The following is a 57671-nucleotide window of genomic DNA, read 5'->3' as shown; positions in this document are numbered from 1 at the left end:
GCAGGGGCTGGTCGACTGGAGCTATCTCAACCACCTCGTCGTCAACGACGGCGTCATCGCGTGCACGTTCGGCGACGCGAACGACGAGCCGGCGCTGCAGATGCTGGCGCAGGCCTATCCGGGCCGCCAGGTCGTCGGCGTCGACGCGCGCCCCCTCTTCGAGCGCGGCGGCGGCATCCACTGCATCACCCAACAGCAACCGGCGCTCTGACCGCCGCGTCGGGAACCGCGCGGTGGTCTTCTGGGACCTCGGGGCCCTCTGGACCCTCTGGGCCCGTGTCGGCGGTCAGCCCTGGGGCAGCCGCCGGTGGATGTCCTCGCTCATCCGCACGACGGAGAGGTAGAACTCGAGGGTCATGCGGATGATGGCCAGGTAGATGATCAGGATGATCGGGCCGATGATGAGCGCGAACAGGCCCAGGCCCACATTGGTGATGAACGCGGTGATGACGAAGGCCAGCCAGCTGGCGACCAGCGCCACCGTGGCCAGCAGGTAGACGAACCGCACCAGCATCGGGGTGACGAACCGGGTGAAGGTGAAGTCGAAGAGGGCGGAGATGAAGCCGCTGCTGTCACTCGCGACGCTCTGCACCGCGGCCTGCACGTTGGCCGTCGTCGGAGAAGGAGAGCCACCTGAGCCGCCTGAGCCGCCGGCCGGCGGAGCGGGGGGCGTGGTGGCGCCGGAGGACGGCATCCGCTGGGTGTCCGGCCCCTGCGAGCTCGGGGGCGTCGGCGGCAGTGGGGGAGTGCTCGGCTGCTGGGACTGCTGGGGGGGCTGAGGCGGGGTGCCTCCGGCAGGCTGGCCGAAGGACCCCTGCTCCGGAGGGTTCGGGTCTGACATCTCGGTTCCCTTCGTCGGTCGAGGCCCGAGCTCGGGCTCGTGCGGTCATCGTAGGGCGGGAGCCTGCGGCAGCGTGGCAGAAGCGACCGGCGCCCGCGCGTGTCCCGGGGGCCAGCGCCCCCTGCATCCGGTCGATTTCCGACGGGTTTCCCGCGTGGCGACGCGCCGGACAAGCCCAGGGTCTTGACGGAAGGCCCTGCAGAGGGCGATAGTCATCGCGTTCCCTCGGGAACCCCCGGTCCGGGGAGCGTCGCAGGTCTCGCCTGTCGGTGGGAACTCCGCTTCTTGACCCGGCTGGACACTCCTGCCCTGAAGGGCTAGGCTAGGCCCTTGCGCTGCCTATGTCTCCCTCGCGCCACAGCAAGCCGTTCCGGCATGCCATCCGGCATCTCCCCAGGCCCTGAGAACCCGCGAGTGAGGCCATTTGTGGCGCGACGACGAAGATTCGAGAAAAAGGCCCGTGGAAGGACCCTCCTTGGCTGCCGCGCGTACTGCGACGAACATGTCCACCGCACAGACCCCTTCGGGACGTCTGTCCTTCGCGAAGATTCGCGAACCCCTGGAGGTCCCAGACCTCCTTGCTCTCCAGACGGAGAGCTTCGACTGGCTCCTCGGCAACGAGCGCTGGCAAGGCCGCGTCGCCGCGGCCAAGGCGCAGGGGCGCACTGACGTCCCCGACCGCTCCGGGCTGGAGGAGATCTTCGAGGAGATCTCCCCGATCGAGGACTTCAGCGGCTCGATGTCGCTCTCGTTCCGCGATCACCGCTTCGAGGAGACGCGCAAGACGATCGAGTCCTGCAAGGAGCGCGACCAGACCTACGACGCGCCCCTGTTCGTCACCGCCGAGTTCATGAACAACACCACTGGTGAGATCAAGAGCCAGACGGTGTTCATGGGCGACTTCCCCCTCATGACCGAGCGGGGCACCTTCATCATCAACGGCACCGAGCGTGTCGTCGTCTCCCAGCTGGTCCGCAGCCCGGGCGTCTACTTCGAGCGCACGCCCGACAAGACGTCCGACAAGGACATCTACACCAGCAAGATCATCCCGAGCCGCGGTGCGTGGCTCGAGTTCGAGATCGACAAGCGCGACATGGTCGGCGTGCGCGTCGACCGCAAGCGCAAGCAGTCGGTCACCGTGCTGCTCAAGGCCCTCGGCTGGACCGAGGCGCAGATCCTCGAGGAGTTCGGCCAGTTCGACTCGATGCGCCTGACGCTCGAGAAGGACCACGTCCAGAACCAGGACGACGCGCTGATCGACATCTACCGCAAGCTGCGCCCGGGCGAACCGCCCACCAAGGAAGCCGCGCAGAACCTGCTCGACAACCTCTACTTCAACCCCAAGCGCTACGACCTCGCCAAGGTCGGTCGCTACAAGGTGAACAAGAAGCTCGGGCTCGACGCACCGATCAACGACTCGACCCTCGCGATCGACGACATCGTCGCGACGATCAAGTTCATCGTCGCCCTGCACGACGGCCAGACCTCGATGGACGGCGTGAAGAACGGTGAGGTCATCGACGTGCGCGTCGAGGTCGATGACATCGACCACTTCGGCAACCGCCGCCTCCGTTCGGTCGGTGAGCTGATCCAGAACCAGGTGCGCACCGGTCTGTCCCGCATGGAACGTGTCGTGCGTGAGCGCATGACGACGCAGGACGTCGAGGCGATCACCCCGCAGACCCTGATCAACATCCGCCCCGTGGTGGCCTCGATCAAGGAGTTCTTCGGAACCTCGCAGCTCTCGCAGTTCATGGACCAGAACAACCCGCTCGCGGGGCTGACGCACAAGCGTCGGCTGTCTGCTCTCGGCCCGGGTGGAATCTCCCGCGACCGTGCCCAGATGGAGGTCCGCGACGTCCACCACAGCCACTACGGCCGCATGTGCCCGATCGAGACGCCTGAAGGCCCGAACATCGGTCTGATCGGCTCGCTCGCCAGCTACGCGCGGATCAACGCGTTCGGTTTCATCGAGACGCCCTACCGCAAGGTCTCGGGCGGGCACGTCTCCGACGAGGTCGACTACCTCTCGGCCGACGAGGAGGACCGTTTCGTCGTCGCGCAGGCCAACGCCCCGCTCGACCTCGAGAACAACTTCACCGAGGACCGCGTGCTGGTTCGCACCAAGGGTGGCGAGGTCGAGCTCATCCCGGGTGACGACGTCGACTACATGGACGTCTCGCCGCGCCAGATGGTCTCGGCCGCGACCGCGATGATCCCGTTCCTGGAGCACGACGATGCCAACCGTGCGCTCATGGGCGCCAACATGCAGCGTCAGGCGGTCCCGCTCGTCAAGAGCGAGGCCCCCCTGGTCGGTACCGGCATGGAGTTCCGTGCCGCTCTCGACTCGGGTGACGTCGTGCGCGCCGACAAGGCGGGCGTCGTGCAGGAGGTCTCGGCCGACCTGGTCACCGTGGCCAACGACGACGGCACATACCAGACCTACCGCATCGCCAAGTTCAGCCGCTCCAACCAGGGCACGAGCTACAACCAGGTCGTCCTCGTCAACGAGGGTGACCGTCTCGAGGCCGGTGGCGTCATCGCCGACGGTCCCGCGACCGACGGTGGCGAGATGGCGCTCGGGCGCAACCTGCTCGTGGCGTTCATGTCGTGGGAGGGCCACAACTACGAGGACGCGATCATCCTCAGCCAGCGTCTGGTGCAGGACGACGTCCTCTCCTCGATCCACATCGAGGAGCACGAGGTCGACGCCCGCGACACCAAGCTCGGGCCCGAGGAGATCACCCGCGACATCCCCAACGTCTCCGAGGAGGTGCTGGCCGACCTCGACGAGCGCGGCATCATCCGCGTCGGCGCCGAGGTTCGTGACGGCGACCTGCTCGTCGGCAAGGTCACGCCCAAGGGCGAGACCGAGCTGACGCCCGAGGAGCGCCTGCTGCGCGCCATCTTCGGTGAGAAGGCGCGCGAGGTGCGCGACACGAGCCTCAAGGTTCCCCACGGCGAGACCGGCACGGTCATCGGCGTCAAGGAGTTCCGGGCCGACGAGGGCGATGACCTGCCTCCCGGCGTCAACCAGCTCGTGCGGGTCTACGTCGCCAACAAGCGCAAGATCACCGACGGTGACAAGCTCGCCGGCCGGCACGGCAACAAGGGTGTCATCTCCAAGATCCTGCCGATCGAGGACATGCCGTTCCTGGAAGACGGCACCGCCGTCGACGTCGTGCTCAACCCGCACGGCGTGCCTCGCCGGATGAACCTCGGGCAGATTCTCGAGCTGCACCTCGGCTGGGCCGCCAGCCGTGGGTGGAAGATCGAGGGCAACCCCGAGTGGGCCAACCAGATCCCGGTCGACGCGCACGAGGCGCCGCCCGGCTCGCGGGTGGCCACCCCGGTGTTCGACGGAGCGTCCGAAGACGTCGTGACGGGTCTGCTCGACTCGACCCTGAAGACGCGCGACGACGTGCGCCTCATCGACGCCTCCGGCAAGACCCGCCTCTTCGACGGCCGCTCCGGCGAGCCGTTCCCCGAGCCGGTGGCCGTCGGCTACATGTACATCCTCAAGCTCCACCACCTGGTCGACGACAAGATCCACGCTCGTTCGACCGGCCCGTACTCGATGATCACCCAGCAGCCGCTCGGCGGTAAGGCCCAGTTCGGTGGCCAGCGCTTCGGTGAGATGGAGGTCTGGGCCCTCGAGGCGTACGGCGCGGCCTACACGCTGCAGGAGCTGCTGACGATCAAGTCCGACGACGTCCCCGGACGCGTCAAGGTCTACGAGGCGATCGTCAAGGGCGAGAACATCCCCGACTCCGGTATCCCCGAGTCGTTCAAGGTGCTTCTCAAGGAGATGCAGTCGCTGTGCCTCAACGTCGAGGTGCTCTCGAGCGACGGCACGACGATCGAGATGAAGGAATCCGACGAGGAGGTCTTCCGCGCTGCGGAGGAGCTCGGCATCGACCTGAGCCGGCGCGAGCCGTCCAGCGTCGAAGAGGTCTGACCCAGCCACCACGACAAGCGGTCGGGATGCCGCTGAGCCCGCTCAGCGGCATCCCCGCCCCCGTGGTCGACCGGCCGGACCCCCACCGTCACAGCAGTACCTAGCAAGCGTTACGAGAGAAGGAACCACGTGCTCGACGTCAACTTCTTCGACGAGCTTCGCATCGGCCTCGCCACCGCGGAGTCCATCCGCCAGTGGAGCCACGGCGAGGTCAAGAAGCCCGAGACCATCAACTACCGCACCCTCAAGCCGGAGAAGGAGGGCCTGTTCTGCGAGCGCATCTTCGGGCCCACCCGCGACTGGGAGTGCAACTGCGGCAAGTACAAGCGTGTTCGCTTCAAGGGCATCATCTGCGAGCGCTGCGGCGTCGAGGTAACCCGCGCCAAAGTGCGTCGCGAGCGGATGGGCCACATCGAGCTCGCCGCCCCCGTCACCCACATCTGGTACTTCAAGGGTGTCCCCTCACGCTTGGGCTACCTGCTCGACCTCGCCCCGAAGGACCTCGAGAAGGTCATCTACTTCGCGGCCTACATGATCACCTCCGTCGACGACGACCAGCGTCACGCCGACCTGCCCTCGCTCGAGGCGCAGATCCAGGTCGAGAAGAAGGAGATCGAGAACAAGCGCGACGCCGACGTCGAGGCCCGGGCCCAGACGCTCGAGCGCAACGTCGCCGAGCTCGAGGCCGAGGGGGCCAAGGCCGACGCCAAGCGCAAGGTGCGTGACCAGGCCGAGCGCGAGATGAACAACATCCGCAAGCGCGCCGACCAGCTGGTCGAGCGTCTCGAGCAGGTCTGGGACCGGTTCAAGAACCTCAAGGTCCAAGACCTCGAGGGCGATGAGATCCTCTACCGCGAGATGCGTGACCGCTTCGGTCTCTACTTCGAGGGCGGCATGGGCGCCGCGGCGATCCAGAAGCGCCTCGAGAGCTTCGACCTCGACGCCGAGGCCGACTCCCTCCAGGAGATCATCGCCACCGGCAAGGGCCAGAAGAAGACCCGCGCCATCAAGCGCCTCAAGGTCGTCAACGCGTTCCAGACGACGACGAACCACCCGACCGGCATGGTGCTCGACGCCATCCCGGTGATCCCGCCGGACCTGCGCCCGATGGTGCAGCTCGACGGTGGCCGGTTCGCGACCTCTGACCTCAACGACCTCTACCGCCGGGTCATCAACCGCAACAACCGCCTCAAGCGACTGCTCGACCTCGGTGCACCCGAGATCATCGTCAACAACGAGAAGCGGATGCTGCAGGAGGCCGTCGACAGCCTCTTCGACAACGGTCGTCGTGGCCGCCCCGTCACGGGCCCCGGCAACCGACCGCTGAAGTCGCTGTCCGACATGCTCAAGGGCAAGCAGGGCCGGTTCCGCCAGAACCTGCTCGGCAAGCGCGTCGACTACTCCGGCCGTTCGGTCATCGTCGTCGGCCCGCAGCTGAAGCTGCACCAGTGCGGTCTGCCCAAGCAGATGGCACTCGAGCTGTTCAAGCCGTTCGTGATGAAGCGTCTGGTCGACCTCGACCACGCGCAGAACATCAAGTCGGCCAAGCGCATGGTCGAACGCCAGCGGCCCCAGGTGTGGGACGTGCTCGAAGAGGTCATCAACGAGCACCCCGTGCTGCTCAACCGGGCACCGACCCTGCACCGACTGGGGATCCAGGCGTTCGAGCCGCAGCTCGTCGAGGGCAAGGCCATCCAGATCCACCCGCTCGTCTGCTCGGCCTTCAACGCCGACTTCGACGGTGACCAGATGGCCGTGCACGTGCCGCTGTCCGCGGAGGCGCAGGCCGAGGCCCGCATCCTCATGCTCAGCAGCAACAACATCCTCAAGCCGGCCGACGGTCGCCCCGTGACCATGCCCACCCAGGACATGATCACCGGCATCTTCCACATGACCGACGCCGTCGACGGCGGCGGCATCGGCGCCGGCCGGGCGTTCAGCAGCCCGGCCGAGGCCCGGATGGCCTTCGACCACGGCGAGATCCTGCTCGGGTCGGCGATCAAGCTGCGCCTCGTGGACACCGTTCCCCCGGCCGGCTTCGAGCTGCCCGAGGGTGTCGAGGCCAACGCCGAGGGCCTCGTCTCGAGCCTGACCATCGAGTCGACCCTGGGTCGCGCGCTGTTCAACGAGACCCTGCCGGTGGACTACCCGTTCATCAACACGCCCGTCGACCGCAAGACCCTGTCGGGCATCGTCAACGACCTCGCCGAGCGCTACTCCAAGGTTCAGGTCGCGGCCTCCCTCGACGCCCTCAAGGAGGCCGGTTTCCACTGGTCGACCCGCTCGGGCTGCACCGTCGCGATCTCCGACGTCATCACGCCGGACAACAAGACGGACATCCTCGAGGGCTACGAGACCAAGGCGGCCAAGGTTCAGACCCAGTACGAACGCGGTCTGATCACCGACGACGAGCGTCGCCAGGAGCTCGTCGAGATCTGGACCCAGGCGAGCAACCAGGTCGCCAAGGAGATGGAGCACAACTTCCCGCGTACGAACCCCATCTACCGGATGGTCAGCTCGGGCGCTGGTGGTAACTGGTTCCAGATCCGTCAGATCGCCGGCATGCGTGGCCTGATGGCCAACCCGAAGGGCGAGATCATCCCGCGCCCGATCAAGGCGAACTTCCGTGAAGGCCTCACGGTGCTCGAGTTCTTCATCTCGACGCACGGTGCCCGCAAGGGGCTGGCCGACACGGCGCTGCGTACGGCCGACTCGGGTTACCTCACCCGTCGTCTCGTCGACGTGAGCCAGGACGTCATCATCCGTGAGGACGACTGCGGTACCGACCGTGGGCTCAAGCTGCCGATCTCCTCGACGAACGAGCTCACCGGAACGCGCAGCCTGAACGAGGTCGTCGAGGCCTCGATCTACGCTCGCACGCTGGCGGAGGACGTCGTCGTCGACGGCCAGACGCTCGCGGTGGCCGGCATCGACCTTGGAGACGTCGTCATCGACGCGCTCTACGCGGCCGGCGTCGACGAGGTGCGCATCCGTTCGGTGCTCACCTGCGACTCCAAGGTCGGCACGTGTGCCCTCTGCTACGGGCGGTCGCTCGCGACGGGCAAGCTCGTCGACATCGGCGAGGCCGTCGGCATCATCGCGGCCCAGTCGATCGGTGAGCCCGGCACGCAGCTGACCATGCGTACCTTCCACACCGGTGGCGCCGCGGCGGCCGACGACATCACGCAGGGTCTGCCCCGCGTCGTCGAGCTGTTCGAGGCCCGCACGCCCAAGGGTGTCGCTCCCATCGCCGAGGCCACCGGCCGTGTCGAGATCGAGGACACCGACAAGGCGCGCCGGGTGCTGCTCACGCCCGACGACGGCTCCGAGCAGCACGCCTACCCGGTCAGCAAGCGTTCGCGCCTGCTGATCACCGACGGTGACCACGTCACGGTCGGCGAGAAGCTGGTGCAGGGCGCCATCGACCCGAAGCAGGTGCTGCGCATTCTCGGCCCCCGGGCCGCGCAGACGCACCTGGTCGACGAGGTGCAGCGCGTGTACCGCCAGCAGGGTGTGTCGATCCACGACAAGCACATCGAGGTCATCGTGCGGCAGATGCTGCGTCGCGTGACGATCATCGAGGCCGGCGACGCCGACCTGCTGCCCGGTGAGCTGGCCGAACGTGGCCGGTTCGAGGACGAGAACCGCAGGGTCATGGCTGAGGGTGGGCGTCCGGCTGCCGGTCGTCCCGAGCTCATGGGCATCACGAAGGCCTCGCTCGCCACCGAGTCGTGGCTCTCGGCGGCCTCCTTCCAGGAGACCACCCGGGTGCTCACGCAGGCGGCCATGGAGGCCAAGAGCGACCCGCTGCTCGGCCTCAAGGAGAACGTCATCCTCGGAAAGCTCATCCCCGCCGGTACGGGCCTGCCCCGCTACCGCAACGTGAAGGTGGAGCCGACCGAAGAGGCCAAGGCCGCGATGTACTCCCTGCCCAACTACGACGCCTACGACTACGCAGGTTTCGGCACGGGCAGCGGCGAGGCCATCCGTCTCGACGACGAGGCACTGGGGCTCGACCAGTTCTGACCGGTCGACCGCCAGCATCCGTTCGGATGCCGCTGGGCCCGGTTCGCGCATCACGCGCGGGCCGGGCCCAGCGCCGTTCTCGCGGGTGGCCCTGACCGACCTGCTGCCGCAGGGTTTGACCGCTGGTACCGGCCTCGTGTCTGCGCCGACAGCCCGACGGACATTTCGGTCAAACTGGGGCTAGGGTGTCGCCAGGTGACCTCCTCGACGCCGGGCGAGCGGGCCCCGACCTGAGGAGTCCCGCCGTGAACCGCCGTGTCGTACTGATCCTTCCCACCGTGGTACTCGCCCTCTCGGGGCTCCTTGCCCCGCTTGCCCCGCTCACCCTGCCGGCCGCGGCCGCCTCGGTCGACGACCCGGTCAAGGCTCAGATCACCGCCGTCATGGCCGACCCGCTCGTCACGGCATCCGGCACGACCGTGAGCACGATCGTGGCCGACGGGGTCGACGGTCACGGCATCTACCTGCGCAACCCGACGGTCGCGCTCGTGCCGGCCTCCACGACCAAGCTCTTCACGGCGGCTGCCGGCCTGCACTACCTCGGCTCGGGCTACCGGTGGAAGACCGAGACGTGGACCTGGCCGATGCGCGCCGGGGGCGTGGTGCCCGGCAACCTCTACCTCAAGGGCTACGGAGACCCCACCCTGATGGAGCGCGACCTCGCCGCTGTGGCCGCGTCGTACAAGGCCAAGGGTGTGACCCGTATCGCCGGGAGCGTTATGGCTGACACCTCGTTCTTCGACAACGTGCGCTACAACCCGGGCTGGAGCACCAGCTACGCCTCGTCGTACTACGCCGCTCAGGTCTCGGCGCTGACGCTCTCGCCCGATACCGACTACGACGCCGGCACCGTCGTCATCGGCTACTCACCCGGCGCCACGACCGGCTCGCGGGCCCGCGTCAGTGTGACGCCGGCCAGTGCCGCCTCGTACGTGCGGCTGGTCAACAACGCCACGACGTCGTCGACGGGCTCGTCGTCGGTCACGGTCACCCGTTCGAGCGGGAGCAACACCATCACGCTGAGCGGCACGGTGCCCCGCGGTGCGGCGAGCGGCAAGCGCTGGGTCACGGTGAACGACCCGGGCCAGCTCGCGGCTACGGTACTGCGTGCGCAGCTCGTCAAGGCCGGCATCCGTGTCGACGGGGGAGTCGGAACGCTGAGCAAGACCGCCGGCACGGTGCTCTACACCACGAGGTCGTCGATGACCTTGGGACAGCTGCTCGTGCCGTTCCTCAAGCTGTCGAACAACGGGCATGCCGAGGTGATCACGAAGACCCTCGGTACCCGCGCCGGCCGTGCCGGCAACTGGGCTGACGGCACGGCGCTGATCAAGGCCAACACGGCGCGCTACGGCATCGTGACCACGGGGATGAACCTCGTCGACGGCTCCGGGCTCTCGCGCAGCGACCGCCTCACCACCTTGCAGATGGTGCAGCTCGTGCACCGGGTGCAGACCGAGTCCTGGTTCCCGACGTTCAAGGCCGCCCTGCCGGTGGCCGGGGCCGACCCGGTTCGGTGGACCGGCGGCACGCTCGCCAGCCGGATGCGCGGCACCCGGGCCACGAACAACCTGCGCGCGAAGAACGGCGACCTCACCGGAGTCACCTCGCTCGCCGGCTACGTCACCGGGGCTGACGGCCGGCCGTACGTGTTCGCGACGATCAGCAGCTACTCACGCTCCTCGCCCCGCCCGGTCGAGGACCGCCTCGGCGTGCTGCTGGCCGGGTGGCGGTCCCCGGGCCGCTGAGCAGTCGGTGAGCAGTCGGTCAGCTCGGTGCGCGCCGAGGTCACCCGCACGGCGTAGCCGTCGTAGCCCGCTCGTTCGGGCCGCCGCGGCTGCCGGTGCTGCGCCCGTGCGTTTCTTGTGCCGGGAGTGTTGCGGTCTAGGCTGGCGCGCATGAGCGAGCCCGGCGTCGAGCCCACGGACAGCACTCCCATCTCCACCTCTTCCGAGACCGGCGCCTCTCACCGCGACGATCGGGGCCGGCCGCAGCGGTCCGACGCTGCGTCGCCGGAGCACGGCAGCGACGCGGCGCCGACCGTCATCGTGCTGACCGAAGAGGCGCTCAAGGCCGTCGACGTCGACAAGATCGTGGCCATGCACCTGGAGGAGGGCGCCACCTACCGCGTGCTGGTGCCGGCCGACACCGACCGCAACGTGCTCTCCAGCTTCCTCGACCACCTCAGCCTCTTCGAGATGCGAGAGGCCCTCGACTCGCTACGGCCCGTCGACGGCACCGAGGCGCATGCCGACGCCGAGACCGCGCTCAGCACCACCCTGCGTGAGTTCGCGGCCCACGACGTCGCCGCCACCGGCGAGATCACCGCCGACGACCCCATGCCGACGCTCGTCGAGGAGGTCGCGAGGCTCGGCGCCCGAGAGGTCGTGGTCGTCACCGAGCCGCATGCGGTCGAGGACACCTTCCACACCGACTGGGCGTCCAAGGCCCGTGAGGCCCTCGGCCTCCCGGTGCTGCACATGTACGCGGGAGACTGGCGCCTGGGCTGACCCCCAGCCCCCCAGCCCCCCGCGTTCGCCTGGCGGAGATGACGCCGGCACGCTGGTGTCGGGGGAATGGCGTCGGGGAGATGGCGTGGCGGAGACGGCGTTCCTGCACCGATTTGGTAGGGACAGCGCGCCCCGGTACGCTTGAACACTGTGTCTGAGGCGCGTCCTCAGCATGCGCGATGACGGCTCCTGTGCCCTGTTCCTGCGGTTCCCCCGCCGGAGCACCACGAGTTGCCAGAGCACACCTCTTGCCGGGCAATCCACGCCCTCGATCGTTTTCGACCGAGGGCGCGGAGAATGCGGGGGAGAGCACCGCGCACCCACCGACCACGGCAGGTCACATCATGTGACACGCCCGACCTCGGGGGTGGGCGAAATGAACAAGGAGTCGGCCATCGGGCCGGCAGACCACCAGCAAACGTACGGAGAAACCAGGTTGCCTACCATCAACCAGCTGGTCCGAAAGGGCCGCCAGGACAAGGCCAACAAGGCCAAGACCCCGGCGCTCAAGGGCTCGCCCCAGCGTCGCGGCGTGTGCACCCGCGTCTACACCACCACCCCCAAGAAGCCGAACTCTGCCCTTCGCAAGGTGGCCCGCGTGCGCCTCTCGAGCGGTATCGAGGTCACGGCCTACATCCCGGGTGTCGGCCACAACCTGCAGGAGCACTCGATCGTGCTCGTGCGTGGCGGCCGGGTGAAGGACCTTCCCGGTGTGCGTTACAAGATCGTTCGCGGCACCCTCGACACTCAGGGCGTCAAGAACCGCAAGCAGGCTCGCAGCCTCTACGGCGCGAAGAAGGAGAAGAGCTGATGCCTCGTAAAGGACCCGCTCCGAAGCGCGTGCTCGTCGTCGACCCCGTCTACGCCAGCCCGCTCGTGACCCAGCTCGTCAACAAGATCCTCCTCGACGGCAAGAAGTCGATCGCCGAGACGATCGTCTACGGCGCACTCGAGGGCGTTCGCGCCAAGACCGGCACCGACCCCGTCGCCACGCTCAAGCGTGGGCTCGACAACGTCAAGCCGGCCATGGAGGTCAAGAGCCGCCGCGTCGGTGGCGCCACCTACCAGGTGCCGATCGAGGTCAAGCCGAACCGCTCCACGACGCTGGCCCTGCGCTGGTTGGTCGGCTACTCACGGCAGCGCCGTGAGAAGACGATGACCGAGCGCCTCATGAACGAGATCCTCGACGCGAGCAACGGCCTCGGTGCCGCGGTCAAGCGCCGTGAGGACACCCACAAGATGGCCGAGTCGAACAAGGCCTTCGCGCACTACCGCTGGTAGTCCGGCACCATCGATCTGCGTCGGATGCCGCTGAGCCGGCCACCACCCGCCAGCACAGCGGCATCCGCACCGGAACTGCCCGCCCCGTGACGTTGTCTCGGAGGCCGGGCCCCACAGTTTTGACTTCACGACGAATGAGACGAGAAACCTGACGTGGCACTCGACGTCCTGACGGACCTCAACAAGGTGCGCAACATCGGCATCATGGCGCACATCGACGCCGGCAAGACCACGGTGACGGAGCGCATCCTCTTCTACACCGGTGTCAACCACAAGATCGGCGAGACCCACGACGGTGCGTCGACGACGGACTGGATGGAGCAGGAGAAGGAACGCGGCATCACGATCACCTCCGCCGCCGTCACCTCCTTCTGGGAGGGCACCCAGATCAACATCATCGACACCCCCGGGCACGTCGACTTCACCGTCGAGGTGGAGCGTTCGCTTCGCGTGCTCGACGGCGCCGTCGCCGTCTTCGACGGCAAGGAAGGCGTCGAGCCGCAGTCCGAGACGGTGTGGCGCCAGGCCGACAAGTACGACGTGCCGCGCATCTGCTTCGTCAACAAGATGGACAAGCTCGGCGCCGACTTCTACTTCACCGTAGACACCATCAAGGAGCGCCTCGGCGCCGAACCCCTGGTGATGCAGCTTCCGATCGGGGCCGAGAACGACTTCGTCGGCGTCGTCGACCTCGTCTACATGCGCGCCCTCGTGTGGGAGGGCGACTCCAAGGGTGACGTCAGCATGGGCGCCAAGTACGAGATCCAGTCGATCCCGGCGAACCTGCAGGCCAAGGCCGAGGAGTACCGCACGGCCATGGTCGAGCGCGTCGCCGAGGCCGATGACGACCTCATGGAGAAGTACCTCGCCGGCGAGGAGCTGACCGAGGACGAGATCAAGGCCGGCATCCGCAAGCTCACCGTGAACTCCGATCTCTACCCGGTCTTCTGTGGTTCGGCGTTCAAGAACCGCGGTGTGCAGCCGATGCTGGATGCCGTCGTCGACTACCTGCCGTCGCCGCTCGACGTTCCCCCGATGATCGGTCACAAGCCGGGCAACGAGGAGGTCGAGCTGACGCGTGCCCCCAGCACGGAGGCGCCGTTCTCGGCCCTCGCGTTCAAGGTCGCGACGCACCCCTTCTTCGGCACGCTCACCTTCATCCGCGTCTACTCGGGGCACATCAGCTCGGGTACGAGCGTGATCAACTCGACCAAGGGCCGCAAGGAGCGCATCGGGAAGCTCTTCCAGATGCACGCCAATAAGGAGAACCCGGTCGAGGAGGCCATGGCCGGCCACATCTACGCGGCCATCGGTCTGAAGGACACCACGACCGGCGACACCCTCTCGGACATCAACGAGCAGATCGTGCTCGAGTCGATGACCTTCCCCGACCCCGTCATCCAGGTCGCCATCGAGCCCAAGACCAAGGGTGACCAGGAGAAGCTGGGCATGGCCATCCAGAAGCTGTCGGCCGAGGACCCCACCTTCCAGGTGCACCACGACGACGACACCGGCCAGACCATCATCGCCGGTATGGGCGAGCTGCACCTCGACATCCTGGTCGACCGCATGAAGCGCGAGTTCAAGGTCGAGGCCAACGTCGGCAAGCCCCAGGTGGCCTACCGCGAGACCATTCGGCGCCCGGTGCTCAAGTACGACTACACCCACAAGAAGCAGACGGGTGGGTCGGGCCAGTACGCCAAGATCCAGGTCAGCCTCGAGCCGCTCGGCGAGACCGAGGACGGCTCGATGTACGAGTTCGTCAACGGTGTCACCGGTGGCCGGGTGCCGCGCGAGTACATCCCGTCGGTCGACGCCGGCATCCAGGACGCCATGCAGTACGGCGTGCTCGCCGGCTACCAGCTCGTGGGTATCAAGGCGACCCTCGTCGACGGTGGCTACCACGACGTCGACTCCTCGGAGATGGCGTTCAAGATCGCCGGCTCGATGGCGCTCAAGGAGGCCGTGCGTCTGGCCGACCCCGTGCTGCTCGAGCCGATGATGGCCGTCGAGGTGCGCACGCCCGAGGACTACATGGGCGAGGTCATCGGCGACATCAACTCCCGTCGTGGCCAGATCCAGGCCATGGAGGACATCAGCGGAGCCAAGGTCATCAAGGGCATCGTCCCGCTGTCGGAGATGTTCGGGTACGTCGGTGACCTGCGGTCGAAGACCCAGGGTCGCGCCAACTACTCGATGGAGTTCCACTCCTACGCCGAGGTCCCCAAGGCTGTCGCCGAGGAGATCATCAAGAAAACCCGGGGCGAGTGACTACGGGACATCCCGTAGGCTCTTCACCGACTTACCGAGAAACACATCCACCAGCGCCCCGTCCAACCAAGAGGTCTGCGGCGTAACACAAGATAGTCCTGAGGAGGACCACAGTGGCGAAGGCAAAGTTCGAGCGGACCAAGCCGCACGTCAACATCGGCACCATTGGTCACATTGACCACGGTAAGACGACGCTGACGGCTGCGATTTCCAAGGTTCTGCACGACAAGTACCCCGACCTGAACCCCCAGTTCGCGTTCGAGGACATCGACAAGGCTCCCGAGGAGCGCCAGCGAGGCATCACGATCTCGATCGCGCACATCGAGTACCAGACCGAGGGTCGTCACTACGCGCACGTCGACTGCCCCGGTCACGCCGACTACGTCAAGAACATGATCACGGGTGCGGCCCAGATGGACGGTGCGATTCTCGTCGTCGCCGCCACCGACGGCCCGATGCCGCAGACGAAGGAGCACGTCCTGCTCGCGAAGCAGGTCGGTGTCCCGTTCATCGTCGTGGCGCTCAACAAGGCCGACATGGTCGACGACGAGGAGATCCTCGAGCTCGTCGAGATGGAGGTTCGTGAGCTGCTCTCGAACTACGAGTACCCCGGCGATGACCTCCCGGTCGTCAAGGTGTCGGCGCTGAAGGCGCTCGAGGGTGACGCCGAGTGGGGCAAGTCGGTTCTCGACCTCATGGACGCCGTCGACACGGCCATCCCGACGCCCGAGCGCGACATCGACAAGCCGTTCCTCATGCCCGTCGAGGACGTGTTCACGATCACCGGTCGTGGCACCGTCGTCACCGGTCGCATCGAGCGCGGCATCCTCAAGGTCAACGAGGAGGTCGAGATCGTCGGCATCCACACCGGTCCGCCGGCCAAGACCACCGTCACCGGTGTCGAGATGTTCCGCAAGCTGCTCGACGAGGGTCGGGCGGGCGAGAACGTCGGTCTGCTGCTTCGTGGCACCAAGCGCGAGGACGTCGAGCGCGGGCAGGTCATCTGCAAGCCGGGCTCGATCACGCCGCACACCGACTTCGAGGCTCAGGTCTACATCCTGTCCAAGGACGAGGGTGGCCGTCACACGCCGTTCTACGACAACTACCGTCCGCAGTTCTACTTCCGCACCACGGACGTCACGGGTGTCGTACACCTGCCCGAGGGCACCGAGATGGTCATGCCCGGTGACAACACCGACATGATCGTCGAGCTGATCCAGCCCATCGCCATGGAAGACGGCCTGAAGTTCGCCATCCGTGAGGGTGGACGCACGGTCGGCGCCGGCCGGGTCACCAAGATCCTCAAGTGATCTGACGCTGAACCGGCAGCACCAGCTTCATCGGCAGGGCCCGTTCCGCTTCGGCGGGGCGGGCCCTGCCGCTTGCACCCCTGCCGCCTGCCAATCCCAAGCCTGCGAGGTCAGGGAGCGGAGCCGGTGGTGTAGCGCACCTGTTGGGTCAGGTGGAGCAGGCCGTCGTCGCCGCGGTCGGCCTCGAGGGCCGTCTCGACGTCGTTGAGAACGTCGGGCAGGTCGCCGGGGGGTACGGCTTCCCAGAGCTGGCGAAGACCGAGCGTCATCGTCCAGGATCGCCAGGCCAGGGCATCAGGCAGCACCACCTCGAGAGGCTCGTCGTGGCTGTCGACCTCGAGCGCCCCGGCACGGTGGAACAGGGCCGACATGGAGGTGGTGCTCGCGAAGGGTCCGACTCGTCCCGACGTGCGGGCGTCGAGCAGCGCGGGTGGCGCGTACCGCAGCAGCACCGCTTCGGCTGCCGTCCACGCCGCATCGGTCGGGCCGAAGGTGCTGAGCCCGATGCGCCCACCGGGTCGCAGCAGGGACAGCCAGCGGGCGAAGGTGCGCTCGGGCTCGGGGTCGAAGAAGAGCACGAGGGATGCCGTGCCCACGTCGAACGATGCTGCCGCCAGGCGGTCAGGGGAGGCCTCCCCGACCTGCACCTCGAGGTGGGTGATCCCGCGATCGGCAGCCTCCGCCCGCAGCCGTTCGACCATGGCCGGTGACAGGTCGACGGCGCTCACGTGGCCCCGGGGGCCGACGGCCTCGAGCAGTGCGAAGCTCGCGGCGCCTCGACCGGAGCCGATGTCGATGGCGCGGTCGCCGGGGCGAGGGCGGGTCAGCTCGACCAGGCGCGCACCGATCGGGATGAACCACGGCACACCGCCCTGGTCGTAGCCGGCCGCGAGCTGGTCGAACAGGGCAGCGACGTGACCACGTCGCGCAGCGGCATCCATGTACGCATCGTCCTCCCTTCGGCCGCTCCGGTGTGCCCTTCGCGACGAGTCCTCGGCAGGGCCGCACCACCTCGGTGGGCCCGCTGCGGGTTAGGCTTACCTAAGACAGCCGCCCTTCCGGTGGCGACGACCGACCGAGAGAACCCATCGTGCCCAGCACCACCGCCTTGACCGTCACCTCCACCGAGGCGCTCAGCCCTGGGTTGGTGCGCGTCCATTTCCGCAGCGACGACCTCAGTGCCTTCGCCGGCAGCACCGCGACCGACCGCTACGTCAAGCTGGTCTTCGAGGGCGGCGAGGCGCCAGTTCTGCGCACCTACACGGCCATCGACCCCGACGTCGAGGCCGGCACCGTCGCGATCGACTTCGTCGTTCACGGCGACGAGGGTGTGGCCGGTCCCTGGGCGGCGCGAGCGACGCCGGGGGAGACGCTGGCCGCTCGTGGCCCCGGGGGCGGCTACGCCCCCGACCCGTCTGCTGCCTGGCACCTGCTCGTCGGCGACCAGTCGGCCCTCCCCGCGGTGGCGGCTGCGGTGGCGGCCCTCGGGGCGACTGCCGTGGGGTACGTCGTCGTCGAGGTGCCGGGTCGCGAGCACGAGATCGACCTTCGCGCTCCGGCCGGCATGGAGGTCAGCTGGGTCTACGCCGCGAGCGCCGAAGAGACGGTGGGCGACGACGCCGTCGCTGGGTCGCCCACCCTCGTCGACGCCGTGCGCGCGCTGCCGTGGCGCCCCGGGCGGGTGCAGGCCTTCGTCCACGGCGAAGCCCGTGCGGTCATGCACGGCATTCGGCCCTACCTGCTCACGGAGCGCGGAGTGCCGCGTGCTGACGCGTCGATCTCGGGCTACTGGCGACGTGGTCGTTCGGAGGAGTCGTTCCGGGTGTGGAAGTCCGAACTGGCGACGGCCGAGTCTGCAGCGGCCGGATAGGGTCGGGAAGCATGGCGCACTCGCTCGACACCGACACCGAAGCCCAGGCTCTGATCGACTACGTCGACTCCTCGCCGACGCCCTTCCACGCCTGTGAGCAGTCGGCTCGGCTGCTCTCGACGGCAGGCTTCAAGCAGGTGCGTGAGACCGACGCGTTCCCGACCGAGCCCGGTGCGCACTACCTGGCGCGCGGCGGCTCCCTCATCGCCTGGGACACCCGCGGCGCCCACGGCAGCGGCGCAGGCCCGGAAGCCGGGTTCCGGGTCGTCGGCGCCCACACCGACAGCCCCAACCTGCGGCTCAAGCCGCACACCGACCACGCCCGCGCCGGCTGGCAGATGCTCGCCGTCGAGCCCTACGGGGGCCTCATTCTCAACTCCTGGCTCGACCGAGACCTCGGCCTCGCGGGGCGGGTCGCCGTGCGAGCTGCCGACGGCGTCAACGGGGTCGCCACCCGGCTGTTCCACGACCGGCAGCCGCTGCTTCGGGTCGCTCAGCTCGCCATCCACCTCGACCGTAGCCAGAACGACGGGCTCAGCTTGAACAAGCAGCAGCACATGGAGCCGATCTGGGGGGTTGGCGACGAGCCGGGTGACATCACCGGCTACCTCGCCGAGCAGGTGGGTGTCGACCGCGAGGACGTGCTCTTCAGCGACGTCATGACCCACCCGGTGCAGCCGTCGGCCCGCATCGGTCGCCGTCGTGAGCTGATCGCGGCCCCGCGTCTCGACAACCTCGCGACCTCGTACGCCGGCACCCGGGCGCTCGTCGACGCCGTCGACGGAACGGGGTCGAACGGTGCCGGGCACTCACAGGTGCCGGTGCTCGTGCTGTTCGACCATGAGGAGATCGGCAGCACCTCCGAGCGAGGCGCCATGTCGACCTTGCTGCCCTCGGTGCTCGAGCGCATCGTCACCGCGGGGGGCGGCTCCCGCGACGACTACTGGCGAGCGCTGGCCGCGACCGTGATCGCCTCGGGCGACATGGGCCATGCCACCCACCCCAACTACGCCGACCGGCACGAGCCCCTGCACCACATCGCGGTGAACGCCGGCCCCGTGCTGAAGGTCAACACCAACCTGCGTTACGCCACCGACTCGATCGGCGCGGCGGCGTTCCGGCTCGCCTGCGAGCAGGCGGGGGTGCCCATGCAGACCTTCGTCTCTCGCAGCGACCTGCCGTGTGGTTCGACCGTGGGGCCGATGACGGCCGCCCTCACCGGCGCCACGACGGTCGACTTCGGCGCAGCGACCCTCTCGATGCACAGTGCCCGCGAGCTGTGTGGCGCCCACGACCCGGCCATGTACGCCGCGGCGCTCTCGGCCTTCCTGGCTCCCGCGCGCTGAGCAAGGTTCGAACGCGCGGGTGGTGGCGGTGGTGGGCGCAGTGCGATGATGACGATGTGAACCCGCTCGGGTCGACCACCCGCCCCACCCTGATCTTCGACGGCGACTGTGCGTTCTGCACGAGCACAGCCCGGTTCACCAAGCGATGGGTCGACCGGCGCGACCGCTACGAGGTGCGGCCGTGGCAGGAGCTCGACCTCGAGTCGGTCGGCCTGAGCGCCGACGACTGCGAGGCGGCCGCCCAGTTCGTGACGGCATCCGGCTCGATCCGCTCGGGGCATCGCGCCATCGCGAGCGCGGCCACGCACGGCGCCTACGGCTGGCGGCCCGTCGGTTACCTCATCATGGCGCCCGGCGTGAGCCGCGTCGCGGCCCGGGCCTACACCTGGGTGGCTGCGCATCGTCACCAGCTGCCGGGGGGCACGGCGGCGTGCGCCGCACCCCGACGTGGATGACGTCGCGCGAGGCCCCCATCCCAGCGATGAGGCGCGCGCAGTGGCCGACCCGCAGGGTGCGGATCGGCCTCCGGGCAGCACGGCGTCAGGGCGTGCCGGCTCGGGTCAGCACGAGAGCGCGAGGGTGAAGTAGGAGTCGACCATCGCGCCGGCCTGGTCCGTCACTCCCACGACGACCTGGTTGGCGCCACCGGCGCCCACGCTGGCGGAGGGGTCGTTGTTGGTGGCCCAGGTGATCGAGTTCGTCGCGGCGCCACAGCCGGTCACGTCACGGTCGAAGGTGACCGTGTACATGCCCACCCCGGTGCGGGCGATGCCCACGACCCCCGATGCGATGCTCTGGTAGACGGCCCCGTTCGAAGCCACGGCCACGTAGGGGCTGGAGACGTAGTAGCCGGCCACGTCGGCGAACAGGTGGGCCGAGCCCCCGGTGCGCAGCACGAACGACGGGTTGCCGGCCCTGATCTTGAGCGTGACCATGTTCGCGACCGCGCCGGACTTGTCGAAGTTGACGAGCGACGCGGCCGGCACCGCAGAGCCGTAGGAGTAGCCCTTCACGTAGCCGGCCGAACCTCCGCTCGAGATGGCACCGACGTTGAGCGCCAGCGCTTTCGCGTAGGACGGGATGCCGCATCCGCCGCTCGCGCCGCCCTGGGCTCCCAGCCCGCCCACGGCCGAGAAGTTGCGGGCGGCGTTGCTCACGACCCCGCCCACCACGCGGGTGTCGAGCATCCGGCACGGCGCGACCGGCACGAGCTTCAGCTCGCTGCCCGAAGGCAGCGCGGCCGTCAATGCCGTCGATGCCGGAGAGCCTGTTGACCCGGCTGGCGCGCTGCCCCTCGCCGTGCTCGCGGCTCCGGTAGGCAACGGGTTGGCCGTACCGGCCCCGTCTGCAGCCATCGCGACGCCGGCTCCGCTCAGGGCGAGCACAGCGGCTGCTGCGGTGATGACGCGGCCTGGGGTGCGCATGAGGTTCATCGACTGCTCCCTGCAAGTAGGGGGCGGCCGTTGGGGACGCCCTGGGGAACAGGGCGGCTTCGGCGTCGATTTGATACATGAGCACGGCCTCTGGCACACTGACCAGGTTGCTTGACGCGCGTTGCTGACCCATGTCAGCCACGCCACCCCTTGTGGTTACGAGACTGTGTGTGCGGTTTGCACTCATGTCTCCGCCGCCGGACTCGTTTCGAGGCCCGAGGGAAGCGCAGGCAGCCCGGTTCGGCCGGGCACTCCACCAGTGAAGTGGCACTCAGGTGCGAACTTTCCACCGCGGAGCGGGCGCGACACGCCCGACCTCGGGGGTCGGTAGGGCCAAGGGAACCGGCAGTACGAGTACGGCGAGAGAGAGACGTAACCTCAGATGGCGGGACAGAAGATCCGCATCCGGTTGAAGTCGTATGACCACGAGGTCATCGACAACTCGGCCCGGAAGATCGTTGACACGGTGACGCGCGCTGGCGCGACCGTGGTAGGCCCGGTTCCCCTGCCGACGGAGAAGAACGTCTTCGTCGTCATCCGGTCGCCGCACAAGTACAAGGACAGCCGCGAGCACTTCGAGATGCGCACCCACAAGCGCCTCATCGACATCATCGACCCGACGCCCAAGGCTGTCGACTCGTTGATGCGTCTCGACCTGCCGGCGGACGTCAACATCGAGATCAAGCTCTGAGGCGGTAGTTGACATGACGACCATTGCTCAGAACTCCGTTGCCCAGAAGACCGTGAAGGGTGTGCTCGGCCAGAAGCTCGGCATGACCCAGGTCTGGGACGCCGACAACCGCCTCGTGCCCGTCACCGTGGTCCAGGCCGGCCCCTGCGTCGTGACGCAGGTGCGCGCCGACGCGACCGACGGCTATTCCGCCGTGCAGATCGCCTTCGGGGCGATCGACCCGCGCAAGGTGAACAAGCCGATGACCGGTCACTTCGAGAAGGCCGGCGTCACGCCGCGCCGCCACCTCGTCGAGCTGCGCACGGCTGACGCCAGTGACTACGCGCTCGGCCAGGAGGTCACCGCCGAGGTGTTCGCGGCCGGCCAGCGCATCGACGCCACCGGCACCACCAAGGGCAAGGGCTTCGCCGGTGTGATGAAGCGTCACGGCTTCCACGGCGTGTCCTCCTCCCACGGTTCGCACAAGAACCACCGCAAGCCGGGTTCCATCGGCGGCTGCTCCACGCCGGGCCGTGTCTTCAAGGGCATGCGCATGGCCGGCCGCATGGGTGGCGAGCGCCAGACCACCCAGAACCTCCAGATCCACGCCGTTGACGCCGACAAGAGCCTGCTGCTCATCAAGGGTGCCGTTCCCGGCCCCCGCGGTGGCATCGTCCTCATCCGCACGGCTGCGAAGGGTGCAACCTCATGACCACCAATACCCAGGACCTGCCTGCCGAGTTCTTCGACGTCCCGACGAACGTGCCGCTGATCCACCAGGTGGTCGTGGCTCAGCTCGCCGCCGCTCGTCAGGGCACGCACTCCACCAAGACCCGCGGCGAGGTGCGCGGTGGTGGGCGCAAGCCCTACCGCCAGAAGGGCACCGGTCGCGCCCGTCAGGGCTCGACCCGCGCACCGCAGTTCGCCGGCGGTGGCGTGGTGCACGGCCCCAAGCCGCGCGACTACTCCCAGCGCACCCCCAAGAAGATGAAGGCTGCCGCCCTGCGCGGCGCCCTCTCCGACCGGGCCCGCTTCGGGCGCATCCATGTCGTCGAGTCCGTCGTCACCGGGGAGGCGCCGTCGATCAAGGGCGCCCGCGCCCTGCTGGCGGGGTTGACCGAGCGGCCGAACCTGCTCGTCGTGCTCACCCGCGACGACGAGGTCTCGATGAAGTCGGTGCGCAACCTGAGCAGCGTGCACGTGTTGTTCGCCGACCAGCTCAACACCTACGACGTGCTCTGCGCCGACGACGTGATCTTCACCCAGGCCGCCCTGGATGCCTTCGTCGCCGGTCCCGTCAAAATCGACAAGTCTGCCGACAAGGAGGCCTCCAAGTGAGCATCCACACCAAGGACCCCCGCGACATCCTGATCGCACCGGTCGTGTCGGAGAAGTCGTACGGGCTGCTCGACGAGGGCAAGTACACCTTCATCGTCGACCCGCGCGCGAACAAGACCGAGATCAAGATCGCCATCGAGGCCATCTTCGACGTCAAGGTCGACAAGGTGCACACCCTGAACCGCAAGGGCAAGAGCCGGCGCACCCGCTTCGGCCTCGGCAAGCGCAAGGACACCAAGCGTGCGATCGTCTCTCTCCGCGAGGGCTCGATCGACATCTTCGGTGCCGGCGCCTGAGCTCGACGAAGAATCGTAAGGACTTAACGAACATGGGAATCCGAAAGTACAAGCCGACCACGCCGGGCCGTCGTGGCTCGTCGGTCGCAGACTTCGTCGAGATCACGCGTTCCACCCCGGAGAAGTCGCTGGTTCGCCCGCTGACGAAGTCGGGTGGCCGCAACAACGCCGGTCGCATCACGACCCGTCACATCGGTGGCGGTCACAAGCGCGCCTACCGTGTCATCGACTTCCGTCGCCATGACAAGGACGGCGTCCCCGCCAAGGTCGCTCACATCGAGTACGACCCCAACCGCACGGCGCGCATCGCGCTCGTGCAGTACGCCGACGGCGAGAAGCGCTACATCCTGGCGCCGAACCGCATGAAGCAGGGCGACCCCATCGAGAACGGCCCGGGCGCCGACATCAAGCCCGGCAACTCGCTGCCGATGCGCAACATCCCGGTCGGTACGGTCATCCACGCCATCGAGCTTCGGCCCGGAGGTGGCGCCAAGATCGCCCGCTCCGCCGGCACCCGCGTGCAGCTCGTCGCCAAGGAGGGTCCCTACGCTCAGCTGCGGATGCCGTCCGGCGAGATCCGCAACGTCGATGTTCGCTGCCGCGCCACCATCGGCGAGGTCGGCAACGCCGAGCAGAGCAACATCAACTGGGGCAAGGCCGGCCGCATGCGCTGGAAGGGCAAGCGCCCGTCCGTGCGTGGCGTGGCCATGAACCCGGTCGACCACCCGCACGGTGGTGGTGAGGGCAAGACGTCCGGTGGACGTCACCCCGTCAGCCCCTGGGGTCAGGCCGAAGGCCGCACCCGCAAGGGACACAAGGAAAGCGACAAGCTCATCGTGCGTCGCCGCCGTACTGGCAAGAAGCGCTGATAAGGAGCCTTTGGAATGCCTCGTAGCCTGAAGAAGGGCCCCTTCATCGACGACCACCTTCAGAAGAAGGTGGACGCGCAGAACGAAGCGGGTACCAAGACCGTCATCAAGACCTGGTCGCGCCGTTCGGTCATCAGCCCGGACATGCTCGGTCACACGTTCGCCGTGCACGACGGCCGCAAGCACGTCCCGGTGTTCGTCACCGAGTCGATGGTCGGCCACAAGCTCGGTGAGTTCGCGCCGACGCGCACGTTCAAGGGTCACATCAAGGACGACAAGAAGGGTCGTCGTCGCTGATGGCCACCCCGATGAAGTCTCAGACCAGCCAAGAAACCAGGGAAGCAATGGAAGCCAAGGCTTCGGCGCGGCACGTCCGCGTCAGCCCGCAGAAGGCTCGCCGTGTCGTGGACCTGATCCGCGGCAAGGCCGCCACCGACGCCGTCACCGTGCTCAAGTTCGCCCCGCAGGCGGCCTCCGAGCCCGTTCAGAAGGTGCTCGAGAGCGCCATTGCGAACGCCCGGGTCCGGGCCGACCGTGAGTCGGTCGCCTTCGACGAGCGCACCCTCGTGATCACCGCGGCCTTCGTCGACGAAGGCCCCACCATGAAGCGATTCCGTCCGCGGGCCCAGGGCCGCGCCGGCCGGATCAACAAGCGCACGAGCCACATCACCGTGGTCGTGTCTTCGCCTGAGAAGAAGAAGGGAGCCCGCTGATGGGTCAGAAGGTCAACCCCCACGGCTTCCGTCTGGGCATCACCACCGACCACACGAGCCACTGGTTCGCTGACTCGACCAAGGTCGGCCAGCGCTACAGCGACTACGTCAAGGAAGATGTCTCGATCCGTCGCCTGATGGAGAAGGGCATGGAGCGCGCCGGCATCGCCAAGGTCGAGATCGAGCGCACCCGTGACCGAGTCCGCGTCGACATCCACACCGCGCGTCCGGGCATCGTCATCGGCCGCCGCGGCGCCGAGGCCGACCGCATCCGCGGAGAGCTCGAGAAGCTCACCGGCAAGCAGGTTCAGCTGAACATCCTCGAGGTCAAGAACCCCGAGATGGACAGCCAGCTCGTCGCCCAGGGCATCGCCGAGCAGCTGGCCGCCCGGGTGTCGTTCCGTCGCGCCATGCGCAAGGGAATGCAGTCGGCCCAGCGGGCCGGAGCCAAGGGCATCCGCGTGCAGGTCTCCGGTCGCCTCAACGGCGCCGAGATGAGCCGCACGGAGTTCTATCGTGAGGGCCGCGTTCCCCTGCACACCCTGCGTGCGCAGATCGACTACGGCTTCTACGAGGCCCGCACCACCTTCGGCCGCATCGGCGTCAAGGTGTGGATCTACAAGGGCGACATGACGGCGAAGGAGCTCGCGGCCCAGCAGGCCGCCGCCCCGCGCCCGTCGCGTGGCCCGCGTCGTGACGGTGCCGACCGACCGAACCGCGCCCGTCGTGGCGAGCGTGAGAACGCCGGTTCGAGTGCACCGGCAACTGAGGCAGCTGCTCCCGAGACCGCTCCGGCGGCCGCGGCGCCCGCAGCTGAGAATGGGCAGGCCTGACCATGTTGATTCCCCGTCGAGTCAAGCACCGCAAGCAGCACCACCCGAACCGCCACGGTGCGGCCAAGGGCGGCACCACGATCGCGTTCGGCGACTACGGCATCCAGGCTCTCGAGCCGGCCTACGTCACCAACCGTCAGATCGAGTCTGCGCGTATCGCGATGACCCGTTACATGAAGCGTGGCGGCAAGGTGTGGATCAACATCTACCCCGACCGTCCGATCACCAAGAAGCCGGCCGAGACCCGGATGGGTTCCGGTAAGGGCTCACCCGAGTGGTGGGTGGCGAACGTCAAGCCGGGCCGCGTCATGTTCGAGCTGGCAGGCGTGACCGAGCCGGTGGCCCGCGAGGCGCTTCGCCTCGCGATGCACAAGCTCCCCATGAAGTGCCGGTTCATCCAGCGTGAGGGTGGTGACATCTGATGGCAGTCGGAACCAAGGACCTCGCGAGCGAGGCGCTGCGAGCTCTTGACGACCTCAAGCTCGCCGACGAGCTGACCAAGGCCAAGTCCGAGCTGTTCAACCTTCGTTTCCAGTCGGCCACCGGCCAGCTGGACAACCACGGCCGCCTGCGCGCCGTGAAGAAGGACATCGCCCGGATCTACACCGAGATGCGCGAGCGCGAGCTCGGTATCGGCTCGGCGCCCTCGCCCGTTGCGACTGCAGCGGCGACCTCCAAGTCCAAGGACGAGGAGAAGGCTGACAAGAAGGCGGCGAAGGCCGAGAAGAAGAAGGCCAAGGCCGATGAGGAGGCTGACGCATGAGCGAGCAGGACCAGGCCGTGACGGCCACCGAGAGCGACACAGCGGTCAAGACCGCCGGTGAGCGCAACCACCGCAAGACCCGTCAGGGTTACGTGGTGAGCGACAAGATGGACAAGACCGTGGTCGTCGAGGTCGAGGACCGCGTCAAGCACCCGCTCTACGGCAAGGTCATCCGTCGTACCAGCAAGGTCAAGGCCCACGACGAGAAGAACGACGCCGGGGTGGGTGACCGCGTGCTCATCATGGAGACCCGTCCGCTGTCGGCGACCAAGCGCTGGCGCATCGTCGAGATCCTCGAGAAGGCCAAGTAGTCACGCTCGTCGGGCTCTGCCCAACGAGTCACCCTCAGCCACCCGTGTGGCTGGGACCGAGTCAGTCGCCAGCCGTTCGCGGACGCCGACCGGCTCGCACCACAGACACCGTTCCATTCAGTTCGGCAAGGCTCTCGATCAAGGCGCGCTCAGCGCGGATTGACCAAGAGAACCGGCACGACGACAGGAGTTAGACAGTGATTCAGCAGGAGTCGCGACTGCGCGTCGCCGACAACACCGGTGCGAAGGAGATCCTTTGCATCCGTGTTCTCGGCGGTTCGGGCCGTCGGTACGCCGGCATCGGTGACACCATCGTGGCCACCGTCAAGGACGCCATCCCCGGTGGCAACGTCAAGAAGGGCGACGTCGTCAAGGCGGTCATCGTCCGGACCGTCAAGGAGCGTCGCCGCGCCGACGGTTCCTACATCAAGTTCGACGAGAACGCAGCGGTGATCCTCAAGACCGACGGTGACCCCCGCGGCACCCGGATCTTCGGCCCGGTGGGTCGTGAGCTGCGCGAGAAGAAGTTCATGAAGATCATCTCGCTGGCGCCGGAGGTGCTGTGAACATGGCCAAGACGTCCATCAGCAAGATGAAGATCAAGAAGGGTGACCTGGTTCAGGTCATCTCCGGTCGCACCCAGAGCAACGGCGGCGACCGCGGCAAGCAGGGCAAGGTCATCGCGGTCTACCCCGAGACCCAGCGCGTGCTGGTCGAGGGCATCAACCGGGTCACCAAGCACGTCAAGGCCGGGGCCACCAGCCGCGGCACACGTACCGGTGGCCTGACCCACACCGAGGCCGCGATCCACGTGAGCAACGTGGCCGTCGTCGACCCCGAGTCGAAGAAGCCGACCCGCATCAAGACGCGGGTCGAGACCGTCGACCGCGGCGGCCGCCAGAAGGCGTCCCGCGTGCGGGTGGCAGTCAAGTCGGACAAGGATCTCTGAGCATGACTGAAACCATCACCGCTGACAGCCCCCAGACGGGTGGCCAGCCCCGCCTCAAGGCCCGCTACCAGAGCGAGATCAAGCCCGCCCTGCTCGACCAGTTCGCCTACGGCAACTCGATGCAGGTTCCCGGCGTCGTCAAGGTCGTCGTGAACATGGGCGTCGGTGACGCCGCCAAGGACAGCAAGCTGATCGAGGGCGCCGTCAAGGACCTCACGGCCATCACCGGTCAGAAGCCGGTCGTGACCAAGGCTCGCAAGTCGATCGCCCAGTTCAAGCTGCGTGAGGGGATGCCGATCGGCGCCCACACGACGCTGCGCGGCGACCGGATGTGGGAGTTCCTCGACCGCCTCGTGTCGATCGCTCTCCCGCGTATCCGCGACTTCCGCGGCCTCTCGCCGAAGCAGTTCGACGGTCGCGGCAACTACACCTTCGGTCTCACCGAGCAGTCGGTGTTCCACGAGATCGACCAGGACCGCATCGACCGGGTCCGTGGCATGGACATCACCGTGGTCACCACGGCGACCAACGATGACGAGGGTCGCGCGCTGCTGAAGCAGCTCGGCTTCCCCTTCAAGGAGAACTGACATGGCCAAGACCGCACTGGTCAACAAGGCGAACCGAAAGCCGAAGTTCAAGGTCCGCGGCTACACCCGCTGCCAGCGGTGCGGGCGTCCGCGCTCGGTGTACCGCAAGTTCGGCGTCTGCCGGATCTGCCTTCGCGAGATGGCCCACGCCGGCGAGCTGCCGGGCGTGACCAAGAGCTCCTGGTAAGACCACGGCTCGGCAGGTCAGCCCCGTGAGGGGCGGCGCCCGCCGAGCACCTCGAAACACCTGCTTGACTCCTAATCAGCAACGAACACCGTAGGTCGACCACATGCGACCCGACGACATTGCGTCGCTCGTCTCGCACCTGGCGCAAGCCCAGGTCGAAACCCCGGTGAGGAAGGGCGGAGAGCCCACATGACCATGACAGACCCGATTGCGGACATGCTGACCCGCGTCCGGAACGCCAACTCGGCGCACCACGACGTCGTCTCCATGCCGTACTCCAAGCTCAAGAAGAACATCGCCGAGATCCTCCAGTCCGAGGGCTACATCGCCTCGTGGAAGATCGAGGAGGCCACCGTCGGCCAGACCCTGACCATCGACCTCAAGTACGGCCCCAACCGTGAGCGTTCGATCGCCGGGGTTCGCCGGGTCAGCAAGCCCGGACTGCGCGTCTACGCCAAGTCGACCAACCTGCCCAAGGTGCTCGGCGGGCTCGGCGTTGCCATCCTGTCGACCTCGACGGGCCTGCTCACGGACCGTCAGGCACACGAGAAGGGCGTGGGTGGGGAAGTCCTCGCCTACGTCTGGTAAGGACCACTGACATGTCTCGAATCGGACGACTCCCGGTCTCCATCCCCTCGGGTGTGGACATCAACGTCAACGGCCAGGCCGTCACGGTCAAGGGCCCCAAGGGCGAACTAGCCCTGATGGTCCCCGAGCCGATCACCGTCGCGCGCGCTGAGGCGACGCTCGAGGTCAGCCGGCCCAACGACGAGCGCGACTCGCGTTCGTTGCACGGGCTGACGCGCTCGCTCATCAACAACATGGTTCTCGGGGTCACCGAGGGCTACGAGAAGAAGATGGAGATCCACGGCACGGGTTACCGCGTCGCGGTCAAGGGTTCCACCCTGGAGTTCTCGCTCGGATTCTCACACCCCGTCGTCATCGAAGCCCCCGCCGGCATCAACTTCGCCGTCGAGAACCCGACCCGCTTCTCGGTGCAGGGCATCGACAAGCAGCTCGTCGGTGAGGTCGCGGCGAACATCCGCAAGCTGCGCAAGCCCGACCCGTACAAGGGCAAGGGCGTTCGCTACGCAGGCGAGCAGATCCGTCGCAAGGTCGGAAAGGCCGGTAAGTAAGCCATGGCAATGATCATCAAGCGCGGCAAGACCAAGGTCGCCGCACGTACCCGCCGCCAGATCCGCGGCCGCAAGAAGATCGCCGGTACCACGGCCAGGCCCCGTCTCGTCGTGTCCCGCTCGAGCCGTCACCTCTTCGTCCAGGTCGTCGACGACACGGTCGGCAAGACCGTCGCGTCGGCGTCGACCATGGAGGCCGACCTGCGCGCGTTCGAGGGTGACAAGACGGCCAAGGCCAAGCGCGTCGGCGAGCTCGTCGCAGCTCGGGCCAAGGATGCCGGCATCGAAGCCGTCGTGTTCGACCGTGGCGGAAACAAGTACCACGGTCGTGTCGCGGCCATCGCCGAGGGCGCCCGCGAAGGCGGTCTGTCCCTGTGAGCAACCACGTGAACGCAATTGTTGAGATGAGGAACAGCTGATGCCCGGACAGCAGCGTCGAGGCGGCGGTGTCGGAGGCCCCGCCACAGGCGGCGAGCGCACCGAGCGCGGAGACCGTCGTGATGGCCGCGGTGGCCGCGACGGTCGCGACAACCGCGATCAGGACAAGAACCAGTACGTCGAGCGCGTCGTGACGATCAACCGTGTCTCCAAGGTCGTCAAGGGTGGCCGTCGCTTCAGCTTCACCGCCCTCGTCGTCGTCGGTGACGGAGACGGCACCGTCGGTGTCGGCTACGGCAAGGCCAAGGAAGTTCCCGCGGCCATCGCCAAGGGTGTCGAGGAGGCCAAGAAGAACTTCTTCAAGGTTCCGCGCATCCAGGGCACCATCCCGCACCCCGTGCAGGGTGAGGCCGCCGCTGGTGTGGTCCTGCTGCGCCCCGCGGCGCCCGGTACCGGTGTCATCGCCGGCGGTCCGGTGCGTGCGGTGCTCGAGTGCGCCGGCATCCACGACGTGCTGAGCAAGTCGCTGGGATCCTCCAACGCCATCAACATCGTGCACGCAACGGCCCAGGCCCTGCGTGACCTCGAGCGCCCCGAGTCGGTCGCCGCGCGCCGCGGCAAGACCCTCGAGGAGGTGGCCCCGGCCGCCATGCTCCGGGCCCGGGCCGCCGGCATCGCCGACGCCAAGGCCTCCAAGGCGGGTGCCTGATGGCTCGTCTTAAGGTGACCCAGACCCGTTCCGAGATCGGCGGCAAGCAGAACCAGCGTGACACGCTGCGCAGCCTCGGTCTGAAGCGCATTGGCGACGTCGTCGTCAAGGAGGACCGTCCCGAGATCCGCGGGATGGTCAACACGGTGACGCACCTCGTCGCCGTCGAGGAGGTTGACTGACATGTCTGACCAGACTGCCGACAAGAAGTCCGGTGCTTCGGCATCGGGCGAGTCCGCGCTGAAGATCCACCACCTGCGTCCGGCCCCCGGAGCCAAGACCGCCAAGACCCGGGTGGGTCGCGGTGAGGGCTCCAAGGGCAAGACCGCCGGTCGCGGCACCAAGGGCACCAAGGCCCGCTACCAGGTTCCCGAGCGCTTCGAGGGCGGCTCCATGCCGCTGCACATGCGTATCCCGAAGCTGCGTGGGTTCAAGAACCCGTTCCGCACCGAGTACCAGGTCGTGAACCTCGACCGGCTCGAGCTGCTGTTCCCCGAGGGTGGCCAGGTCTCGGTCGATGACCTCGTCGCCAAGGGTGCCGTTCGTGACGGCTTCCCGGTGAAGGTGCTCGGCACGGGTGAGATCACCGTCAAGGTGGACATCGTGGCGAACCGGTTCTCGGCCTCCGCCAAGGAGAAGATCGAGGCCGCCGGCGGCTCGGTCACCTCGCTCAGCGGCGAGTGACCGACCGGACAAACAGCGCCACACAGCGCCCCGGGAGCTCTCCGCACCGACCGACGTCAGGTCGGTCATCGCGGAAGAGTTCCCGGGGCGCTGCCGCTTTGAGTTAACCTTCGACGGATTGCACGACTTGTACGCCGCGCCTCGAGCGTGGCACCAGGAGGACCAGTGTTTGCCGCTTTCGTTCGCGCGTTCCGTACCCCGGACCTGCGCAAGAAGCTGCTCTTCACGATCGGCATACTCGCGCTCTTCCGGCTCGGGTCACACATGCCGACGCCGGGAGTGAGCTACGGCCTCGTGCAGGCCTGCCTCGCCGATGGGCAGAAGGCCGGAGGAAGCGACCAGAGCGGTCTGCTCAGCCTGGCGAACCTGTTCAGCGGCGGCGCGCTGCTCCAGCTGTCGGTCTTTGCGCTCGGCATCATGCCCTACATCACGGCGAGCATCATCGTGCAGCTGTTGACGGTCGTAATTCCGAAGTTCGAGGCCCTCAAGGAGGAGGGGCAGGCCGGGCAGACCAAGATGACGCAGTACACGCGGTACCTGACGATCGGTCTGGCGGTGCTGCAGAGCTCGACGCTCGTCACCTTCGCCCGCAACCCCTCCGCCCTGTTCGGCGGGTCGTGCGAGAACATCCTCACCGACAGCTCGAGCCTGACCATCGTGATCATGGTGCTCACCATGACCGCCGGTACCGGCCTCATCATGTGGTTCGGCGAGCTCGTCACCGACAAGGGTGTCGGCAACGGCATGTCGCTGCTCATCTTCACCTCGATCGCCGCCGGGTTCCCCAGCTCGTTGTGGTCGATCAAGGAGAACAAGGGCTGGGGCACCTTCCTCGGCATCCTGCTGATGGGCATGTTCGTGATCGCCGCCGTCGTCTACGTCGAGCAGTCCCAGCGCCGCATCCCGGTGCAGTACGCGAAGCGGATGGTCGGTCGCCGAGAGTACGGCGGCACTTCCACCTACATCCCGCTCAAGGTCAACATGGCCAACGTGATCCCGGTGATCTTCGCCAGCTCGCTGCTGGCCCTGCCGGGCCTGGTGGCCCAGTTCAACGCCGGGTCGGGGGAGCCGCCGGCCTGGGTGGCGTGGGTGCAGGAGAACCTGCAACGCGGTGACAAGCCGATCTACATGCTCGTGTACGTCACGCTCATCGTCTTCTTCACCTTCTTCTACGTCTCGATCACGTTCAACCCGACCGAGGTCGCCGACAACATGAAGAAGTACGGCGGGTTCATCCCCGGCATCCGGGCGGGTCGCCCGACCGCCGAGTACCTCAACTACGTGTTGACCCGCATCACCGTGGTGGGGGCCATCTACCTGGCCCTCGTCTCGCTCATCCCGCTCGTCGCGCTCGTGGCGGTGGGAGCCAACCAGAACTTCCCGTTCGGTGGCACCTCGATCATCATCGTCGTCGGGGTCGGCCTCGAGACGGTCAAGCAGATCGAGGCGCAGCTGCAGCAGCGTCACTACGAAGGGTTCCTGCGCTGACCATGAGGCTGATCATTCTCGGACCGCCCGGTGCGGGCAAAGGCACCCAGGCGGCACGCATCGCGGAGCGCCTCGGGATCCCGGCCATCTCGACCGGCGACATCTTCCGGTCGAACATCAAGAACCAGACCGAGCTCGGACGGCGCGTCGAGGCGATCCTCGCCGCGGGCGGGTACGTGCCCGACGAGGTGACCAACGAGATCGTCGACGACCGACTGACGTGGGCCGACGCCGAGAACGGCTTCCTGCTCGACGGCTTCCCGCGCACCGCCCCCCAGGTCGAGGCGCTCGAGCAGATGCTGTCGCGGCACGGCCACGCGCTGGATGCCGTGCTCGAGCTGACGGTAGACGAGGAGGCCGTGGTCGAGCGACTGCTCAAGCGGGCCGCCACCGAGGGCCGGGCCGATGACACCGAGTCGGTCATCCGCGAGCGACAGGCGATCTACCGTCGCGAGACCGCCCCTCTCGCCGACCATTACCAGCAGGCCGGGCTCCTCGTGCAGGTCGACGGCATGGGCGCTGTGGACGAGGTCACCGACCGCGTCATCGACGCGCTGCCGGCTCACTGAAGCGGCAGACCACCATGTTCAAACGCCGCAAGCTGCAGGGCCGCACCGATGAGCAGCTGTTGCTTATGCGTACTGCCGGACTGCTCGTCGGGCGCACCCTCGAGATGCTGCGCGCAGAGGTGCGCGAGGGTGTCACGACGCTCGAGCTCGACCGGCTGGCGGAAGCGTTCATCCGTGACCACGGCGGCATCCCGAACTTCCAGCTCGTGCCCGGCTACGCCAACACGGTGTGCACGAGCGTCAACGAGGAGGTCGTGCACGGCATCCCCGGCGCGCGCGTGCTCAGCAACGGTGACGTGCTCTCGATCGACTGCGGCGCCGAGATCGACGGCTGGAACGGCGACGCGGCGATCACCACGGTGGTCGGCGGACGGGAGGCCGGTGCGGGCGACGACCTGGCGCTCATCGACGCGACCGAGGCGAGCCTCTACGCCGGCATTGCGGCGATGCAGGTGGGGGGGCGCCTGTACGCCATCGGTGATGCGGTCGAGGCGAGCGTGCGCGCGGCCGCTGAACGTGACGGCCGCGTCTACGGCGTCATCGACGAGTACGTCGGCCACGGCATCGGAACCAAGATGCACATGGACCCCCAGATCCCGAACTATGCGGTGACCGAGACGGGCCCGAAGCTGGTCGACGGGTTCACCGGTGCGATCGAGCCGATGGTGACCCTCGGCACGACCGACACGAAGGTGCTCGGTGACGACTGGACCGTCGTGACGACTGACGGTTCTCGGTCTGCGCACTGGGAGCACTCGGTCGCGGTGCGTGAGGACGGGCTCTGGATCCTCACCGCCATCGACGGCGGGCAGTCCGTGCTCGCCGCGCACGGAGCGGCCTACGCGCCGATCGACGCAGGCGCCGCCGGCCCCGGCGAAGGCCCGCGATAGCGTCTGCGGGTGAGCCTTCCCCGCAGCACCCCATCAGCCCAGGGAGTCGACGCCGCCGGACTGCGTGACTTCGTCGTCGCCCTCGAGAACGAGGGCCTGGCACCGCACAGCTTCATGCTCGCTCGACACGGGCAGGTCGTCGCCGAGGGCTGGTGGCACCCGTATGCCGCTGACCGGCCGGCGCTCGTCTACTCGCTCTCGAAGACGGTGACCGCCACCGCCGTGGGCCTGCTCGTCGACGAAGGCCGGCTCTCGCTCGATGCCCCGGTGCTGGAGTTCTTCCCGGAGATCGACCGGGGCGAGGTTGCCCCGCTCTGGGGTGAGGTGCTCGTCAAGCACTGCCTGTCGATGACCGTCGGACACGAGGTCGACGCCTGGCAGGAGGTGGCTCGACGGGGTCGCTCGACGTGGTCGGGGGCGCCCGGCTCCGAGGCGGTGGCCGGTGACGACGGGGTGCGGCACGTCTTCGCGACGACGCCGACGGCGAGGCCCGGCACCCTGTTCACCTACAACCAGGTGGCCACCTACCTGCTGTCGCGCATTGTCGCTCGGGTCACCGGGTCCGGCGTGGTCGACGTGCTGAAGGGCCGGCTCCTGAGTGACCTCGGGGTCGATGACATCCCCTGGGATCGAGACCCGCAAGGGCACGAGCTCGGGTTCAGCGGCGCCCACCTGACCACCGAGGCCATCCTCACCCTGGCCCAGCTCTACCTCGGCGGCGGTGTTCTCGGCGACCGGCGGGTGCTGTCGAAGCAGTGGTGTGACGAGGCGACGACCAGGTTCGGCCCGACCGACCTGCGGCCGGGCGTCAACCCCGACTGGGCCCGCGGCTACGGCTTCTCCTTCTGGATGCAGCAGGTCGGCTATCGGGGCGATGGCGCCTACGGACAGTTCCTGGTGGTGCTTCCCGAGCACGACGTCGCGCTGGCCGTCACGTCCGAGCACGAGAACATGCAGGCCACCCTCGACCTCGTGTGGCGCCACCTGCTGCCCGCCTTCGACCGGTCCGGGTCGAGCGCCGCCGACGCCGAGCTGGTCGAGCTGCTGGCCGCTCGCCGGATCGAGCCGCTGACCGATGGCTCGGCCGCGGGCGAAGACGTCTCGCTGGAGCGCGCGTCCGGCTCCGACCTGTCGAGGCGGTACACGGGTGCGTCGGTCAGGCGCGACGGCTCGAGCTGGGTGCTCGACCTGCGTCGCGACGAACAGGTCATGGCGGTGCGCGTGGGGTCAGGGGAGTGGGCGGCGTCGACGCTGAGGTCGGATGGCTACGAGCTGCCCGTGGTCGCCAGCGGCGGCTGGCGCGACGCCGACACCTTCGTGGCCGACGTCATCGTCATCGAGACGCCGCACCGCTTCCACGTCGAGGGTCGCCGTTCGACGGGCGAGGTGGGTCTGCGGTGGCGTCTGATGCCCCTGAACGGGCCCGACCCGCTTGACCTCGCAGTGCGCCGCTCCGACTGAGCGCCCGGCCCTGCAGACCGCATCGGTGTCCGTGATCCGGACCAGACCATGGCCTGCCTGCTTCGTCGCGAGAATGAGGGCTTCCGACCCGAGGAGACGACGTGGCTGCGCTCGACCCACACCTGCAGGAGATCTACGAGGTCGTGCTGCGCCGCAACCCCGGTGAGGCCGAGTTCCACCAGGCGGTGCTCGAGGTGTTCGAGTCGCTGGGCCCGGTCGTGCTCAAGCGGCCTGAGTACGTCGAGTCCCGCGTGCTCGAGCGACTCTGCGAGCCGGAGCGTCAGGTCATCTTCCGGGTGCCGTGGATCGACGACTCGGGTCGGATCGAGATCAACCGTGGCTTCCGGGTCGAGTTCAGCTCGGTGCTCGGGCCGTTCAAGGGCGGCCTGCGCTTCCACCCCAGCGTCAACCTCGGCATCGTGAAGTTTCTGGGTTTCGAGCAGATCTTCAAGAACGCCCTGACGGGGATGCCCATCGGCGGCGGCAAGGGCGGTAGTGACTTCGACCCCAAGGGCCGAAGTGACCGAGAGGTCATGGCGTTCTGTCAGTCGTTCATGACCGAGCTCTACCGCCACATCGGCGAGTACACCGACGTTCCGGCGGGTGACATCGGCGTCGGGGGCCGCGAGATCGGCTACCTGTTCGGGCAGTACAAGCGGATCACCAACCTCTACGAGTCAGGCGTGCTCACCGGTAAGGGCCTCGGCTGGGGCGGTTCGCGAGTGCGCAAGGAGGCTACCGGCTACGGCACCGTGTTCTTCGCCCAGGAGATGCTGCGCGCCCGGGGCGACTCGTTCGACGGCAAGCGCGTCGTCGTCTCCGGCTCGGGCAACGTCGCGATCTACGCGGTCGAGATGGCCCAGCGGCTCGGGGCCACCGTCGTCGCCTGCTCCGACTCGTCGGGTTACGTCGTCGACGAGAGCGGCCTCGATCTCGAGCTGCTCAAGCAGGTGAAGGAGGTCGACCGTGGCCGGCTCGCCGACTACGCCGCCGGTCGTCCCGGCGCGACGCTCGTCACCGACGGCAGCATCTGGCACGTCGACTGCGACGTGGCCCTGCCCTGCGCCACCCAGAACGAGCTCGACGAGGATGCCGCCATCAGCCTCGTCAAGCACGGGGTGTCGGTCGTCGCCGAAGGGGCCAACATGCCCACGACGCGGGCCGCGACCCGCGTGCTGCTCGACGCCGACGTGCTGTTCGCGCCCGGTAAGGCCGCCAACGCCGGTGGCGTGGCCACCTCGGCGCTCGAGATGCAGCAGAACGCCTCGCGCGACTCCTGGACCCACGAGTACACCCAGGAGCGGCTCGAGGGCATCATGCGTGGCATCCACGAGCGGTGTGCAGGTTCGGCCGACGAGTTCGGCGCCCCCGGCAACTACGTCGTGGGCGCGAACACCTCCTCGTTCGTTCAGCTCGCCGATGCGGTGCTGGCCCTGGGCGTGATCTGAGGGGGATCGGGCCTGTGCGCGTCAGTGACCGAGGCGACCGGCCGTGCCACCGAGGTGCACGACGAGCCGTTCGGCCATGACCGAGGCATTCGCCTGCAGCATCGCGAGGGGCACGCGGGGAAGGTTCTCCTCCCAGTCCAGCAGGGGCGAGCCCCGCAGCTGCAGCATCCGGGCCGGGCGGCCGAAGAAGAACAGGTGCAGGTGCGCGCCCCCGTCGCCGTACTTCGCCAGCTGAACCCGTCCGACCGACGGAACGTGCTCCACGGCATCCGCGATGGTGACGATGAGCTGACACATCTCGGCCGCGAGGTCGGCGGGGAGGTTGCCGAGGTCGTGGTGCTCGAACGGCATGAGGGTCGCCGTCACCGGCAGACCGCTGTCGGCCCTGAGGTCGAGGTGCCACCTCTGGTTGGTCCAGACCCGGGTGGCCCCGTCGTCGGGAGGGGGCGGGCCCTGGGAGCACCAGCACTCGGCGTACGTCTCGCCCCGCCGGGCGGGCTCCCCGTCGGCCAACGGCTGTACCGGCTTGAGCCGCAGAGAGTCCAGCTCGTAGGGATAGACATCCCACCCGGGCATCTGCGAGACCGCAACAGGGAGGCGGCCATCGTCGTCGGTCGCGGCCATAACGCGGGCGTGGAACTGCTCGGGGCTCTCCGGTTCGACCATCGACCCAGTATGCCGACGCCCGACCGGGCCTGTCCTGTCTGCGGCGCGGTCTCGAACGGCCCGCCCTGCTCGAACGCGGCGTTCGTCGTCGAACTCACTGTCGCAACACGGCTTTCGATAGCGAACGCAGCGTTCGGTCGGGGGAATGGGGTGGGAGCGCGCGGTCGTCACGGCGGTCACGCTACCGAGCCCGGTGGCATCCGGGATCCTCCCGTGGGAGGATCCCGACTCAGTCCAGCACGATCCGCCGCTCTGCACCGCGCCGCATGATGCCGTTGCCGGGGCGTGACGATTTCAGGGAACGGGACGTCGTGCCGTACTCTTGACCGTTGGGTGGCGCGTGTCCCGTCGCCCGTTCTTTCTGCTGTCCGGGCACGACGAACACCAAGCAGCGCAACACAACAGATTGACGGAGGATATGGCCAAGAAGGACGGTGTCATCGAGATCGAGGGCACGATCGTCGAGGCTCTCCCGAACGCGATGTTCCGGGTCGAGCTCTCCAACGGTCACAAGGTTCTCGCTCACATCTCGGGCAAGATGCGTCAGCACTACATCCGGATCCTCCCCGAGGACCGCGTAGTGGTCGAGCTCTCGCCCTATGACCTGACCCGCGGTCGGATCGTCTTCCGTTACCGCTGAGTGCGCGGGCCCGGCATCCGCCGGCGTCAAGCACGAGGCACCCACCCGATTGAAACCAGCTCCTGGTCGTCGGCCCCACACGGGGCAGACGCACGGGGGCGTGATCTGAAGACAGCAGGGCTATGAAGGTTCAGCCGAGCGTCAAGAAGATCTGCGACAAGTGCAAGGTGATCCGCCGTAACGGCCGGGTCATGGTGATCTGCGAGAACCTGCGCCACAAGCAGCGCCAGGGCTGAGCAGAGCGTCAGCGGCACCGAGCACGAGTCGAAGACCTTCGACAGCACGCCTAGAAGTACCCGTAGCACGACAGCAGTCACCCGGCCCCTGCGGCCCGGTTCGGTGGAGACATCGAGTCGGCGCAGGACGTCACCCTCGGCACGGAGGCCGAGGACCGGTGGCCCGCCCCGCACAGGGCCGGGCCCGACACCGGATCGGTGACTGCTCCAGACCTCCGCGAAACAGAATCCAGGAGAAACACCAACATGGCTCGTCTTGTTGGAGTCGACCTTCCGCGCGACAAGCGCGTCGAGGTCGCCTTGACCTACATCTTCGGTGTGGGTCGCACCCGTTCGAAGGAGGCGCTGGTCGCGACCGGCGTCAGCCCTGACACCCGCGTCAAGGATCTCGGTGAAGCCGAGCTCGTTGCGCTTCGTGACTTCCTCGAGGGCAACTACCGCCTCGAGGGTGACCTACGCCGTGAGGTTCAGGCCGACATCCGCCGCAAGGTCGAGATCGGCTCGTACGAAGGCATTCGTCACCGTCGCGGTCTTCCGGTGCGCGGTCAGCGCACCAAGACCAACGCGCGCACCCGTAAGGGCCCGAAGCGCACCGTGGCCGGCAAGAAGAAGGCCAAGTGATCGTGAGCCGAGTCGCCACCGCGATTCTCGGCTGCTGATCGTCACCGAATCTCATTCTGACGTAGGAGAAACATGCCTCCCAAGGCTCGCGCGACGAAGGTTCGTCGCAAAGAGAAGAAGAACATCGCCCACGGGCACGCTCACATCAAGAGCACCTTCAACAACACCATCATCTCGATCACCGACCCGCAGGGTGCGGTGATCGCGTGGGCCTCCGCCGGCCAGGTCGGCTTCAAGGGCTCGCGCAAGTCCACCCCGTTCGCCGCGCAGATGGCCGCTGAGGCCGCCGGCCGCCGCGCCATGGAGCACGGCATGCGCAAGGTCGACGTGTTCGTCAAGGGCCCGGGTTCGGGCCGCGAGACCGCGATCCGCTCGCTCACCGCCACCGGCCTTGAGGTCGGTGCGATCAGCGATGTCACGCCCACGCCGCACAACGGCTGCCGCCCGCCCAAGCGCCGCCGCGTCTGACCGGCTGTAGCGAGAGAAGGAAGATACCCAGATGGCTCGTTACACCGGCCCGATCACCAAGAAGTCCCGCCGCCTGAAGATGGACCTCGTCGGCGGCGACAAGTACTTCGAGCTCCGCCCGTTCCCGCCCGGCCAGCACGGCCGTCGCCGGATCCAGGAGAAGGAGTACCTGACGCAGCTGCAGGAGAAGCAGCGTGCCCGCTTCTCGTACGGCGTCATGGAGAAGCAGTTCGTGCGTTACTACAAGGAAGCAGCGAAGCGCCCCGGCAAGACCGGCGAGACGCTGCTCACCATCCTCGAGTCGCGCCTCGACAACGTGATCTACCGTGCGGGCCTGGCCCGCACGCGTCGTCACTCGCGTCAGCTCGTGAGCCACGGCCACTTCGAGGTCAACGGCAAGCGCGTCGACGTGCCGAGCTACCGCGTCGAGCAGTACGACATCATCACCGTGCGCAAGCAGTCGGCCGAGAGCTTCCCGATCGAGCTCGCGCGCCAGACCTACGGCGAGCGCCCGGTCCCGGCCTGGATGCAGGTCGTCCCGGGCTCACTGCAGATCCTCATTCACCAGCTTCCGGTGCGAGCCCAGATCGACAGCCAGCTCACCGAGCAGCTGATCGTCGAGCTCTACTCGAAGAACTGAGGACGAACCGCGTCGGATGCCGCTGAGCTCGCTCAGCGGCATCCGCCCGGTCTCACCCAGGGCTGGGGTCGCAGACAGAGCCGACCCCCGCCGCCCGGATCACGACCGGGCAGCATCACTTCGCGTCATATAGCGGTCGCGAGGTGGGAAGGAAATGAACAGTGCTCATCGCACAGCGTCCCGTGCTCTCCGAAGAGGTCGTGGCCGACAACCGCAGCCGCTTCGCCATCGAGCCCCTCGAGCCTGGCTTCGGCTACACGCTCGGCAACAGCCTCCGTCGCACCCTGCTCTCGAGCATCCCGGGGGCCGCGGTCACCTCGATCCGTATCGACGGGGTGCTCCACGAGTTCTCGACCGTGCCCGGGGTCAAGGAGGACGTCACCGAGATGATCCTCAACATCAAGGGTCTGGTCGTGTCCTCCGAGCACGACGAACCCGTCGTGATGTACCTGCGCAAGCAGGGCCCCGGTGCCGTGACGGCCGCCGACATCACCCCGCCGGCGGGTGTGGAGGTGCACAACCAGAACCTGCACATCGCCACCCTCAACGACAAGGGCAAGCTCGAGATGGAGCTGACCGTCGAGCGCGGTCGCGGCTACGTCTCGGCCCAGCAGAACAAGTCGGGCGACCAGGAGATCGGCCGCATCCCGATCGACTCCATCTACTCGCCCGTGCTGTCCGTGACCTACAAGGTCGAGGCCACCCGAGTCGAGCAGCGCACCGACTTCGACAAGCTCGTCGTCGACGTCGAGACCAAGAACTCGATGACCCCGCGTGACGCCATGGCCTCGGCCGGTAAGACCCTGGTCGAGCTGTTCGGCCTGGCCCGCGAGCTCAACGTCGAGGCCGAGGGCATCGACATGGGCCCGTCGCCGACCGACGCGGCCCTGGCCGCCGACCTGGCGCTGCCGATCGAGGACCTCGACCTCACGGTCCGGTCGTACAACTGCCTCAAGCGTGAGGGCATCCACACCGTGGGTGAGCTCGTCGGCCGCAGCGAGGCCGACCTGCTCGACATCCGCAACTTCGGCGCGAAGTCGATCGACGAGGTCAAGGCCAAGCTCGTCGGGATGGGCCTCGCGCTCAAGGACAGCCCTCCCGGGTTCGACCCGTCAGCCCTGATCGACAACTACGGCGACGACTACGACGACGACGACGAGTCGTTCACCGAAGACGAGCAGCTCTGACCAACCGCCTCGACCATGCCTTCGTCGGCGCCGTCAGCGCAGTCGCTGCGGCTTCCTGAGACGGCCTGGTCAGACTTCTAGGAGAATCACACAATGCCCACCCCCACCAAGGGTCCCCGCGTCGGTGGCGGCCCCGCGCACGAGCGGCTGATCCTGGCCAACCTCGCGACGTCGCTCTTCGAGCACGACCGCATCACGACGACGGAGGCCAAGGCCAAGCGCCTGCGCCCGCTCGCCGAGCGTCTCATCACCTTCGCGAAGCGTGGCGACCTGCACGCCCGTCGTCGGGTGCTGACGGTCGTTCGCGACAAGGGTGTCGTGCACCGTCTCTTCGCCGAGATCGCCCCTGACATGGCGGCTCGCGAGGGCGGCTACACCCGCGTCACGAAGATCGGCGCCCGCAAGGGTGACCGGGCCCCCATGGTCGTCATCGAGCTCGTGCGCGAGCCGCTGTCGGCCAAGAAGGCCACCGTCAAGGAGGCCGAGGGCGCCACCAAGCGTGCCGTCAAGGAGGCCGACGCCGCCGAGGCGGTCGAGGCCACCGAGGCCACCGAGGCCACCGATGCCACTGAGGCAGCCGAGGTGACCGAGCCCGTCGAGGCGGATGCCGCTTCGTCTGCGCAGGACGCTGACGCCAAGGAGGTGCCCGCGGGCGCCGTCGTGGCGAACGAGGACGGCACCTCGCCCGACGAGGCCTACACCGTCAAGGGCAATGCCGACTCGGGCAAGTTCCACGAGCCCGATGGTCAGTGGTACGACCAGACGGTCGCCGAGTTCTGGTTCAAGAGCGCCGACGACGCCGAGGCCGCCGGCTTCACCAAGGCCGGTTCCTGAGCCACCAGGGCCAGACCTGCTTACCCTCGAGAGGGCAGCTCGCCGCTGTTTCGCCGGAACGCTGAGTTCCGCGACGGGCGCGAGCTGCCCTCTCGAGGTATGTCGGGGCTACCAGCGGTGCGCCACGTCGACGACCAGGCGCTGGCTGCCGTCGGCGTTGGGCAGCACGAAGGCCCGCATCGGCAGCCGGGCCCGCACTCCGAGCCCGTAGTCGGTGTAGCCCTCGAAGCTGCCCACGGACCTCAGCTGACGGAAGGTCTGCCAGCCGGTGAAAGTGGTCGTCTTCGGCGCCAGGTTCGACGGCGCGTTGGCCGTGATCTGCAGCTTGGCGCCCCCGGTGACGGGTACCGGCATCCCGCTGCCGGGCCCGGTGACCTGCGTGACGTAGCGCACGCTGTAGCCGAGCGTCCCGTGACCCTTGGCGACGTCGAAGACGACGCGGTCGTAGCACGAGTGCTGCCCTGACCGGGCACCCGTGACGTTGCCGGTCCAGAGCAGACCGGGGGCGGTGGCCTTGGGCAGCGAGCCCCAGGTGATGCCGCAGAAGGGTGCCGCGGCCTGCGACACCGCCGGGCTGGCGGTGGCGGCGCTCGTCGTGGCGACGGCGCCGATGGGCGCCGCCAACGCGAAGACCCCAAGGGCGAGCGCCCCGGAGCGGGCCCGGCGCCATCTCGGGACGGATGGTCGGGTTGCTGTGCTGTTCATGATGCTTCCCCTATCCCCACGGCCGCACCTCGTCGTCCGGCTCGTACTACCAAGACGGCCGAACGGGTCGGCCGGTTGACCGGCGCCCTCTGACGAGTGAACGGGGACGACCGGGCACAATAGCCGGATGCCGCTGCCCTCGCCCGATGTGAACGCCGGGTCCCTGTCGGCTGTCTCACCTCTGCAGCCGTCACCGGGCGCGTTCGTTCGGCTGCGCCTCGACCTTGCCTACGACGGAACCGACTTCGCGGGCTGGGCCCCGCAGCCCAGACTCCGCACGGTGTACGGAGACCTCAGCGCCGCGTTGACGACCGTGCTGCGTCAGCCTCGCCCCGTGCGCCTGACGGTCGCCGGTCGCACCGATGCCGGGGTGCACGCCAAGGGCCAGGTCGCCCACGTCGACGTGCCGGAGTCGGCGCTCGCGACCCTGCCGGGCCGGTCCGACCGAGCGCCCGAGGCGGCGCTCGCGACCCGGCTCCGCGGCATCCTCAAGCACGACCTGGTCGTGTACGAGGTCACCCGGGCTCCGGTCGGCTTCGACGCCCGCTTCTCGGCGCTCGAGCGTCGGTACCGGTACCGGCTCGCCGACCCCGATGCCGTCCGTGACCCCCTGCGCCGACGTGACACGGTCTGGTGGCGCCGCCGGCTCGACGTCGACTCGATGAACCACGCGGCCCGGTCGCTGGAGGGGCTCGGTGACTTCGCCGCCTTCTGCAAGCGGCGTGAGGGGGCCACGACGATTCGCACGCTGGTCGAGTTCTCGTGGGAGCGCCGGACCGACGGGGTGTTGGAGGCCACGGTGCGAGCTGACGCGTTCTGCCACTCGATGGTGCGCTCGCTCGTCGGGGCGGTCGTGCGGGTGGGGGAGGGGCTGCGTGACCCCGACTGGCCCGCCGGGCTGCAGCGTGAGAGGCAGCGGGGTGGCCCGGGAGGCGGGTTGGGTGGAGGCGCCCTCGTGGTGCCGGCTCTCGGCCTGGTTCTCGATGAGGTGCTCTACCCGGCCGACAGCGAGGTCGCTGAGCGAAGCCGCCTGACGCGGGTTCGCCGACACGTGAGCGAGCTCGCGTAGGCCTTCAGCCATCGCTCGGCCTCGGCGACCCCTTGCGACCGTGGGTCGGGCGAGGGCCTTGCTGTGGTTTGATCATCGCCATGACCCCTCGCCCCGCACGGTTCGTCCGGGCCGCGCTGCTCACCGCCGCTCTGGTTCTCGCCGGCTGCGGCACCGGCGAGCAGCCCAGCAGTGACGGCGGCTCGTCGTCGAGCCAGCCGACGACCACCACGACGACCACGACGACGACCACCGCCGCGGCCGGCCCCACCCCGAGCGCTGGAACCGATGCTGGCACCACGCTGCCCGGCGGTGAGGTCACGAGCCGGAGCGGGTCCTACCGGGTCACCGCGCCCGCCGGCTGGGGCGAGGCGACCGACCAGGCCGGCACGGGCATCAGCGGTCTCGACCTCGTGCTGCTCTCCTCGAAGAAGGTGTCCAAGTTCAGCAACAACCTGGTCATCATCACGACGTCCGGCGACGCCGCCGTGGTCGAGAAGGAGCTCGACAAGGGCCGTAGCCAGATGGCGAGCGCCGACCGCGAGGTCGGTGACGCCGATGACGTGCAGATCGCAGGGGTCACCGCCAAGGGGTTCACCACCAAGTTCGAGCAGAAGGGTGTGCGCATCACCGCTCGCTCGTACGCGATGGCGCGCGACGGGAAGGTCTACCTGCTGACCCTCAGCTCGTCGCAGGACGACGCGGCGAGTGCGCTGCGCGCCTTCGGTGAGATCACCGACTCGTGGAAGTGGTTGTGACCACGATCGGCGGGCTGGGCTCCCGGCCAGGGTTTAACCGCGTGACGCGCCCCCTGCGCATGCGTCAGGCTTGACCTTCGTGGGACACCTCGACATCAACTCCGTCTCGTTCAGCCTCCCCGACGGGCGGCCGCTGCTCAACGACGTCTCGCTGCGCGTCGGCGACGGCGCCAAAGTGGCACTGATCGGCCCCAACGGCACCGGCAAGACCACCCTCACCCGCATCGTGGCAGGCGACCTCGCCGCGCATGAGGGCGCCGTCACCCGATCGGGCGGGCTCGGGGTGATGCGCCAGTTCGTCGGCCGGCTGCGCGACGAGTCGACGGTTCGCGACCTGCTGGTGTCGGTGTCGCCGGCCCGCATCCGAGCGGCCGCCGAGGAGATCGACCGCACCGAGGCGAACATGATGGAGCGCGACTCCGAGGCCGACCAGATGGGCTACGCGCACGCCCTCGTCGAATGGGGCGAGGCTGGCGGCTACGAGCAGGAGACGCTCTGGGACAAGGTGACCATGGCCGCGTTCGGGATCCCCTACGACCAGGCGCAGTGGCGGAAGGTGACGACGCTGTCGGGCGGCGAGCAGAAACGTCTCGTGCTCGAGGCGCTGCTCCGCGGCCCGGAGGAGGTGCTGCTGCTCGACGAGCCCGACAACTACCTCGACGTGCCGACCAAGCGCTGGCTCGAGGAGGCGCTCGTCGCCTCGCCCAAGACGGTGCTGTTCATCAGCCATGACCGCGAGCTGCTCGACCGCGTGGCCACCAGGGTGGCCACCCTCGAGCCGGGCGGCGCCGGAGCCAACCTCTGGGTGCACCCCGGCCGCTTCGCCACCTACGCCCAGGCCCGTGACGACCGCAACAGCCGGCTCGAAGAGCTGCGCCGACGGTGGGACGAGGAGCACGTCAAGATCAAGGCGCTCGTGCAGATGCTCAAGGTGAAGGCGAAGTACAACGACGGCATGGCCTCGCGCTACCAGGCGGCTCAGACCCGCCTCGCGAAGTTCGTCGAGGTGGGCCCTCCCGAGGAGACGCCGACGACCCAGAAGGTCACAATGCGTCTCAGCGGCGGCCGCACGGCCAAACGGGCCGTCATCGCGACCGGCCTGGAGCTGACGGGCCTGATGAAGCCGTTCGACCTCGAGGTCTGGTACGGCGAACGGCTGGCCATCCTGGGCAGCAACGGTTCGGGCAAGTCACACTTCCTGCGCCTGCTCGCCAGTGGGGGCACCGACCCCGACCGCGAGCACCAGCCGGTCGGTGACGTGCGTCCCGACCCGGTCGAGCACTCGGGTCTGGTGCGACTCGGTTCGCGGGTGCGACCCGGCTGGTTCGCCCAGACGCACGAGCACCCGACCCTGACGGGGCGCACGCTTCTCGAGGTGCTGCACCGCGGAGACGAGCACCGCGACGGCAAGCCTCGCGAGGAGGCCGCCAAGGCGCTCGACCGCTACGAGCTGGCCCGGTCGGGGGAGCAGACCTTCGAGTCGCTCTCGGGCGGGCAGCAGGCCCGGTTCCAGATCCTGCTGCTCGAGCTGTCGGGAGCCACCATGCTGCTTCTCGACGAGCCCACCGACAACCTCGACCTTCAGTCGGCCGAGGCCCTCGAGGAGGGGCTCGAGCGGTTCGACGGCACCGTCGTCGCCGTCACCCACGACCGCTGGTTCGCCCGTAGCTTCGACCGCTATGTCGTGTTCGGTGCCGACGGAAAGGTCTACGAGTCGACCGAACCGGTCTGGGACGAGGGCAGGGTCGTTCGCGCGCGGTGACCCCCGTGGGTGAGACTGGGGCGGTGCCCACCATCACCGGTTTCGACCACGTCGCCCTCACCGTCGCCGACCTCTCCGTCAGCGTGCCGTTCTACACGGCGCTCTGGGGGTTGCCGCCGGTTGCGAGCATGAACGACGGCTCGTTCCGGAGGCAGGTCATCGCGCTGCCGGGAGGCACCAACCTCGGGCTGACCGAGCACGACCGGGCGGGCGCGGGCTTCGACCCGACTGCCGCTGGGCTCGACCACATCGGGTTCGCCGTGGCCGACCGCGACGAGCTCGCGACGTGGGTGCGTCACCTCGACGGGCTCGGGATCGAGCACTCCGGCCCGGTGGAGGCCGACTACGGGGTGGCGGTCAGCTTCACCGACCCCGACGGCGTCGCCCTCGAGCTGTTCGTCGGCCGCCGCGCGACGTAGCCACGACCCTCGCCCACCGGGAGACTCCACGGCATCCGACTGCTGGCACCGTTGTGCAGTCAGGGTGCGCGGCAGGGTGGAGGAGTAGCGTCGACGGATGGTCATCGCCGAGCTCGCCGTGCCCGTGGTTGCCGCCCCCATGGCGGGTGGCCCGTCGACGGCCGAGCTCGTGGCGGCGGTGGGGGAGGCCGGTGGGCTCGGCTTCCTGGCCGGTGGCTACCTCACGGCTGAGAGTCTCGCCCGCCAGATCGCCGACGTGTGGGACGCCAGCTCTCGACCCTTCGGGGTCAACCTCTTCGTGCCCGACCACGCGAACACCTACCTGCCCGATCGTCCGCGCGGTCTCTCGGGTCACGACCGGGCCCAGGCTGTGGCGCTCTACCGTGACGCGCTCGCCGGTGAGGCCGCTCAGCGGGGGGTCGAGCTGGCAGAGCCCGGCGTGGGCATGCCCGACGCCTGGGAGCGTCAGCTCGACCTCGTGGTACGTGAGCGCGTGCCGGTGGTGTCGTTCACCTTCGGCCTCCCCGGCGCCGCCGTGTTCTCCGAGCTCTCCCGGGCGGGCATCGAGACCGTGGTGACGGTGACCGACCACGACGAGGCGACCGCCGCCATCTCGGCCGGTGCAGACGCGCTCTGCCTGCAAGGACCGGATGCCGGCGGCCACCGGGGAACGCTCGACCCGGCCAAGCGCCCCGCCGTCGCCAGCCTGGCCGAGCTCGTAGCGGCGGTGCGGCCCTTGACGCAGCTGCCGCTGATCGCGGCCGGAGGCATTGCCACCGCCGAGGGCGCTGCGGCCATGGTCGCAGCGGGGGCGGATGCCGTGCAGCTCGGCACCGCCTTCCTGCTCACGCCGGAGGCGGGCACGAGCCTGGCCTATCGCCGGGCGCTCGCCGACCCTGCGCTCACCACCACCACCGTGACTCGGGCGTTCTCCGGGCGGTGGGCGCGGGCCCTGACGACCGACTTCGTTCTCCGTTACGGCCCGTTGGCGCCGGCGGCCTACCCCGAGGTGCATCACGTGACCGTGCCGCTGCGTCGGGCCGCGGCCGCCACCGACGAGCCCGAGCTGCTCGCACTGTGGGCGGGTACCGGCTGGCGAGAGGCCACCGCCGTTCCGGCCGCCACCGTGGTGGCCCACATCGCGCGGTCGCTGACGGGTCGCTGACCCTGCGACGGTGCGTGGCACAGGGACTGACCCGGGTGCCGTCTGCTGTCGTCGTGGTCGGCGGCATACGGTTGGCTCGTGCCCAGCGCTGAAGGAAACCTGACCTGGCTGCCCCCTGCCGACCACTCCGGGCTGCTGACGCCGTCGGTGGCTCTAGCGCTGGCGGGGCTGCCTGACCCCGACGCCGTGCGCGTGGCGGCGATCGACCCGGGTCTGGCCGACACGGCAGCCTTCTGCTCCGCCTACGACGTGTCGCCGGACGCCTCCGCGAACTGTGTCGTCGTCGAGGCCCGGCGCGGCGAGGTCTCCACGATCGCCGCCGTGCTCGTGCTGGCGACCGATCGCGCCGACATCAACCGGGTGGTGCGCCTTCATCTGGGTGCCCGCAAGATCTCGTTCGCCGACCAGGGCCGGGTCGAACAGCTCACCGGCATGCAGAGCGGCGCCATCACGCCCATCGGACTGCCACCGGACTGGCCGGTGCTGGTCGACGAGGCGGTCGTCGCCGCCGGGCCGGTCGTCGTCGGCGCGGGCCTGCGAGGGGCCAAGCTGCTCGTCGACGGAGCGGTGCTGGCCGCTCTGCCGAACGCGGCCACGCTGGCACTGGCGGTTCGTCCCGAGGGCCGCTGACCCAGCCTGTCTGGCCGGCGAGGTCCGGGGCGGGGCGAGGACAAGGCGGGGAGGACAAGGCGGCAAGGGCGAGGCGGGGAGGTCAAGGCCGCGCAGGGCGAGGCAGGCGACAGCCCCGGCCGGAGGGGGCAGCGATCCGGCCGGGGCTGTCTGAGAGGAGTCCTGGAACGAGCCGGGCCAGCAGGGCGATCTGAGGGTGTGGGGAGCCCCTGATCGCCCTGCTCGCTGCGGCACGCGGGCGGTGCGGTTTGGCTGTGGTCAGCCGGCGACGCTCCACAGCATCCTGGCGCGTTCGGGCGCCGTGGTGCCGCCCCAGATGCCGAAGGGCTCCGGAACGCTGAGGGCGTGCTGCAGGCAACGGGCGACCACCGGGCACGCGGCGCACACCGCCTTGGCCGCCTCGGTCTGGTCGTTGCGAGCCCGACGACCCTGGTCGGGGTCGTCGGTGAAGAACTGCTCGACGTCGCGCCCCCGGCAGAGGCCCTTCTGCTGCCAGGCGTAGTTGTCGAGGATGGGGCGGGGGAGGCGGGTGACGGTGCTCATGGTTCCTCCGGTTGCACTGAGTGGGGACGCCGGTGTGGCGTGATGGCAAACTTACGCAGAAATTACGCAACGCACAAGAGTTCAGACCCGCCTATGATTGAAATGTCGCCAAGATCACGCCCGTTGGCGAGCGGCCGAAGCGGTCGCCACGCGGCTGAACCCGACACTGGATGTGGTTGATGAGTGATGAGGAGCCGGCGCCGCAGCGCAGCCCCCGCCGACGTGCCGCACTTCCAGAGCTCGCCTGGCCGGTCGGCGCGGTGGCCGAGAGGCTGGGGGTGTCCGCCTCCACGCTGCGCTCCTGGGACCGCCGACACGGCATCGGGCCCACCAGCCGCACCGACGGGCGGCATCGGCGCTACTCCGAGAGCGACATCCGCCGGGTGATGCTCATGGCGCGACTGACGGCTCATGGCATCCCGGCCCAAGCGGCCGCCCTCGCGCTCGACGAGATGGACGACGACGCGGTGGCCCAACGGCTCCAGGGTTCAGTGACCGGCTCCGGGCCTCTTCGCAACGATGCAGAGACGGTTCCGCCGTCCGTCGCACCGGCGGACTCGACGGAAGGGCCGACGCGGCCGACGCGGCCGACGCGGGCGCAGCCTGCAACGAGCGCCGCCGGCAGCACGTCGCCCGGGGTGCGCATGATCGACTCGATCGTCTCCACCGCCACGGCCCTCGACGGGCAGGGGTTGTCCACGCTCTACCGGCAGAGTCTGCGTCAGCACTCGGTGGCCGAGGCGTGGAGTGAGATCTTCGTTCCGGCCCTGAGCCGCATCGGCGAGCTCTGGGCCGATGGAGGGGTGGGAATCGAGGTCGAGCACCTGGCGAGTGAGCTGCTGCAGAGCGAGCTCCGTGGGGTCTCGCGCGCTCAGCGGCTCCGGGTGGTCGGGCCCCCCGTCGTGCTCGCCAACGCCGACAACGAGCTGCACCACCTGCCGTTGCTCGCGCTCGAGGCCGGGCTCGCCGGGCAGTCGGTCGCCACCTTGTTCCTCGGCCCCCGGTTGCCGACCGAGTCGCTCATCGACGCCCTCGTCCAGACCAGGCCCCGGGTGCTCTTCCTGTGGGCGTCGCTGGCGCGGCGACACCGAGAGCCGCTCTGGGACGGTCTCCAGACGGTCGACTGGCCCTTGGCGGTGGTCATCGGCGGGCCGGGCTGGCCCGAGCACGTCGACCACCGCAACCCGCACGTCACGCTGAGCCGCGTCGCCGACTTCGCCTCGGCCGTGCGGGTGCTGGTAGCCGCGAACGGCGCCGATGCGACCGATGCAGCCGTGTCCGATCGCTCAGGTCCCGAGGGTTCCTAGCCTGACGACGGGGCGGCCCGTCCGCCCGCCCGCAAGGATCGTCAATTGGTTTGAAAGATTTTGCAGCCACCTCTGGCGTGTTGTCGTGGGTCTTCGCTAGGTTTCGCGTTGTCGTCGGGACCCGAGATCGGGAGCGTCCGCACGGCCCGTCACGAAGGAGTGCCGCATGCGTCGCCGATCCATCTTCTCCGCCACCGGGGTGCCGGCTCTGGTCGCAGCCCTCGCCGGTGCCGTCCTCACTGTTCCGGTCGTCGTCGCGCCCAGCGCCGGGGCGGCAGCGGCGATGGTGGCCGCCGACGCTCCTCGCACGGCGACCATCGCGGGCTCGCTCCAGAACGAGCTGGGCTGTTCCGACGACTGGCAGCCCGACTGCGCGGCGACCGACCTGACACTGGCGCCAGGAACGACCGCCTACACGGCGACCTTCGCGCTGCCCGCGGGCTCCTACGAGTTCAAGGTCGCCATCGACCATTCCTGGGACGAGAGCTACGGCAAGGCAGGCGGCAACTACGCCCTGGTGCTCCCGGCCGCCGCGACGTTGCGGTTCGGCTACGACGACAAGACCCATGCGATCACGGTCGAGCCGACCGACCTCCCCGTCGACCAGCCTGGCCCAGCCACGGCCGCCGACCGCAGGCTCGCCGCTCCCTCGCTGCGCACCGGCGCCACCCGCGAACGCTTCTACTTCCTGATGGCCGACCGGTTCGCCAACGGCGACACCGCCAATGACGAGGGCGGCCTCACCGGCAGCCGACTCGAGACGGGCTTCGACCCCACCGACAGCGGTTTCTACCATGGGGGAGACCTCAAGGGCGTTCAGCAGAAGCTCGACTACATCAAGGGCCTGGGCACGACCGCCATCTGGCTCACGCCTTCGTTCAAGAACCGCCCGGTCCAGGGTGTCGGGTCCGACGCCAGCGCCGGCTATCACGGCTACTGGATCACCGACTTCACCCAGATCGACCCGCACCTGGGCAGCAACGCCGAGATGAGGTCGCTCATCGACGCGGCGCACGCCAAAGGCATGAAGGTCTACTTCGACATCATCACCAACCACACCGCCGATGTCATCGACTACCAGGGCGGTCAGCACGGCTACGTCTCGAAGGAGACCAAGCCCTACCAGGATGCCGCTGGCAACGTGTTCGACGACGCTGCCGTCGCGGGCACGTCGGCATTCCCGGCGCTCGACGCGAACACCTCCTTCCCGTACCGGCCGGTGTTCCCCACCGCGGCCGACAGAGAAGTCAAGGTGCCGGCCTGGCTCAACGACCCGACCATGTACCACAACCGCGGCGACTCGACCTTCGCCGGCGAGAGCTCGACATACGGCGACTTCGTCGGGCTCGACGACCTGTTCACCGAGCGGCCCGAGGTCGTCAAGGGCATGGGCGAGATCTACAAGCAGTGGGTCGACTTCGGCATCGACGGCTTCCGCATCGACACCGTCAAGCACGTCAACCTCCAGTTCTGGCAGACGTTCGGGCCCGAGATCCTGAACCACGCCCAGGCGATCGGCCGCAAGAACTTCTTCATGTTCGGTGAGGTCTACGACGGCAACCCCGCCTACACCAGCACGTTCACGACGGCCGGAAAGCTGCCGGCAACCCTCGACTTCGGCTTCCAGGGGGCCGCGCTCGGGTTCGCCCAGAGCAAGGCCACCACCGGGGTGCGCGACCTGTTCGCCGGCGACGACTACTACACCGACACCGACTCCAACGCCTACGAGCTACCGACCTTCCTCGGCAACCACGACATGGGCCGGGTCGCCATGATGCTGAAGGGCGCCGGCTACGCCGGCGACGAGCTGCTGAGGCGCGACCAGCTCGCCACGTCGCTGATGTTCCTCAGCCGTGGGCAGCCGGTCGTCTACTACGGCGACGAGCAGGGCTTCACCGGTTCCGGCGGCGACAAGGCCGCCCGTCAGGACATGTTCGCCACCCGCACGCCCTCGTACGCCGCTGACCCGATCGTCGGCAGCAGCGCGCCGGCAGGCACCGGCGAGCACTACGACACCAGCGCACCGCTCTACCGCCAGATCAAGGCTCTTTCGGCCCTGCGCACGAAGTACCCGGCGCTCTCCGACGGCGCCCAGGTGCACCGCTACGCCTCCGACAGCGCCGGCATCTACGCCTTCTCACGCATCGACAAGGCCGCCAAGCGTGAGTACGTCGTGGTCGCCAACAACGCCACGACCCCGAAGACGGCGACGTTCTCGACCTACGCCGACGACGACTTCCTCATCCCGATCCTCGGCGGCGGCAAGCCGCTGGTCACCGACGGCACCGGCCGGGTCACGGTGACCGTTCCGCCACTCACCGTTCGCGCCTACCGCGCCTACGCCACGATGAACCGGGGCCCGGCCAGCGCGGTCTACCCCGTGACGCCGAGCGCCGGGTCGGTCGTCGGCGGACGGGCCGAGATCCGCGCGGCCGTTCCGGCCAACGCCTTCAGTGAGGTGACCTTCCTCTATCGCACGGCCGGCACCAGCGCCTGGACGCCGATAGGCACCGACGACAACGCGCCCTACCGCGTGTTCCATGACGTCAGCGGTCTGGCCAAGAACTCGATCGTCGAGTACCGGATGGTCGCCAAGGACGCCTTCGGACGCGTCTCGGCCACGTCCACCTACGGCGTCGTCGGCGAGCCGACCACCGCCGGGGGTGGTGACGGCGGCACGCCGACCGGCCCGGTGGTGCAGCCCGACAACGTCTCCGTGCCGGGCACCCACAACTCCGAGATGGGGTGCTCCGCCGACTGGCAGCCCGACTGCACGCAGGCCCAGCTGGTCCGCGACGTGAAGGACGACATCTGGAAGGGCACCTACCCGATCCCGGCCGGTGACTACGAGTACAAGGCCGCGATCAACAAGAGCTGGGACGAGAGCTACGGCGTCGGCGGCACATCCGGCGGGGCGAACATCGCCTACACCGCCACCGGTTCGCCGGTCACCTTCTACTACGACCACCGCACACACTGGGTGACCAGTGACGTGCAGAACCCCATCCTCACCGCTCCCGGTAGCTTTCAGAGCGAGCTCGGCTGTGCGGGCGACTGGCAGCCCGAGTGCATGCGCTCGTGGCTGCAGGACCCTGACGGCGATGGCACCTACGTGTGGAGCAGCGACCAGATCCCAGCGGGCAGCTACGAGTTCAAGGTCGCCCATGGGCTGTCCTTCGACGAGTCCTACCCTGCCGACAACGTGGCCTTCACCGTCCCGGCGGCAGGGGTGCTCACGACCATCAGCTACCGTCTCTCCACCCATGAGGTGACCGTGAAGACCTCCAAGGCGGGCGCAGCGCCCGACCTCAGCAAGGCCAAGGCCTACATCGTCTCGAAGAACCTCGTGGCCTGGCCGGCCAGCGGCATCCCGGCGGGTGTCGACGTGCGAACGTTGACGTGGCGCCTCCAGTGGTCGGCCAAGGGTGGCCTCGGCCTCGACGCCGAAGCCGTGACGGGAGGCTCGGTCGCCACCCTGACCCGTGACCCGGCCGGCCTGCCGGCATCCCTCGTCGCCGAGCACCCCGAGCTCACGGGCTACGTGGCGCTACGCGTCGACCGCAAGACGGCCCGGTCGATGGGCCAGATCCTGAAGGGGCAGGTGGCCGTCGGGCTCTTCGACGACGCCGGCAGCCTGCTCGACGCCAGCGGGGCCCAGACCGCGATCGCGCTCGACAGCCTGTATGCCGCCAAGGCCGCTCAGGGCTCCTACGGTGTGACCTTCTCCGGTGGCAAGGTCGGCTTCCGGCTGTGGGCACCGACGGCACAGACGGTCGACCTGCTCACCTGGCCCGCCGGCTCTCACGCGAGCAGCTTCGCGACCCGCACCCCGATGAAGCGATCCAGCGACGGTTCCTGGTCGGTGACCCGGCCGGGCGCAACGAAGAACGCCCGTTACCTCTACGACCTGAAGGTGTACGCCCCGACCACCGGCAAGGTCGAACGCAACCGGGTCACCGACCCGAACTCCGTTGCCCTGACTCTGAACTCCACCAAGTCGGTGGCCGTCGACCTCAAGGATGCCGCCTACGTGCCCTCGGTGTGGAAGAGCACCCCGGCTCCGGCCCTCGCTCAGTCGGTCGACTCGACCATCTACGAGCTGCACATCCGCGACTACTCGATGAGTGATGCGAAGGTTCCCGCCAAGGTGCGCGGCAGCTACCTCGCCTTCGCTGAGAACGGCGACGGGCGGGCGCACCTGAAGTCGCTGGCCAAGGCCGGCCTGAACACGGTTCACCTGCTGCCCAGCTTCGACATCGCCTCGATCGAGGAGAACCCGGCCAAGCAGCAGACTCCCGACTGCGATCTCGCCTCGTACGCCCCTGACAGCACCGAGCAGCAGAAGTGCATCAGTGCGGTGGCGAGCAACGACGCCTTCAACTGGGGCTATGACCCCTACCACTGGAGCGTGCCCGACGGTTCGTACGCCTCGAGCGCCAAAGCAGCCGACGGCGGGTCCCGGGTCGCCGAGTTCCGCACCATGGTGGGGTCGCTGCACCAGGACGGTCTGCGGGTCGTGCTCGACCAGGTGTTCAACCACACCGCCGCCTCCGGCCAGGACGACAAGTCGGTGCTCGACCAGGTCGTGCCCGGCTACTACCACCGTCTCAACGCGACCGGCGCGGTCGAGACCTCGACCTGCTGCCAGAACGTCGCCACCGAGCACGCGATGGGCCAGAAGATGATGGTCGACTCGGTGGTGTCGTGGGCCCGGAACTACCGCGTCGACGGCTTCCGCTTCGACCTGATGGGCCACGCCAGCAAGGCCAACATGCTCGCGGTGCGCGCTGCCCTCGACCGGCTGACCCTCAAGAAGGACGGAGTCGACGGAAAGTCGGTGTACCTCTACGGCGAGGGCTGGAACTTCGGCGAGGTTGCGAACAACGCCCTGTTCACCCAGGCCACGCAGGGCCAGCTCGGCGGCACCGGCATCGGCACCTTCAGCGACCGGCTCCGCGACGCTGTGCGCGGCGGTGGGCCGTTCGACGAGGACCCCCGCGTGCAGGGGTACGGCTCCGGGGAGTCGACCGACGACAACGGTGCGATGAACGCGGCCGGTGACCCGGTCAACGCCGATGCCGCGAAACGGCTGGCCCACGACACCGACCTGGTGCAGCTCGGGCTGGCGGGCAACCTCCGCTCGTTCAGCTTCCGCAGCCAGGGCAGCGGTGAGGTCGTCACCGGCACCCAGGTCGACTACAACGGCCAGCCGGCCGGTTACGCCGACCAGCCCGACGAGGTGGTCAGCTACGTCGACGCCCACGACAACGAGACGCTCTTCGACTCGCTCACCTACAAGCTTCCCGTGGCGACCTCGATGAGCGACCGGGTGCGCATGAACACCCTGTCGCTGGCCACGACTGCGCTCTCGCAGACACCGTCGTTCTGGCACGCCGGAGCCGACCTGCTGCGCAGCAAGTCGCTGAACCGTGACTCCTACGACAGCGGCGACTGGTTCAACCGGCTCGACTGGACCGGCGCCGACAACGGCTTCGGCCACGGACTGCCGCCGGAGGAGCAGAACTCCGCCAAGTGGCCGTACATGTTGCCCCTGTTGGCCAACCCGGCCCTCAAGCCGTCGGCCGGTGACGTGCAGATGGCGAGTGCGATGAGCCAGGACCTGCTGCGGTTGCGGTTCAGCTCGCCGCTGTTCCGGCTCGGCACGGCGGCAGCGATCAACGCGAAGGTCTCGTTCCCGGCATCCGGCACGAGCGATGCCCACCCCGGCGTGGTTGTGATGCACATCGACGACACGGTGGGCCCCGACGTCGATCCGTCGCTGCGCGGCGTCGTGGTGGTCTTCAACGCCACCCCGCAGGCCGTCACCCAGAAGGTCGACGGGCTCTCGGGCCCGCTGACCCTCAGCTCGGTTCAGGCGAGCGGCGCAGATGCAGTGGTCAAGACCTCGTCGTACGACGACGCGAGCTCGAGCGTCACGGTGCCGGCGCGCACCGTGGCGGTCTTCGTGGAAGGCAACTAGGGCGTGTCTGCTAAGTCTTGGCTCGGTGGGTGAGGACGATGAGTCCGAGCAGGACTCCACCGAGGTAGGTGACTGCGTACTTGTCGTAGCGGGTGGCCAGTCCGCGCCATTGCTTGAACCGGTTGAAGGAGCGCTCGACGGTGTTGCGGAGTTTGTAGGCCTCGGCGTCGAACGCGGGTGGCCGCCCGCCCTTGGATCCCTTGCTTTTGCGGTAAGCGATCTGGTCGCTGCGTTCGGGGATGGTGTGCTTGATCCGCCTCTTGCGCAGGTAGGTTCGCGTGCTCGGGTGTGAGTAGGCCTTGTCCGCCAAGAGCCGGAAGTCCAGGTCGTGCCCGCTCTGGGTGAGGGCCTGGACCAGTGGGGCGAGCATCGGGTTGTCCCCGGCCTGACCTGCGGTCAGTAACGCCAGGACCGGCGTGCAGCTCGCGTCCGAGAGTGCGTGCACCTTCGTGGTCAACCCGCCGCGAGAGCGACCCAGCGCATGATCAGGCGGTTCCCCGGGCACGACCCCAGATTTCTTGTAACTCGATCCTGCCCCCTGTGTCCTGAGTGGGGTCGGTGGCGACCGAGTCCCGGCGTGCACCTGCAGCGTGCTGATGTGCGCGCACCACGGTCGAGTCGATCGACAGGATCGCCTCGACTTCCTCGGGGCCGAGCCCAGACTGTTCACTCACCACTGCCAGCATCCGCCCGTAGGTCCCGTCTGTGGACCACAGCCGATGTCGTTGCCACACAGACTGATAGGGGCCAAACACATCCGGCAGATCACGCCACGGCGAACCCGTGCGGAACCGCCAGGCGATCCCCTCCAGCGTTTTGCGGTGGTCATTCCACGGGCGCCCGCGACGCCCGGCATCCTGCGGCATCACGGGCTTGAGCAGATCCCACAGCTCGTCACTGATCACACCATCACGAAGCATGAGTGCCACCATTCCCG

The 57671-nt window shown here is 68.3% G+C and carries 59 protein-coding genes and 1 pseudogene (1 of these 60 running past the window's edge); 53 read left to right on the top strand and 7 right to left on the bottom strand.

The genetic code is table 11. The annotated features are described in order from the left end of the window. Positions 1–211 carry the 3' portion of an agmatine/peptidylarginine deiminase gene (locus tag BA895_RS08920; RefSeq protein ID WP_070191597.1) on the top strand. The gene continues 806 nt to the left of window position 1, outside the view, so the window shows 211 of its 1017 coding nt (coding positions 807–1017); its start codon lies off the left edge, out of view; the stop codon is at positions 209–211. Positions 212–286: 75 nt separating this feature from the next. On the opposite strand, the gene BA895_RS23065 is transcribed toward BA895_RS08920, so the two are convergent. After that, positions 287–841 (bottom strand): DUF4282 domain-containing protein, encoded by a 555-nt coding sequence (locus tag BA895_RS23065; protein WP_083283149.1) that lies wholly within the window; start codon positions 839–841, stop codon positions 287–289. Between the two features lie 475 nt (positions 842–1316). On the opposite strand from BA895_RS23065, the gene rpoB reads away from it, so the two are divergent. From rpoB to tuf, 8 genes are all read left to right on the top strand, one after another. Then, positions 1317–4799, top strand: a complete 3483-nt coding sequence (gene rpoB / locus BA895_RS08910) for a DNA-directed RNA polymerase subunit beta (RefSeq protein WP_070191549.1) — start codon at positions 1317–1319, stop codon at positions 4797–4799. A 129-nt stretch (positions 4800–4928) separates the two neighbouring features. Next, entirely contained in the window at positions 4929–8825 is a 3897-nt protein-coding gene (locus BA895_RS08905) for a DNA-directed RNA polymerase subunit beta' (RefSeq protein WP_070191548.1), read from the top strand. A 245-nt stretch (positions 8826–9070) separates the two neighbouring features. Further along, entirely contained in the window at positions 9071–10573 is a 1503-nt protein-coding gene (gene dacB / locus BA895_RS08900; RefSeq protein WP_139142581.1) for a D-alanyl-D-alanine carboxypeptidase/D-alanyl-D-alanine-endopeptidase, read from the top strand. A gap of 150 nt (positions 10574–10723) precedes the next feature. Then, on the top strand, positions 10724–11335 hold the full coding sequence (locus BA895_RS08895) for a hypothetical protein (RefSeq protein WP_254666396.1): 612 nt from the start codon (positions 10724–10726) through the stop codon (positions 11333–11335). A gap of 436 nt (positions 11336–11771) precedes the next feature. Then, a complete protein-coding gene (gene rpsL, locus BA895_RS08890; protein ID WP_070191595.1) occupies positions 11772–12146 on the top strand; it encodes a 30S ribosomal protein S12 in 375 nt (124 codons plus the stop codon). Next, complete coding sequence (gene rpsG, locus BA895_RS08885; protein WP_070191546.1) at positions 12146–12616, top strand: 30S ribosomal protein S7; 471 nt, start codon at positions 12146–12148, stop codon at positions 12614–12616. Before rpsL ends, rpsG begins: the two co-directional genes overlap by 1 nt. 153 nt (positions 12617–12769) lie before the next feature. Then, positions 12770–14887, top strand: a complete 2118-nt coding sequence (fusA, locus tag BA895_RS08880; protein WP_070191545.1) for an elongation factor G — start codon at positions 12770–12772, stop codon at positions 14885–14887. Positions 14888–15000: 113 nt separating this feature from the next. Further along, entirely contained in the window at positions 15001–16197 is a 1197-nt protein-coding gene (tuf, locus tag BA895_RS08875; RefSeq protein WP_070191544.1) for an elongation factor Tu, read from the top strand. 110 nt (positions 16198–16307) lie between these two features. Here the strand turns inward: tuf and BA895_RS08870 are convergent, their stop codons facing one another. Beyond that, positions 16308–17138, bottom strand: coding sequence for a class I SAM-dependent methyltransferase (locus tag BA895_RS08870; RefSeq protein ID WP_070191543.1), 831 nt, complete (start codon positions 17136–17138; stop codon positions 16308–16310). Between the two features lie 149 nt (positions 17139–17287). Here BA895_RS08870 and BA895_RS08865 point away from each other — a divergent pair, with 149 nt between their 5' ends. Genes BA895_RS08865 through BA895_RS08855 form a run of 3 tightly spaced genes read left to right on the top strand, consistent with a single transcriptional unit; the run spans position 17288 to position 19868 of the window. Beyond that, a complete protein-coding gene (locus BA895_RS08865; protein ID WP_254666395.1) occupies positions 17288–18067 on the top strand; it encodes a siderophore-interacting protein in 780 nt (259 codons plus the stop codon). Positions 18068–18078: 11 nt separating this feature from the next. Then, complete coding sequence (locus BA895_RS08860) at positions 18079–19413, top strand: M18 family aminopeptidase (RefSeq protein ID WP_070191541.1); 1335 nt, start codon at positions 18079–18081, stop codon at positions 19411–19413. 56 nt (positions 19414–19469) lie between these two features. Continuing rightward, positions 19470–19868, top strand: coding sequence for a thiol-disulfide oxidoreductase DCC family protein (locus BA895_RS08855; RefSeq protein WP_070191540.1), 399 nt, complete (start codon positions 19470–19472; stop codon positions 19866–19868). Between the two features lie 105 nt (positions 19869–19973). Here the strand turns inward: BA895_RS08855 and BA895_RS08850 are convergent, their stop codons facing one another. After that, positions 19974–20846: a hypothetical protein gene (locus BA895_RS08850; protein WP_139142580.1), complete on the bottom strand. Its 873-nt coding sequence runs from the start codon at positions 20844–20846 to the stop codon at positions 19974–19976. A 382-nt stretch (positions 20847–21228) separates the two neighbouring features. On the opposite strand from BA895_RS08850, the gene rpsJ reads away from it, so the two are divergent. The 26 genes from rpsJ (at position 21229) to gdhA (ending at position 37125) form a co-directional block, all read left to right on the top strand. Beyond that, positions 21229–21537: a 30S ribosomal protein S10 gene (rpsJ, locus tag BA895_RS08845; RefSeq protein ID WP_009775966.1), complete on the top strand. Its 309-nt coding sequence runs from the start codon at positions 21229–21231 to the stop codon at positions 21535–21537. A 13-nt stretch (positions 21538–21550) separates the two neighbouring features. Further along, positions 21551–22228: a 50S ribosomal protein L3 gene (gene rplC / locus BA895_RS08840; protein WP_070191538.1), complete on the top strand. Its 678-nt coding sequence runs from the start codon at positions 21551–21553 to the stop codon at positions 22226–22228. Then, complete coding sequence (gene rplD / locus BA895_RS08835; protein ID WP_070191537.1) at positions 22225–22854, top strand: 50S ribosomal protein L4; 630 nt, start codon at positions 22225–22227, stop codon at positions 22852–22854. Before rplC ends, rplD begins: the two co-directional genes overlap by 4 nt. Beyond that, positions 22851–23150: a 50S ribosomal protein L23 gene (rplW, locus tag BA895_RS08830; RefSeq protein WP_070191536.1), complete on the top strand. Its 300-nt coding sequence runs from the start codon at positions 22851–22853 to the stop codon at positions 23148–23150. Before rplD ends, rplW begins: the two co-directional genes overlap by 4 nt. A gap of 32 nt (positions 23151–23182) precedes the next feature. Then, positions 23183–24019 (top strand): 50S ribosomal protein L2, encoded by an 837-nt coding sequence (gene rplB / locus BA895_RS08825; protein ID WP_070191535.1) that lies wholly within the window; start codon positions 23183–23185, stop codon positions 24017–24019. Between the two features lie 15 nt (positions 24020–24034). After that, the gene (gene rpsS, locus BA895_RS08820; RefSeq protein WP_070191534.1) at positions 24035–24316 is read left to right on the top strand and encodes a 30S ribosomal protein S19; all 282 of its coding nucleotides are present in this window, start codon (positions 24035–24037) and stop codon (positions 24314–24316) included. A gap of 47 nt (positions 24317–24363) precedes the next feature. Further along, complete coding sequence (gene rplV / locus BA895_RS08815) at positions 24364–24732, top strand: 50S ribosomal protein L22 (RefSeq protein WP_070191533.1); 369 nt, start codon at positions 24364–24366, stop codon at positions 24730–24732. Further along, positions 24732–25565: a 30S ribosomal protein S3 gene (gene rpsC, locus BA895_RS08810; RefSeq protein WP_070191532.1), complete on the top strand. Its 834-nt coding sequence runs from the start codon at positions 24732–24734 to the stop codon at positions 25563–25565. Before rplV ends, rpsC begins: the two co-directional genes overlap by 1 nt. 2 nt (positions 25566–25567) lie before the next feature. Further along, positions 25568–25987 carry a 50S ribosomal protein L16 gene (rplP, locus tag BA895_RS08805; protein WP_070191531.1) on the top strand — a complete coding sequence of 140 codons (420 nt, stop codon included), beginning with the start codon at positions 25568–25570 and terminating at the stop codon, positions 25985–25987. Further along, a complete protein-coding gene (rpmC, locus tag BA895_RS24795; protein ID WP_070191530.1) occupies positions 25987–26328 on the top strand; it encodes a 50S ribosomal protein L29 in 342 nt (113 codons plus the stop codon). The genes rplP and rpmC overlap by 1 nt, the downstream gene beginning before the upstream one ends. After that, a complete protein-coding gene (rpsQ, locus tag BA895_RS08795; RefSeq protein ID WP_070191529.1) occupies positions 26325–26639 on the top strand; it encodes a 30S ribosomal protein S17 in 315 nt (104 codons plus the stop codon). The genes rpmC and rpsQ overlap by 4 nt, the downstream gene beginning before the upstream one ends. 197 nt (positions 26640–26836) lie before the next feature. Next, entirely contained in the window at positions 26837–27205 is a 369-nt protein-coding gene (rplN, locus tag BA895_RS08790; RefSeq protein WP_070191528.1) for a 50S ribosomal protein L14, read from the top strand. A gap of 2 nt (positions 27206–27207) precedes the next feature. Then, positions 27208–27588 (top strand): 50S ribosomal protein L24, encoded by a 381-nt coding sequence (gene rplX, locus BA895_RS08785; protein WP_070191527.1) that lies wholly within the window; start codon positions 27208–27210, stop codon positions 27586–27588. A 2-nt stretch (positions 27589–27590) separates the two neighbouring features. Further along, positions 27591–28175, top strand: a complete 585-nt coding sequence (gene rplE, locus BA895_RS08780) for a 50S ribosomal protein L5 (RefSeq protein WP_070191526.1) — start codon at positions 27591–27593, stop codon at positions 28173–28175. Position 28176: 1 nt separating this feature from the next. Further along, on the top strand, positions 28177–28362 hold the full coding sequence (locus BA895_RS08775) for a type Z 30S ribosomal protein S14 (protein ID WP_070191525.1): 186 nt from the start codon (positions 28177–28179) through the stop codon (positions 28360–28362). 189 nt (positions 28363–28551) lie between these two features. Further along, positions 28552–28950: a 30S ribosomal protein S8 gene (rpsH, locus tag BA895_RS08770; RefSeq protein ID WP_070191524.1), complete on the top strand. Its 399-nt coding sequence runs from the start codon at positions 28552–28554 to the stop codon at positions 28948–28950. An 11-nt stretch (positions 28951–28961) separates the two neighbouring features. Continuing rightward, complete coding sequence (rplF, locus tag BA895_RS08765) at positions 28962–29498, top strand: 50S ribosomal protein L6 (protein WP_070191523.1); 537 nt, start codon at positions 28962–28964, stop codon at positions 29496–29498. A gap of 3 nt (positions 29499–29501) precedes the next feature. Next, positions 29502–29876 carry a 50S ribosomal protein L18 gene (gene rplR / locus BA895_RS08760; protein WP_070191522.1) on the top strand — a complete coding sequence of 125 codons (375 nt, stop codon included), beginning with the start codon at positions 29502–29504 and terminating at the stop codon, positions 29874–29876. 40 nt (positions 29877–29916) lie between these two features. Further along, a complete protein-coding gene (gene rpsE, locus BA895_RS08755) occupies positions 29917–30585 on the top strand; it encodes a 30S ribosomal protein S5 (protein ID WP_070191521.1) in 669 nt (222 codons plus the stop codon). After that, positions 30585–30767 (top strand): 50S ribosomal protein L30, encoded by a 183-nt coding sequence (rpmD, locus tag BA895_RS08750; protein ID WP_070191520.1) that lies wholly within the window; start codon positions 30585–30587, stop codon positions 30765–30767. Before rpsE ends, rpmD begins: the two co-directional genes overlap by 1 nt. Position 30768: 1 nt before the next feature. Continuing rightward, entirely contained in the window at positions 30769–31269 is a 501-nt protein-coding gene (gene rplO, locus BA895_RS08745) for a 50S ribosomal protein L15 (protein WP_070191519.1), read from the top strand. A 165-nt stretch (positions 31270–31434) separates the two neighbouring features. Further along, the gene (secY, locus tag BA895_RS08740; protein ID WP_070191518.1) at positions 31435–32757 is read left to right on the top strand and encodes a preprotein translocase subunit SecY; all 1323 of its coding nucleotides are present in this window, start codon (positions 31435–31437) and stop codon (positions 32755–32757) included. 2 nt (positions 32758–32759) lie between these two features. Further along, entirely contained in the window at positions 32760–33326 is a 567-nt protein-coding gene (locus BA895_RS08735) for an adenylate kinase (RefSeq protein WP_070191517.1), read from the top strand. A 14-nt stretch (positions 33327–33340) separates the two neighbouring features. Beyond that, positions 33341–34216 (top strand): type I methionyl aminopeptidase, encoded by an 876-nt coding sequence (gene map / locus BA895_RS08730; protein WP_070191516.1) that lies wholly within the window; start codon positions 33341–33343, stop codon positions 34214–34216. A gap of 9 nt (positions 34217–34225) precedes the next feature. Further along, positions 34226–35677 (top strand): serine hydrolase, encoded by a 1452-nt coding sequence (locus tag BA895_RS08725; RefSeq protein ID WP_083283147.1) that lies wholly within the window; start codon positions 34226–34228, stop codon positions 35675–35677. A gap of 101 nt (positions 35678–35778) precedes the next feature. Further along, a complete protein-coding gene (gene gdhA, locus BA895_RS08720) occupies positions 35779–37125 on the top strand; it encodes an NADP-specific glutamate dehydrogenase (protein WP_070191514.1) in 1347 nt (448 codons plus the stop codon). Between the two features lie 21 nt (positions 37126–37146). Here gdhA and BA895_RS08715 read toward each other — a convergent pair whose 3' ends face one another. Beyond that, positions 37147–37791, bottom strand: coding sequence for a hypothetical protein (locus tag BA895_RS08715; RefSeq protein ID WP_083283146.1), 645 nt, complete (start codon positions 37789–37791; stop codon positions 37147–37149). Positions 37792–38209: 418 nt separating this feature from the next. On the opposite strand from BA895_RS08715, the gene infA reads away from it, so the two are divergent. The 7 genes from infA to rplQ all read left to right on the top strand — a co-directional run bounded on the left by infA (position 38210) and on the right by rplQ (position 42417). After that, positions 38210–38431 carry a translation initiation factor IF-1 gene (infA, locus tag BA895_RS08710; protein ID WP_013493543.1) on the top strand — a complete coding sequence of 74 codons (222 nt, stop codon included), beginning with the start codon at positions 38210–38212 and terminating at the stop codon, positions 38429–38431. Between the two features lie 122 nt (positions 38432–38553). Continuing rightward, a complete protein-coding gene (rpmJ, locus tag BA895_RS08705; protein WP_006592630.1) occupies positions 38554–38667 on the top strand; it encodes a 50S ribosomal protein L36 in 114 nt (37 codons plus the stop codon). A 246-nt stretch (positions 38668–38913) separates the two neighbouring features. Continuing rightward, positions 38914–39288: a 30S ribosomal protein S13 gene (gene rpsM / locus BA895_RS08700; protein WP_070191512.1), complete on the top strand. Its 375-nt coding sequence runs from the start codon at positions 38914–38916 to the stop codon at positions 39286–39288. A 72-nt stretch (positions 39289–39360) separates the two neighbouring features. Then, positions 39361–39756 (top strand): 30S ribosomal protein S11, encoded by a 396-nt coding sequence (gene rpsK, locus BA895_RS08695; RefSeq protein WP_070191511.1) that lies wholly within the window; start codon positions 39361–39363, stop codon positions 39754–39756. 31 nt (positions 39757–39787) lie between these two features. Continuing rightward, entirely contained in the window at positions 39788–40396 is a 609-nt protein-coding gene (rpsD, locus tag BA895_RS08690; protein ID WP_070191510.1) for a 30S ribosomal protein S4, read from the top strand. Between the two features lie 161 nt (positions 40397–40557). After that, positions 40558–41583: a DNA-directed RNA polymerase subunit alpha gene (locus tag BA895_RS08685; RefSeq protein WP_070191509.1), complete on the top strand. Its 1026-nt coding sequence runs from the start codon at positions 40558–40560 to the stop codon at positions 41581–41583. A gap of 93 nt (positions 41584–41676) precedes the next feature. After that, entirely contained in the window at positions 41677–42417 is a 741-nt protein-coding gene (rplQ, locus tag BA895_RS08680) for a 50S ribosomal protein L17 (protein ID WP_070191508.1), read from the top strand. 108 nt (positions 42418–42525) lie between these two features. On the opposite strand, the gene BA895_RS08675 is transcribed toward rplQ, so the two are convergent. After that, complete coding sequence (locus BA895_RS08675; RefSeq protein WP_083283145.1) at positions 42526–43122, bottom strand: hypothetical protein; 597 nt, start codon at positions 43120–43122, stop codon at positions 42526–42528. Positions 43123–43249: 127 nt separating this feature from the next. On the opposite strand from BA895_RS08675, the gene BA895_RS08670 reads away from it, so the two are divergent. From BA895_RS08670 to BA895_RS08645, 6 genes are all read left to right on the top strand, one after another. Then, complete coding sequence (locus BA895_RS08670) at positions 43250–44191, top strand: tRNA pseudouridine(38-40) synthase TruA (protein ID WP_083283144.1); 942 nt, start codon at positions 43250–43252, stop codon at positions 44189–44191. Between the two features lie 80 nt (positions 44192–44271). Next, complete coding sequence (locus BA895_RS08665; RefSeq protein ID WP_070191593.1) at positions 44272–44928, top strand: hypothetical protein; 657 nt, start codon at positions 44272–44274, stop codon at positions 44926–44928. Between the two features lie 79 nt (positions 44929–45007). Beyond that, a complete protein-coding gene (locus BA895_RS08660; protein WP_070191592.1) occupies positions 45008–46690 on the top strand; it encodes an ABC-F family ATP-binding cassette domain-containing protein in 1683 nt (560 codons plus the stop codon). A 23-nt stretch (positions 46691–46713) separates the two neighbouring features. After that, a complete protein-coding gene (locus BA895_RS08655) occupies positions 46714–47109 on the top strand; it encodes a VOC family protein (protein ID WP_139142579.1) in 396 nt (131 codons plus the stop codon). Between the two features lie 97 nt (positions 47110–47206). Then, positions 47207–48274 (top strand): nitronate monooxygenase, encoded by a 1068-nt coding sequence (locus BA895_RS08650; protein ID WP_070191506.1) that lies wholly within the window; start codon positions 47207–47209, stop codon positions 48272–48274. A 78-nt stretch (positions 48275–48352) separates the two neighbouring features. Next, positions 48353–48904, top strand: coding sequence for a YbaK/EbsC family protein (locus BA895_RS08645; RefSeq protein ID WP_070191505.1), 552 nt, complete (start codon positions 48353–48355; stop codon positions 48902–48904). A 258-nt stretch (positions 48905–49162) separates the two neighbouring features. Here the strand turns inward: BA895_RS08645 and BA895_RS08640 are convergent, their stop codons facing one another. Continuing rightward, a complete protein-coding gene (locus BA895_RS08640; protein ID WP_070191504.1) occupies positions 49163–49447 on the bottom strand; it encodes a WhiB family transcriptional regulator in 285 nt (94 codons plus the stop codon). 179 nt (positions 49448–49626) lie between these two features. Between BA895_RS08640 and BA895_RS08635 the strand changes: the two genes are divergently transcribed. Both BA895_RS08635 and pulA read left to right on the top strand, forming a co-directional pair. Next, positions 49627–50754, top strand: a complete 1128-nt coding sequence (locus BA895_RS08635) for a MerR family transcriptional regulator (protein ID WP_175442281.1) — start codon at positions 49627–49629, stop codon at positions 50752–50754. A gap of 166 nt (positions 50755–50920) precedes the next feature. Beyond that, complete coding sequence (pulA, locus tag BA895_RS08630) at positions 50921–56734, top strand: pullulanase-type alpha-1,6-glucosidase (RefSeq protein ID WP_070191502.1); 5814 nt, start codon at positions 50921–50923, stop codon at positions 56732–56734. Positions 56735–56744: 10 nt separating this feature from the next. Here the strand turns inward: pulA and BA895_RS23060 are convergent. Further along, positions 56745–57654, bottom strand: a pseudogene (locus BA895_RS23060) (IS5 family transposase). Positions 57655–57671 lie beyond the last annotated feature (17 nt).

It is taken from the genome of Humibacillus sp. DSM 29435 (genome assembly GCF_001758225.1).
Classification (GTDB): Bacteria; Actinomycetota; Actinomycetes; order Actinomycetales; family Dermatophilaceae; genus DSM-29435.
Note: the sequence above shows the minus strand (reverse complement) of the source record. Positions and strands in the feature narration are given on the sequence as shown.

Coding starts and splice junctions, on each gene's coding strand:
- rplP (WP_070191531.1), top strand. CDS start 25,568: ATGTTGATTCCCCGTCGAGTCAAGCACCGCAAGCAGCACCACCCGAAC.
- BA895_RS08870 (WP_070191543.1), bottom strand. CDS start 17,138: ATGGATGCCGCTGCGCGACGTGGTCACGTCGCTGCCCTGTTCGACCAG.
- rpsM (WP_070191512.1), top strand. CDS start 38,914: ATGGCTCGTCTTGTTGGAGTCGACCTTCCGCGCGACAAGCGCGTCGAG.
- rplD (WP_070191537.1), top strand. CDS start 22,225: ATGACCACCAATACCCAGGACCTGCCTGCCGAGTTCTTCGACGTCCCG.
- rplQ (WP_070191508.1), top strand. CDS start 41,677: ATGCCCACCCCCACCAAGGGTCCCCGCGTCGGTGGCGGCCCCGCGCAC.
- pulA (WP_070191502.1), top strand. CDS start 50,921: ATGCGTCGCCGATCCATCTTCTCCGCCACCGGGGTGCCGGCTCTGGTC.
- rpsS (WP_070191534.1), top strand. CDS start 24,035: ATGCCTCGTAGCCTGAAGAAGGGCCCCTTCATCGACGACCACCTTCAG.
- rpmC (WP_070191530.1), top strand. CDS start 25,987: ATGGCAGTCGGAACCAAGGACCTCGCGAGCGAGGCGCTGCGAGCTCTT.
- rpsG (WP_070191546.1), top strand. CDS start 12,146: ATGCCTCGTAAAGGACCCGCTCCGAAGCGCGTGCTCGTCGTCGACCCC.
- BA895_RS08670 (WP_083283144.1), top strand. CDS start 43,250: ATGCCGCTGCCCTCGCCCGATGTGAACGCCGGGTCCCTGTCGGCTGTC.
- map (WP_070191516.1), top strand. CDS start 33,341: ATGTTCAAACGCCGCAAGCTGCAGGGCCGCACCGATGAGCAGCTGTTG.
- rpsQ (WP_070191529.1), top strand. CDS start 26,325: ATGAGCGAGCAGGACCAGGCCGTGACGGCCACCGAGAGCGACACAGCG.
- BA895_RS08895 (WP_254666396.1), top strand. CDS start 10,724: ATGAGCGAGCCCGGCGTCGAGCCCACGGACAGCACTCCCATCTCCACC.
- BA895_RS08860 (WP_070191541.1), top strand. CDS start 18,079: ATGGCGCACTCGCTCGACACCGACACCGAAGCCCAGGCTCTGATCGAC.
- rplX (WP_070191527.1), top strand. CDS start 27,208: ATGGCCAAGACGTCCATCAGCAAGATGAAGATCAAGAAGGGTGACCTG.
- rpsJ (WP_009775966.1), top strand. CDS start 21,229: ATGGCGGGACAGAAGATCCGCATCCGGTTGAAGTCGTATGACCACGAG.
- rpsD (WP_070191510.1), top strand. CDS start 39,788: ATGGCTCGTTACACCGGCCCGATCACCAAGAAGTCCCGCCGCCTGAAG.
- rpsK (WP_070191511.1), top strand. CDS start 39,361: ATGCCTCCCAAGGCTCGCGCGACGAAGGTTCGTCGCAAAGAGAAGAAG.
- rplR (WP_070191522.1), top strand. CDS start 29,502: ATGGCAATGATCATCAAGCGCGGCAAGACCAAGGTCGCCGCACGTACC.
- BA895_RS08665 (WP_070191593.1), top strand. CDS start 44,272: ATGACCCCTCGCCCCGCACGGTTCGTCCGGGCCGCGCTGCTCACCGCC.
- BA895_RS08675 (WP_083283145.1), bottom strand. CDS start 43,122: ATGAACAGCACAGCAACCCGACCATCCGTCCCGAGATGGCGCCGGGCC.
- infA (WP_013493543.1), top strand. CDS start 38,210: ATGGCCAAGAAGGACGGTGTCATCGAGATCGAGGGCACGATCGTCGAG.
- rpmJ (WP_006592630.1), top strand. CDS start 38,554: ATGAAGGTTCAGCCGAGCGTCAAGAAGATCTGCGACAAGTGCAAGGTG.
- BA895_RS08735 (WP_070191517.1), top strand. CDS start 32,760: ATGAGGCTGATCATTCTCGGACCGCCCGGTGCGGGCAAAGGCACCCAG.
- BA895_RS08715 (WP_083283146.1), bottom strand. CDS start 37,791: ATGGTCGAACCGGAGAGCCCCGAGCAGTTCCACGCCCGCGTTATGGCC.
- rpmD (WP_070191520.1), top strand. CDS start 30,585: ATGGCTCGTCTTAAGGTGACCCAGACCCGTTCCGAGATCGGCGGCAAG.
- BA895_RS08850 (WP_139142580.1), bottom strand. CDS start 20,846: ATGAACCTCATGCGCACCCCAGGCCGCGTCATCACCGCAGCAGCCGCT.
- rpsC (WP_070191532.1), top strand. CDS start 24,732: ATGGGTCAGAAGGTCAACCCCCACGGCTTCCGTCTGGGCATCACCACC.
- rplO (WP_070191519.1), top strand. CDS start 30,769: ATGTCTGACCAGACTGCCGACAAGAAGTCCGGTGCTTCGGCATCGGGC.
- rpsE (WP_070191521.1), top strand. CDS start 29,917: ATGCCCGGACAGCAGCGTCGAGGCGGCGGTGTCGGAGGCCCCGCCACA.
- rplB (WP_070191535.1), top strand. CDS start 23,183: ATGGGAATCCGAAAGTACAAGCCGACCACGCCGGGCCGTCGTGGCTCG.
- BA895_RS23065 (WP_083283149.1), bottom strand. CDS start 841: ATGTCAGACCCGAACCCTCCGGAGCAGGGGTCCTTCGGCCAGCCTGCC.
- rplE (WP_070191526.1), top strand. CDS start 27,591: ATGACTGAAACCATCACCGCTGACAGCCCCCAGACGGGTGGCCAGCCC.
- BA895_RS08635 (WP_175442281.1), top strand. CDS start 49,627: ATGAGTGATGAGGAGCCGGCGCCGCAGCGCAGCCCCCGCCGACGTGCC.
- BA895_RS08640 (WP_070191504.1), bottom strand. CDS start 49,447: ATGAGCACCGTCACCCGCCTCCCCCGCCCCATCCTCGACAACTACGCC.
- rplF (WP_070191523.1), top strand. CDS start 28,962: ATGTCTCGAATCGGACGACTCCCGGTCTCCATCCCCTCGGGTGTGGAC.
- BA895_RS08650 (WP_070191506.1), top strand. CDS start 47,207: ATGGTCATCGCCGAGCTCGCCGTGCCCGTGGTTGCCGCCCCCATGGCG.
- BA895_RS08775 (WP_070191525.1), top strand. CDS start 28,177: ATGGCCAAGACCGCACTGGTCAACAAGGCGAACCGAAAGCCGAAGTTC.
- rplV (WP_070191533.1), top strand. CDS start 24,364: ATGGAAGCCAAGGCTTCGGCGCGGCACGTCCGCGTCAGCCCGCAGAAG.
- rplC (WP_070191538.1), top strand. CDS start 21,551: ATGACGACCATTGCTCAGAACTCCGTTGCCCAGAAGACCGTGAAGGGT.
- rpsH (WP_070191524.1), top strand. CDS start 28,552: ATGACCATGACAGACCCGATTGCGGACATGCTGACCCGCGTCCGGAAC.